The organism is Rhizobium album, from assembly GCF_003122325.1.
GTDB lineage: Bacteria > Pseudomonadota > Alphaproteobacteria > Rhizobiales > Rhizobiaceae > Metarhizobium > Metarhizobium album.
In genome coordinates this window covers 225294-282072 of the sequence record NZ_QFBC01000002.1, presented here as the reverse complement: position 1 = coordinate 282072, position 56779 = coordinate 225294, and the positions used below count along the sequence as shown (strand labels likewise).

The 56779-nt window shown below is 62.8% G+C and carries 52 protein-coding genes (2 of these 52 only partly in view); 36 read left to right on the top strand and 16 right to left on the bottom strand.

Annotated elements, in window-relative coordinates; translation table 11 throughout:
* The 3 genes from DEM27_RS05485 to DEM27_RS05475 all read left to right on the top strand — a co-directional run.
* A protein-coding gene (locus DEM27_RS05485; RefSeq protein WP_109457197.1) for a UDP-glucose dehydrogenase family protein crosses the window boundary here: on the top strand, positions 1-837 show its 3' portion. 483 nt of this gene lie to the left of the window's left edge; only the last 837 of its 1320 coding nucleotides appear in the window; its start codon lies off the left edge, out of view; its stop codon occupies positions 835-837.
* Positions 838-1857, top strand: coding sequence for an NAD-dependent epimerase/dehydratase family protein (locus DEM27_RS05480; protein ID WP_109457196.1), 1020 nt, complete (start codon positions 838-840; stop codon positions 1855-1857).
* A gap of 106 nt (positions 1858-1963) precedes the next feature.
* The gene (locus DEM27_RS05475) at positions 1964-2743 is read left to right on the top strand and encodes a metallophosphoesterase (RefSeq protein WP_245445670.1); all 780 of its coding nucleotides are present in this window, start codon (positions 1964-1966) and stop codon (positions 2741-2743) included.
* 30 nt (positions 2744-2773) lie between these two features.
* On the opposite strand, the gene DEM27_RS05470 is transcribed toward DEM27_RS05475, so the two are convergent.
* Entirely contained in the window at positions 2774-2983 is a 210-nt protein-coding gene (locus DEM27_RS05470) for a hypothetical protein (RefSeq protein ID WP_109457688.1), read from the bottom strand.
* A 204-nt stretch (positions 2984-3187) separates the two neighbouring features.
* Between DEM27_RS05470 and DEM27_RS05465 the strand changes: the two genes are divergently transcribed.
* Positions 3188-3394, top strand: a complete 207-nt coding sequence (locus DEM27_RS05465; RefSeq protein WP_109457194.1) for a CsbD family protein — start codon at positions 3188-3190, stop codon at positions 3392-3394.
* Between the two features lie 81 nt (positions 3395-3475).
* On the opposite strand, the gene DEM27_RS05460 is transcribed toward DEM27_RS05465, so the two are convergent.
* A complete protein-coding gene (locus DEM27_RS05460) occupies positions 3476-4273 on the bottom strand; it encodes a hypothetical protein (protein ID WP_474176022.1) in 798 nt (265 codons plus the stop codon).
* A gap of 794 nt (positions 4274-5067) precedes the next feature.
* On the opposite strand from DEM27_RS05460, the gene DEM27_RS05455 reads away from it, so the two are divergent.
* From DEM27_RS05455 to DEM27_RS05430, 6 genes are all read left to right on the top strand, one after another.
* On the top strand, positions 5068-6081 hold the full coding sequence (locus tag DEM27_RS05455; RefSeq protein WP_205908866.1) for a BMP family protein: 1014 nt from the start codon (positions 5068-5070) through the stop codon (positions 6079-6081).
* 72 nt (positions 6082-6153) lie between these two features.
* Positions 6154-7695 carry an ABC transporter ATP-binding protein gene (locus DEM27_RS05450; RefSeq protein ID WP_109457191.1) on the top strand — a complete coding sequence of 514 codons (1542 nt, stop codon included), beginning with the start codon at positions 6154-6156 and terminating at the stop codon, positions 7693-7695.
* Positions 7695-8771 (top strand): ABC transporter permease, encoded by a 1077-nt coding sequence (locus DEM27_RS05445; RefSeq protein WP_109457190.1) that lies wholly within the window; start codon positions 7695-7697, stop codon positions 8769-8771. The genes DEM27_RS05450 and DEM27_RS05445 overlap by 1 nt, the downstream gene beginning before the upstream one ends.
* Entirely contained in the window at positions 8771-9715 is a 945-nt protein-coding gene (locus DEM27_RS05440) for an ABC transporter permease (RefSeq protein WP_109457189.1), read from the top strand. Before DEM27_RS05445 ends, DEM27_RS05440 begins: the two co-directional genes overlap by 1 nt.
* A gap of 15 nt (positions 9716-9730) precedes the next feature.
* Entirely contained in the window at positions 9731-11026 is a 1296-nt protein-coding gene (locus tag DEM27_RS05435; protein ID WP_109457188.1) for an amidohydrolase family protein, read from the top strand.
* A 107-nt stretch (positions 11027-11133) separates the two neighbouring features.
* Entirely contained in the window at positions 11134-11844 is a 711-nt protein-coding gene (locus tag DEM27_RS05430) for a YopT-type cysteine protease domain-containing protein (RefSeq protein WP_165823351.1), read from the top strand.
* A gap of 4 nt (positions 11845-11848) precedes the next feature.
* Here the strand turns inward: DEM27_RS05430 and DEM27_RS05425 are convergent, their stop codons facing one another.
* Positions 11849-12733 (bottom strand): DMT family transporter, encoded by an 885-nt coding sequence (locus tag DEM27_RS05425; RefSeq protein ID WP_109457186.1) that lies wholly within the window; start codon positions 12731-12733, stop codon positions 11849-11851.
* Between the two features lie 216 nt (positions 12734-12949).
* Here DEM27_RS05425 and DEM27_RS05420 point away from each other — a divergent pair, with 216 nt between their 5' ends.
* Positions 12950-14245, top strand: a complete 1296-nt coding sequence (locus DEM27_RS05420; RefSeq protein WP_109457185.1) for an adenylosuccinate synthase — start codon at positions 12950-12952, stop codon at positions 14243-14245.
* Positions 14246-14308: 63 nt separating this feature from the next.
* Entirely contained in the window at positions 14309-17254 is a 2946-nt protein-coding gene (locus DEM27_RS05415; protein WP_109457184.1) for a hypothetical protein, read from the top strand.
* Positions 17255-17400: 146 nt separating this feature from the next.
* Here DEM27_RS05415 and rpoH read toward each other — a convergent pair whose 3' ends face one another.
* Both rpoH and DEM27_RS05405 read right to left on the bottom strand, forming a co-directional pair.
* Positions 17401-18309: an RNA polymerase sigma factor RpoH gene (gene rpoH / locus DEM27_RS05410; protein ID WP_109457183.1), complete on the bottom strand. Its 909-nt coding sequence runs from the start codon at positions 18307-18309 to the stop codon at positions 17401-17403.
* 150 nt (positions 18310-18459) lie between these two features.
* The gene (locus DEM27_RS05405; protein WP_109457182.1) at positions 18460-19200 is read right to left on the bottom strand and encodes a helix-turn-helix transcriptional regulator; all 741 of its coding nucleotides are present in this window, start codon (positions 19198-19200) and stop codon (positions 18460-18462) included.
* A gap of 109 nt (positions 19201-19309) precedes the next feature.
* Between DEM27_RS05405 and DEM27_RS05400 the strand changes: the two genes are divergently transcribed.
* Positions 19310-20185, top strand: coding sequence for a DMT family transporter (locus DEM27_RS05400; protein ID WP_109457181.1), 876 nt, complete (start codon positions 19310-19312; stop codon positions 20183-20185).
* 49 nt (positions 20186-20234) lie between these two features.
* On the opposite strand, the gene DEM27_RS05395 is transcribed toward DEM27_RS05400, so the two are convergent.
* Positions 20235-21257 (bottom strand): RluA family pseudouridine synthase, encoded by a 1023-nt coding sequence (locus DEM27_RS05395; RefSeq protein WP_109457180.1) that lies wholly within the window; start codon positions 21255-21257, stop codon positions 20235-20237.
* 164 nt (positions 21258-21421) lie between these two features.
* Here DEM27_RS05395 and DEM27_RS05390 point away from each other — a divergent pair, with 164 nt between their 5' ends.
* Both DEM27_RS05390 and DEM27_RS05385 read left to right on the top strand, forming a co-directional pair.
* Positions 21422-21805: a hypothetical protein gene (locus DEM27_RS05390; protein ID WP_109457179.1), complete on the top strand. Its 384-nt coding sequence runs from the start codon at positions 21422-21424 to the stop codon at positions 21803-21805.
* Positions 21806-21812: 7 nt separating this feature from the next.
* Positions 21813-22637: a TrmH family RNA methyltransferase gene (locus DEM27_RS05385; protein ID WP_109457178.1), complete on the top strand. Its 825-nt coding sequence runs from the start codon at positions 21813-21815 to the stop codon at positions 22635-22637.
* Here the strand turns inward: DEM27_RS05385 and DEM27_RS33860 are convergent.
* The 3 genes from DEM27_RS33860 to DEM27_RS05375 all read right to left on the bottom strand — a co-directional run bounded on the left by DEM27_RS33860 (position 22634) and on the right by DEM27_RS05375 (position 24937).
* Positions 22634-22903, bottom strand: a complete 270-nt coding sequence (locus DEM27_RS33860; protein ID WP_165823344.1) for a hypothetical protein — start codon at positions 22901-22903, stop codon at positions 22634-22636. The two genes, DEM27_RS05385 and DEM27_RS33860, sit on opposite strands and share 4 nt — an antisense overlap.
* A gap of 91 nt (positions 22904-22994) precedes the next feature.
* A complete protein-coding gene (locus DEM27_RS05380; protein ID WP_128755434.1) occupies positions 22995-24146 on the bottom strand; it encodes a coiled-coil domain-containing protein in 1152 nt (383 codons plus the stop codon).
* A 200-nt stretch (positions 24147-24346) separates the two neighbouring features.
* Positions 24347-24937: a DUF1134 domain-containing protein gene (locus DEM27_RS05375; RefSeq protein ID WP_109457176.1), complete on the bottom strand. Its 591-nt coding sequence runs from the start codon at positions 24935-24937 to the stop codon at positions 24347-24349.
* A gap of 292 nt (positions 24938-25229) precedes the next feature.
* Here DEM27_RS05375 and chpT point away from each other — a divergent pair, with 292 nt between their 5' ends.
* Both chpT and DEM27_RS05365 read left to right on the top strand, forming a co-directional pair.
* Positions 25230-25871 carry a histidine phosphotransferase ChpT gene (chpT, locus tag DEM27_RS05370; protein ID WP_109457175.1) on the top strand — a complete coding sequence of 214 codons (642 nt, stop codon included), beginning with the start codon at positions 25230-25232 and terminating at the stop codon, positions 25869-25871.
* 115 nt (positions 25872-25986) lie between these two features.
* Entirely contained in the window at positions 25987-26349 is a 363-nt protein-coding gene (locus DEM27_RS05365; RefSeq protein WP_109457687.1) for a response regulator, read from the top strand.
* Positions 26350-26514: 165 nt separating this feature from the next.
* On the opposite strand, the gene ctrA is transcribed toward DEM27_RS05365, so the two are convergent.
* Positions 26515-27216 carry a response regulator transcription factor CtrA gene (gene ctrA / locus DEM27_RS05360; RefSeq protein WP_109457174.1) on the bottom strand — a complete coding sequence of 234 codons (702 nt, stop codon included), beginning with the start codon at positions 27214-27216 and terminating at the stop codon, positions 26515-26517.
* Positions 27217-27657: 441 nt separating this feature from the next.
* On the opposite strand from ctrA, the gene DEM27_RS05355 reads away from it, so the two are divergent.
* Entirely contained in the window at positions 27658-28008 is a 351-nt protein-coding gene (locus DEM27_RS05355) for a flagellar export protein FliJ (protein WP_109457173.1), read from the top strand.
* A gap of 89 nt (positions 28009-28097) precedes the next feature.
* Here DEM27_RS05355 and DEM27_RS05350 read toward each other — a convergent pair whose 3' ends face one another.
* On the bottom strand, positions 28098-28379 hold the full coding sequence (locus DEM27_RS05350) for a GNAT family N-acetyltransferase (RefSeq protein ID WP_109457172.1): 282 nt from the start codon (positions 28377-28379) through the stop codon (positions 28098-28100).
* Between the two features lie 107 nt (positions 28380-28486).
* Here DEM27_RS05350 and DEM27_RS05345 point away from each other — a divergent pair, with 107 nt between their 5' ends.
* The gene (locus DEM27_RS05345; RefSeq protein ID WP_109457171.1) at positions 28487-28939 is read left to right on the top strand and encodes a paraquat-inducible protein A; all 453 of its coding nucleotides are present in this window, start codon (positions 28487-28489) and stop codon (positions 28937-28939) included.
* 58 nt (positions 28940-28997) lie between these two features.
* Here the strand turns inward: DEM27_RS05345 and sciP are convergent, their stop codons facing one another.
* Entirely contained in the window at positions 28998-29273 is a 276-nt protein-coding gene (gene sciP, locus DEM27_RS05340) for a CtrA inhibitor SciP (RefSeq protein WP_018327815.1), read from the bottom strand.
* 418 nt (positions 29274-29691) lie between these two features.
* Here sciP and DEM27_RS05335 point away from each other — a divergent pair, with 418 nt between their 5' ends.
* Positions 29692-30438 (top strand): helix-turn-helix transcriptional regulator, encoded by a 747-nt coding sequence (locus tag DEM27_RS05335; RefSeq protein WP_165823350.1) that lies wholly within the window; start codon positions 29692-29694, stop codon positions 30436-30438.
* A 20-nt stretch (positions 30439-30458) separates the two neighbouring features.
* Here the strand turns inward: DEM27_RS05335 and DEM27_RS05330 are convergent, their stop codons facing one another.
* Positions 30459-31499 carry a DUF2793 domain-containing protein gene (locus DEM27_RS05330; protein WP_109457169.1) on the bottom strand — a complete coding sequence of 347 codons (1041 nt, stop codon included), beginning with the start codon at positions 31497-31499 and terminating at the stop codon, positions 30459-30461.
* Between the two features lie 88 nt (positions 31500-31587).
* Positions 31588-32418: a 3'(2'),5'-bisphosphate nucleotidase CysQ gene (gene cysQ / locus DEM27_RS05325; protein ID WP_109457168.1), complete on the bottom strand. Its 831-nt coding sequence runs from the start codon at positions 32416-32418 to the stop codon at positions 31588-31590.
* Positions 32419-32737: 319 nt separating this feature from the next.
* Here cysQ and DEM27_RS05320 point away from each other — a divergent pair, with 319 nt between their 5' ends.
* The 11 genes from DEM27_RS05320 (at position 32738) to DEM27_RS05270 (ending at position 46457) form a co-directional block, all read left to right on the top strand.
* On the top strand, positions 32738-33988 hold the full coding sequence (locus DEM27_RS05320) for a sarcosine oxidase subunit beta family protein (protein ID WP_109457167.1): 1251 nt from the start codon (positions 32738-32740) through the stop codon (positions 33986-33988).
* Positions 33989-33997: 9 nt separating this feature from the next.
* A complete protein-coding gene (locus tag DEM27_RS05315; protein ID WP_109457166.1) occupies positions 33998-34276 on the top strand; it encodes a sarcosine oxidase subunit delta in 279 nt (92 codons plus the stop codon).
* Positions 34273-37230 (top strand): sarcosine oxidase subunit alpha family protein, encoded by a 2958-nt coding sequence (locus DEM27_RS05310; protein ID WP_109457165.1) that lies wholly within the window; start codon positions 34273-34275, stop codon positions 37228-37230. Before DEM27_RS05315 ends, DEM27_RS05310 begins: the two co-directional genes overlap by 4 nt.
* A 10-nt stretch (positions 37231-37240) precedes the next feature.
* Complete coding sequence (locus DEM27_RS05305; RefSeq protein ID WP_109457164.1) at positions 37241-37792, top strand: sarcosine oxidase subunit gamma; 552 nt, start codon at positions 37241-37243, stop codon at positions 37790-37792.
* A gap of 250 nt (positions 37793-38042) precedes the next feature.
* A complete protein-coding gene (locus DEM27_RS05300) occupies positions 38043-40469 on the top strand; it encodes a GcvT family protein (protein WP_109457163.1) in 2427 nt (808 codons plus the stop codon).
* Positions 40470-40781: 312 nt separating this feature from the next.
* Complete coding sequence (locus DEM27_RS05295) at positions 40782-41684, top strand: branched-chain amino acid ABC transporter permease (protein ID WP_109457162.1); 903 nt, start codon at positions 40782-40784, stop codon at positions 41682-41684.
* Positions 41685-41688: 4 nt separating this feature from the next.
* On the top strand, positions 41689-43245 hold the full coding sequence (gene livM, locus DEM27_RS05290; protein WP_109457161.1) for a high-affinity branched-chain amino acid ABC transporter permease LivM: 1557 nt from the start codon (positions 41689-41691) through the stop codon (positions 43243-43245).
* On the top strand, positions 43245-44117 hold the full coding sequence (locus DEM27_RS05285; RefSeq protein WP_109457160.1) for an ABC transporter ATP-binding protein: 873 nt from the start codon (positions 43245-43247) through the stop codon (positions 44115-44117). Before livM ends, DEM27_RS05285 begins: the two co-directional genes overlap by 1 nt.
* Positions 44117-44845 (top strand): ABC transporter ATP-binding protein, encoded by a 729-nt coding sequence (locus DEM27_RS05280; RefSeq protein ID WP_109457159.1) that lies wholly within the window; start codon positions 44117-44119, stop codon positions 44843-44845. The genes DEM27_RS05285 and DEM27_RS05280 overlap by 1 nt, the downstream gene beginning before the upstream one ends.
* Before the next feature lie 24 nt (positions 44846-44869).
* On the top strand, positions 44870-45214 hold the full coding sequence (locus DEM27_RS05275) for a DUF6867 family protein (protein ID WP_109457158.1): 345 nt from the start codon (positions 44870-44872) through the stop codon (positions 45212-45214).
* Between the two features lie 118 nt (positions 45215-45332).
* Positions 45333-46457: a branched-chain amino acid ABC transporter substrate-binding protein gene (locus tag DEM27_RS05270; protein ID WP_109457157.1), complete on the top strand. Its 1125-nt coding sequence runs from the start codon at positions 45333-45335 to the stop codon at positions 46455-46457.
* A 105-nt stretch (positions 46458-46562) separates the two neighbouring features.
* On the opposite strand, the gene DEM27_RS05265 is transcribed toward DEM27_RS05270, so the two are convergent.
* Together DEM27_RS05265 and DEM27_RS05260 are read right to left on the bottom strand one after the other, a co-directional pair.
* Entirely contained in the window at positions 46563-47489 is a 927-nt protein-coding gene (locus tag DEM27_RS05265) for a response regulator transcription factor (RefSeq protein ID WP_109457156.1), read from the bottom strand.
* Positions 47479-50868 carry a hybrid sensor histidine kinase/response regulator gene (locus DEM27_RS05260; RefSeq protein ID WP_109457686.1) on the bottom strand — a complete coding sequence of 1130 codons (3390 nt, stop codon included), beginning with the start codon at positions 50866-50868 and terminating at the stop codon, positions 47479-47481. The genes DEM27_RS05265 and DEM27_RS05260 overlap by 11 nt, the downstream gene beginning before the upstream one ends.
* Positions 50869-51217: 349 nt before the next feature.
* Here DEM27_RS05260 and urtA point away from each other — a divergent pair, with 349 nt between their 5' ends.
* The 5 genes from urtA to urtE all read left to right on the top strand — a co-directional run.
* Positions 51218-52507, top strand: coding sequence for an urea ABC transporter substrate-binding protein (gene urtA / locus DEM27_RS05255; RefSeq protein WP_109457155.1), 1290 nt, complete (start codon positions 51218-51220; stop codon positions 52505-52507).
* Positions 52508-52718: 211 nt separating this feature from the next.
* Positions 52719-54323, top strand: coding sequence for an urea ABC transporter permease subunit UrtB (urtB, locus tag DEM27_RS05250; RefSeq protein WP_109457154.1), 1605 nt, complete (start codon positions 52719-52721; stop codon positions 54321-54323).
* The gene (urtC, locus tag DEM27_RS05245) at positions 54320-55501 is read left to right on the top strand and encodes an urea ABC transporter permease subunit UrtC (protein WP_109457153.1); all 1182 of its coding nucleotides are present in this window, start codon (positions 54320-54322) and stop codon (positions 55499-55501) included. The genes urtB and urtC overlap by 4 nt, the downstream gene beginning before the upstream one ends.
* 5 nt (positions 55502-55506) lie before the next feature.
* Positions 55507-56259: an urea ABC transporter ATP-binding protein UrtD gene (gene urtD / locus DEM27_RS05240; RefSeq protein ID WP_109457685.1), complete on the top strand. Its 753-nt coding sequence runs from the start codon at positions 55507-55509 to the stop codon at positions 56257-56259.
* 163 nt (positions 56260-56422) lie between these two features.
* Positions 56423-56779: the 5' portion of an urea ABC transporter ATP-binding subunit UrtE gene (gene urtE, locus DEM27_RS05235; protein WP_109457152.1), read on the top strand. The gene runs 339 nt beyond the window's last position; only the first 357 of its 696 coding nucleotides appear in the window; the start codon lies at positions 56423-56425; its stop codon lies beyond the right edge, outside the window.

Here is a 56779-nt window from a genome sequence, read left to right as displayed (position 1 = left end):
TTCAAGCGGCCGGACCGCGTCGTCATCGGCACCGTCGAGCCGCGCGCCATCGAGGTGATGAAGGATGTCTATCGTCCGCTGTCGCTCAACGAAGCGCCGTTGATGTTCTGCGAACGGCGCACCTCCGAACTGATCAAATATGCCGGCAATGCCTTCCTGGCGATGAAGATCACCTTCATCAACGAGATTGCCGACCTGTGCGAGCGCGTCGGCGCCGACGTGCAGAAGGTGGCCAAGGGCATCGGCCTCGACAAGCGCATCGGCGACAAGTTCCTGCATGCCGGCCCGGGTTACGGTGGCTCGTGCTTTCCCAAGGATACGCTGGCGCTCGCCAAGACCGCCCAGGACCACGACAGCCCGATGCGGCTGGTGGAGGCGACCGTCGCCATCAACGACAACCGCAAGCGGGCCATGGCGCGCAAGGTGATCGCCGCCGGCGGCGGCGACGTGCGCGGCAAGAAGGTCGCCGTCCTCGGCCTGACCTTTAAGCCCAATACCGACGACATGCGCGAATCGCCGTCGATCGCCATCATCCAGGCCCTGCAGGACAACGGCGCCGTCATCAGCGCCTACGATCCGGAAGGCATGGAGGCGGCAAAAAGCGTCATCGACGGCGTCGTCTACGCCACCAGCCCTTATGATGCCGCAGACGGTGCCGACGTGCTGGTGCTGGTAACGGAATGGGACGCGTTCCGGGCGCTCGATTTCGCCCGGTTGAAGACGCTGATGAACGCGCCGCTGCTGGTCGATCTGCGCAATGTCTATCCGCCGCAGGAGGTGATGCGGCATGGCTTCGAGTATCACAGCGTCGGCCGCAAGTCGGGTGGTGCCGCGTAGATGCGTTACCTGATCACCGGCACCGCGGGTTTCATCGGTTTCCATCTTGCCCGCCGCCTGCTTGAAGAGGGCCATTCCGTCACCGGCTTCGACGGCATGACGGCCTATTACAATGTGCGCCTCAAGGAGGCGCGCCATGCGGCACTCGCCCAGTTCCCGGCCTTCAAGCCTTTTATCGGCATGCTGGAGGACGAAAAGGCGCTTGCCGCCGCCTACGACATCGAAAAGCCCGATGTCATCGTTCACCTTGCCGCCCAGGCAGGGGTGCGCTACAGCCTGGAAAATCCCAGAGCCTATTTCGATGCCAATCTTTCCGGCACATGGAACGTACTGGAACTGGCGCGCAGGGCGGAGATCCGTCACCTGATGCTCGCCTCGACCTCGTCGGTCTATGGCGCCAATCCCGATATCCCCTTCCGCGAAAGCGACAGGACCGACGAGCCGCTGACCTTCTATGCCGCCAGCAAGAAGGCGACGGAGGTGATGGCCCACAGCTATTCCCACCTGCACAAGATCCCGACGACGGCGTTCCGCTTCTTCACCGTCTACGGTCCCTGGGGCCGGCCGGACATGGCGCTGTTCAAGTTCGTCAAGGGCATTCTCGACGGCAGCGAGATCGAGATCTATGGCGAAGGCAGGATGAGCCGCGACTTCACCTATGTCGACGATCTCGTCGACGGCATCGTCAGGCTGTCTGCCGTCGTGCCCGCCGAAGCGAACCGGGTGCAGGTCCCCGGCGTGATCGACACGCTTTCGCATCAGGCGCCGTTCCGCGTCGTCAATATCGGCGGCGGCCAGCCGGTGGGGCTGCTCGATTTCGTCGAGACGGTGGAAGAGGTGCTCGGGCGTCCGGCGAAACGGCGGATGCTGCCGATGCAGAAGGGCGACGTGCCGCGCACTTATGCCAGCCCCGACCTGCTGGTAGCACTGACCGGCTACAAGCCGGAAACCAGCCTCAAGGATGGAGTGCGCGCTTTCGTCGAATGGTACCTGGAAGCCCGCAAGGATTTTCTCGATTGAGCGCGGCGTCTGCCCGCGTCCCGAAATAGCCTTCGGTCTCGTCTCGTAATTTCGCCGCAGCCGCTGTACACAATGGCGGCGCGGGGGCGTCTGGTTGGAAGGTGCGATGCGTTTCATTCGAAAATTGCTGGGAATGGCGGAGCAGGAGACATTCGCCGATCATCCTCGGGCGCGGCTGCGCTACGAGGCCGGCGATTTCGCGGCCATCTATGCGGTCGGCGACGTCCATGGCTGCTACAACGAGATGATCGAGGCAGAACGGCGGATTCTCGCGGACAGCGCCACCGAAAAAGGGCCGGTGCTGGTCGTCTATCTCGGAGATTACATCGATCGCGGGCCGGCTTCGAATGCGGTGGTCGAACACATCTGCAGCGTGCCGCCGGCGGGGCTGGAGCGCATCACGCTCTGCGGCAACCATGAGGATACCTTCCTGCGCTTTCTCGATGCGCCGGCCGATCATCGCGGCTGGCTCGATTGGGGCGGACACGAAATGCTGGCGTCCTACGGCGTCGACGTTACCCATATCCTGCAGACCAGCCGCAGTTTCGAGGCCGTGGCGGAAGCGGCCATGGAGGCGATCCCGGAACGGCATATCCGCCTGCTGCGGGCGTTGCCGGCGCTTCTTGAGGTCGGCAAGCTGGTCTTCGTCCATGCCGGCATCCGGCCGGGCGTCGCCATCGAGGAGCAGACGGATCGCGACCTCCTGTGGATCCGCGAACCGTTCCTGTCGGAGGGAGCGGGCCTGCCGCTGCTGGTCATTCACGGGCATACGCCGACGGACGAACCGGTTTTCGCCAAGGGCCGCATCGGCATCGATACCGCCGCCTTCGCCACCGGCACGCTGACCGTTCTCAAAGTGGCCGGAAACCATGCGCGCATCCTCTGACCCGGTAAGGTGCAGGTCCGCTGATAAATCTCAGCCCGAAATAAGGTCTCCCCGCACCCAGCTTTCTTTCCCCCAATTCCTGAAGCGCATCCGGGGAGCGATATAGGATGCGATGAGGGGCGAAACGACGAAGCTGAGGGCCACGACAGCCGGTATCGCGAATTTTGCGTTCTCGTTGAGAACGGGCACGGTCATGACCGCAATGGCGCCGAAGCCGAAAACAACGGCGTTGATCATCATGCTGCAAATGATCTTCAACCAGGTGTCTGTGCTTATCATCACTCTCTCCTCTGTTTGTTCAGGAACCGAGTGCGCGGCTTTTTGTTCCGCAGAACACACACCCAAGAGCCATTCTGACGAAATCTCAAAATAGGACCTCCGTCATCGAACCATACGGCCGCTGTCGCGTTTATCTCCCGGACAGCAACCACAAAGGAGAAAGACATGGACTGGAATCGCGTCGAAGGAAACTGGAAGCAATTCAAGGGCAATGTCAAAGAGCAGTGGGGCAAACTCACGGATGACGACCTCGATGTCATCGCCGGCAAGCGCGACCAGCTGGAAGGCAAGATTCAGGAGCGCTACGGGATTGCAAAAGACCGCGCCCGGCAGGATGTCGACGACTGGTACGGCCGTCAGAGCTGGAATTGATCTGCTCCGACAAGCTTCAAGGAACCCCGCTTGACCGCGGGGTTTTTTGTTGCCGTCATATGACCGACCCGAATGTCGTCATCAAACGATGTCGTACATCGAAAATTCCGCCTGCCCGACCAGTTTTGCCGATATGTCGGCCGCGCCGTCGCCATTGCTGTCGACGAACAGGAATTTGTCCGCTCCGACGTCGGCAAGCACATAGAGAACCTTCCCGTCGAGCGCCTCGTCTGCGGCAGCATTCGCAGCCGCCGCATCGGAAAAGGATGACGACAGCGACCGGAAATTGGCGGCGCTGCCGGCGCCTCCGGGAATTTCGAAGGTTATGCGGTCGATGCCCGATTGGAAACCCTTGATGACGTCACGATTGGCGTCGGTGAGGCCGCTGTCTCCGGGCAGGATGTGAAGCACCTCCGCCCGTGAGAGGCTCGGATTCGACGCATTCAGCTCAGGGCCGTTGCGGGTATGCACGACGGCATCGTCCCCGGCCATTTTGATCTGCAGGTCGACGATCGCATTGGTGAGCTTGTCGGGATCGGGCGGGGAGGGAGAATGCGAGTCTATCATGCGCAGATAGTCGCGACCCTGCGTCTCTCCCGCACCGCCGGTATAACTTGCCAGCGCATCGGGCGATGTTTTCAGCGCATCGGTATAGGCAGCCGCCGCCGCCAGCTTTTTATCGGCCGTCGTCCTGTCGGTTCCCGTTGCGCCATCGAGGATGTTGACGGCAATCGTTTCGATGGTTTGCCGTCCCGAGCTTAACTCATTGGCGAAGAAACTGGCTCCCGCCTGGTCGGCATTCCGGTTGAACAAGCTTCTGAATATCTCGTTGACGACGCGATCGTTTTCCATTCCGGAAAATCTGGACCTGTATTCCATGGTCGCTGCCAACGTTCCCAGTATCGGTGCAAGGTCGGCTCCCGAGGCCGTAATGTTGTTGTAATAAGTCAGCCCGCCCGGATCTGCGGGCCGCCCGAACAATGCCAGATATACTCCCTGAACCGTCGCCATTTCTCTCGTCCTCCTGGCCGAAGCCGTTGTTTCCAGGAAAGCTATGGCACGATACAGCATTAACAAGCCGAGGATAAGGAGGTTGCCGCCTCCATTGCCGCGGCCGGTCGCCTTGATGATCCTCGCCGGGCAGGATGCGTCATCCTCTGACGGGAAAAACGCCGTTCCGTAAAATTGCGCCCATTGATTTAAGGCGACTTCAAAGGCTGCCGTGTAAAGTCAAAATCACTGATCGACGAGGCGCTACGGCGTGTCGCTCGTGACGACAAGCGGTCGTGACTGCGCCACTTGCCTTAACTCCTCCGGCACGGCCGAATTCGCCTTTGTCCCTTGGCGCAATTTGGTCGTGCCGTTTTTATTTGCCTGCCGGGCATCTTTCGCTACTATGCCCTGGATTGCCACTTGCTCCAGCGGAAAAACGTGCCGGATTCGTAGCCGAAAGGTGCGCGAATATTAGGCTTCTTGCTGCAAAATTTTGCAAAAAATCTTTTCTATTCAAATGCTTCGCCGGCTTGTGGCGAAACTTTGGGCATGCTAGCAATCATATATTAGGAAACAAAAGATGCGACGGCGACGCCATCCGCGCGACCGTTGCACGATGCTCCTGTCATGGGGCGCGCCAGGTCAAAAATAAAAGTCATAGAGACAGAGGGGGCCATTGCATGAAAAGTCTGATGATCGACGGGATGATGACGCGCCGGCTGCTGCTGCAGGGGGCAGGGGCTGCCGCGCTGGTGGCGGCGCTCGGACTTCCCGCCTTCGCCAAGCCGAAGCCGATTGCCGTTGCGCTTGTCACGTCCGTGCCGATCGAACAGCAGTGGATCAGCCGCCTGCATCTGGCGCTCAAGGCGGCCGAAGCCCGCGGCGACGTCACCTATGTCTATTCCGAAAACGTCGCCAACACCGATGCCGAGCGCGTCATCCGCGAATATGCCGAAGCCAAGAAGGACCTGATCATCGCCGAAGCCTTCGGCCTGGAGCGCGCCGCCCGCAAGGTGGCGGAGGATTATCCCGATATCGCCTTCCTGATGGGCTCGTCCTTCCCGGAGCAGGCGCCGAATTTCTCCGTCTTCGACAACTACATCCAGGATGCCTCCTATCTCACCGGCATCGTCGCCGGCAAGGAAACCAAGTCGAACGTCATCGGCATGGTCGGCGGCTACGCCATTCCCGAGGTCAACCGGCTGATGCAGGCCTTCATGGCCGGCGTGCTGTCGGTCAATCCGGACGCCAAGTTCCTCGTCTCCTTCATCAACTCCTGGTACGACCCGCCGAAGGCCAAGGAAACCGCCTTCGCGATGATCGAGAAGGGCGCCGACGTGATGTATGCGGAGCGTTTCGGCGTGTCGGACGCGGCCAAGGAGAAAGGCGTCAAGGCGATCGGCAACGTCATCGATACATCGGAGCAATATCCGGGCACGGTCATCGCCAGCGCGCTGTGGCACATGGAACCGTCGATCGACAAGGCGATCAACGCCGTCGTGACCGACAGCTTCAAGGCGGAGAGTTACGGTCCGCTCAGCCACATGGCCGCCGGCGGCTGTTCGCTGGCGCCGCTCGATCCGAAGCTGGTGCCGCAGGATGTCATCGATCTGGTCAAGGCCAAGGAGGCCGAGATCAAGTCCGGCGCCTTTACCGTTGCCATCAATGACGAAGAGCCGAAATCCACCCTGTAATCGTCGCTGACGGGCCCGGTTCCGCCAATATCCTCCAGGGCGGAACCGGGATCTTTTTCCGGTGGGAAGGCCATGACGGACGAAAATCCGGTTGTTCTGGAACTGCGCGGCATCACCAAGCGCTTCGGGCCGCTCGTCGCCAACGAGGCCATCGACCTCGTCATGCGCAAGGGCGAGATCCTGGCGCTGCTCGGCGAGAACGGTGCCGGCAAGACGACGCTGATGAACATCCTCTTCGGGCATTATGTCGCCGATGAAGGGGGCGTGTTCGTCGCCGACGGGGCAGGCGCGTTGCAGCCTTTGCCGCCGGGAAGCCCGCGTGCGGCGCTGGATGCCGGCATCGGCATGGTGCACCAGCATTTTGCGCTGGCCGAAAATCTCACCGTGCTCGACAACATCACGCTCGGCACCGAGCCGTTGTTCCGCCTCAGCAGGGCAAACAGCGCGGCGCGGGCAAAACTTGCCGGCCTGATGCAGCGGTCCGGATTGAAGATCGATCTCGACGCGCAGGTGTCGCAGCTTTCGGTCGGCGAACGCCAGCGCATCGAGATCCTGAAGGCGCTCTATCGCGACGCCCGCATCCTGGTACTCGACGAGCCGACGGCGGTGCTGACACCGCAGGAAAGCGATGGCCTGTTCGAAACCTTGCGCAGCCTCGCCGCTCATGGCCTCTCCGTCGTCTTCATCTCCCACAAACTGCATGAGGTCGTTTCGGGCAGCGACCGCGTCGCGGTGCTGCGCGGCGGGCGCAAGGTGGCCGAGATCCCGACCAGGGGCAGCGACAAGGCGCAACTGGCCGAACTCATGGTCGGCCGTGCCGTCAGCCGGTCGAAGCGCGAGCCGCGGGCGCCGGGCGCGCCTGTGCTGATCCTCGCCGATGTTTCCGTTGGCGGGGCCAACATCCGCCAGCGGCTCGAAAACGTCAGCATGACGGTGCGCGAAGGCGAGATCGTCGGCATCGCGGGCGTGTCCGGCAACGGGCAGGCGGCGCTGGCCAACCTTCTGTCCGGCCTCGTGACGCCATCGGCCGGTACGCTGTCGCTGGGCGGCAAGGTGATGTCCCTCTGTGATCCGCAGGAATTCGTCGCCGCCGGCGTCGGCCGCATTCCGGAAGACCGGCATCACGAGGGCGCCGTCGGATCGATGACGATTGCCGAAAACATCGCGCTGGAGACGATCCGCAGCCGGCGCTTCCAGCGCTTCGGCTTCCTCAAATTCGGCGCCATCCGGGCACGGGCGGAAGAGGCGATCAAGGCCTACGACATCCGTTGTCCGGGTCCGGACGCGCCGATCCGCCAGCTTTCCGGCGGCAACATGCAGAAGGCGATTCTGGCGCGGGCGCTGGATGACGCGCCGCGGCTGATCCTCGCCAACCAGCCGACGCGCGGGCTGGATGTCGGCGCCGTCGCCGAGGTGCACCGCCGCCTGCTCCTGGCGCGTGAGCGTGGCGCGGCCATCGTGCTGATCACGGAAGACCTCGACGAGTTGTTCGAGCTTTCGGATCGTGTCGCGGTGATGTTCCGCTCGCGGCTGACGGACAGTTTTGCGTCCGCCGACCTGGATTTGAAGACGCTAGGCCTGATGATGGCCGGCCATGACAACGAGGCCGCCTGATGATGAGGCTCGAACCCCGAACCGCGCCCAGCCCGCTGCTGATCTACGGCGCGCCCGTGTTGGCGGCGGTGATTTCGCTGGTGCTGGCGGCAATCCCGCTGCTGGCCGCCGGCGTCAACGTTTTCCAGGCCTATGGCGTGATGATCTCGGGCGCGCTCGGCTCGCAATTTGCGCTGACGGAGGTGGTGGCGCGGGCGACGCCGCTGATCCTCACCGGGCTTGCCGCGGCGATCGCCTTCCGGGCAAAGCTGTTCAATATCGGTGCTGAAGGCCAGCTTTATATCGGCGCGCTGGCGGCGGTGGCCATCGGTTCCGGCCGGTTCGACGGCCCGGCGCCCTTGATGATCCTCGGCATCTGCATAGCCGGTGCCGTCGCCGGGGCGTTGATGATGCTCGGGCCGACCGTGCTCAAGGTCAAGCTCGGCGCCGACGAGGTGGTGACGACGCTGCTGCTCAATTTCATCGTCGCGCTGTTCGTGCAGATGATGATCGAGGGACCGATGAAGGACCCGATGAGCATGGGCTGGCCGCAATCCGAGCCGATCCTCGACAGCGCCACCCTGCCGAAGCTGATCGACAAGACCCGGGTGCATGCCGGGCTGATCATCGCCATCCTGGCGGCGATCGGCACGGAAATCCTCATGCGCCGCACCGTGCCGGGTTTTCGCATCCGCGCCGTCGGCGCCAGTCCGGCCGCCGCCCGCTTCGCCGGCATGAGCGTGACGAAGACGATGCTGCTGGTCGGCGCGCTTTCGGGCGCCTTCGCCGGCCTGGCCGGCGTCGGAGAAGTGGCGGGCCTCAAGGGATATCTCACCAACGACCTGTCGCCGGGGTATGGTTATGCCGGCATCGTCGTCGCCATGCTGGCGGGGCTGTCGCCGATCGGTGTCATCGCTGCCGCTTTCTTCGTCGCGGCGGTCTTCGTCGGCGCCGATTCCATGAGCCGGGCGATGACGGTGTCGAGCTACATCGCCAATCTCATCGTCGCGCTCGGGCTGTTGTCGGTGCTGCTGTCCGGCGTGCTGACGCGGTATCGCATCCGCTGGTCGCTGCCGGCGCGGGGGAGGGCCTCCTGATGGCGTCGGTCTTCGATATCCTGCTGACGGTGTCGTTCTGGGCGGCGGCGGTGCGGATCGCCACGCCGCTGATCTTCGGCGTGCTCGGCGCGCTGCTCTGCGAAAAATCCGGCGTGCTCAATCTCGGCATCGAAGGCATCATGACGGTCGGCGCCATGTCAGGCTGGCTGGCGGTCTATGCCGGGGCGGACCTCTGGACCGGGGTGGTGGTCGCCGCCTTCATGGGCGCGCTGTTCGGGCTGCTTCTCTCCTTTTTCACCGTCACGCTCGGCCTGTCGCAGCATGTCAGCGGTCTCGGCGTCACCATGCTGGCGACGAGTGCCGCCTATTTCACCTACCGTGTCATCCTGCCGAACGTCGATACGCCGCCGCGCATCGTCCCGTTCCAGCCGCTCGATATTCCCGTGCTCTCCTCCATTCCGTTCCTCGGGCCGGTGCTGTTCCAGCAGACGGCATTGACGCTGCTTGCCTTCGTGCTGGTCGGCGTGCTCGCCTGGTTCCTGGCGAAGACGCCGCTGGGGCTCGCCGTGCGTGCCGTCGGTGAAAACCCGTCCGCCGTCGAGGCGCAGGGCCTGAACGTGTTGTGGCTGCGCACCGGCGCCGTCGTCGCCGGTTCGGCGATCATGGCGATCGGCGGCGCCTTCCTCACCATGTCGGCCTTCGACGCCTTCTTCTTCGAGATGGTCGCTGGGCGCGGCTGGATCTGCATCGCGCTCACCGTCTTCGCCTCGTGGAAACCCGGCAAGGCGCTGTTCGCCGCCATCCTGTTCGGCGCCTTCGACGCTTTCCAGGTGCGGCTGCAACAAGTTGTGGGCGCTTTCCTGCCGAGCCAGATTTTCCTGATGATCCCCTATATCCTGTCGATTGTCGCCCTCGTCGTCTGGTCACGGCGGGCGAGCTATCCCAAGGCCCTGATGATCCCCTATGTGCGCGGCCAGCGCTGAGAACGGAATGACAAGATGAGCTTTGACCTGATCGTCCGCAACGCGACACTCCCCGATGGCCGCACCGGCCTCGACATCGGCATCAGCGACGGCAAGATCGCCGCCGTCGAGCCAAACCTCTCTGCCGAGGCGGGCCGCGCGATCGATGCTGGCGGCCATCTCGTCTCGCCGCCTTTCGTCGATTGCCACTTTCACATGGATGCGACGCTGTCGCTCGGCCTGCCGCGCATGAATGTCTCCGGCACGCTCCTGGAAGGCATCGCGCTCTGGGGCGAGTTGAAGCCGATCCTCACCTTCGATGCCGTCGTCGAGCGGGCGCTGCGCTATTGCGATCTCGCCGTGTCGCAGGGCCTGCTCGCCGTGCGCACCCATGTCGATATCTGCGACGACCGGCTCTTGGCGGTGGAGGCGCTGCTGCATGTGCAGCGCGTCGTCAAACCCTATCTCGACCTGCAGCTCGTCGCCTTCCCGCAGGACGGGTATTACCGCTCGCCGACCGCTGCCGAAAATCTCGAGAGGGCGCTGGATTTCGGCGTCGACGTCGTCGGCGGCATTCCGCATTTCGAACGGACGATGGAGGACGGCGCCATGTCGGTGACCGCACTCTGCGAGATCGCCGAACGCCGCGGCCTGCCGGTGGACATGCATTGCGACGAGAGCGACGATCCGCTGTCGCGCCACATCGAAACGCTGGCCTACGAGACCAATCGCCTCGGCCTGCAGGGCCGCGTCACCGGCTCGCACCTCACCTCCATGCATTCCATGGACAATTATTACGTCTCGAAACTGCTGCCGCTGATCGCCGAGTCGCAGGTGCATGCGGTGCCCAATCCGCTGATCAACATCATGCTGCAGGGCCGGCACGACACCTATCCGAAGCGCCGCGGCATGACGCGCGTCAAGGAGATGCGCGACTACGGCATCAACATCGCTTTCGGCCAGGATTGCACCATGGACCCCTGGTATTCGCTGGGCGGCGCCGACATGCTCGACGTCGCCCATATGGGCCTGCATGTCGGCCAGCTGTCGTCGCGGGAAGCCATGCGTTTCTGCTTTGAGGCGGTGACGACCAACCCGGCCAAGGTCATGGAACTCGACAATTACGGCCTCGATGTCGGCTGCAACGGCGACCTGGTGATCCTGCAGGCGAAGGACGCCATAGAGGCGGTCCGCATGCGGGCGACCCGGCTGTTCGTCGTCCGCCGCGGCAAGGTGATCAGCGAGACGCCGGCGAAGGTCAGCCGCCTGTCGCTCGATGGCCGGCCGGCATCGGTCGATCCGGCGGCCTATGCGCCGGTCGCGGAGGGTTGATCGTCAGCCGCGCCTGACCTTTTTTGGTCAACGTAGAGATGCGTCGAAACAGGCAAGAATTCATTTACGGGTTTGGCTTCACCGTCTGGAAAACCGGAGGTGAAGTCATGGAACTGCCAGCAGACTATATGAAGAATGGCGTTGCGTTCAAACAGCGCGATCTCGCCGTCGCCGACGAGGAAGTGTCCTACGGCATCTGCGTCGGCCTGTCGGCGGAATGGGTGGCGCGGCACAAGAAATACAAATCGGAAGGTTCGGCGAAGCGGATCGCTTTTATCAAGAGCCAGGCTCCCAGCGCCATCGCCCGCCAGAAAGCCTATCTCAGCGTGCTGACGAAAAGCCGGTCTTCCGCTTTCAGCGGACAGACGACGGAACTCGATGCGGCGCTGGCCTTCGCTGAAAGCGGCATGTCGGCAAACCTTGCCGATTCCACCCGCTTCATGCGAGCGGCGGCCGACGAATGCCTGCACCCGCTTTATACGCACACCGGCGGCCACAACAATTATTTCCTGATCCTGCTGAGCTTCGGCAAGGACAATCACTGCATTGCGGCCTATCACTCGAGCGGCAAGCTTTTCGGTTACGGCTCGCATCTTTATGTGTTCGAGCCGAACTTCGGCGAGATCAAGATCGCCGCCAGCGAAACCGCGGTGAAGGGTTTCTTCAAGGCGCTGGCGGAGGCCTATCGCACATATGCCGACAAGGACAACGTCGTCGATCCGAAGATCCTCGACCGGGTGACAGTGGTTCGGCTGTCCGAAACCTTCGCCGCGCCGACCCGAGCCCGCGCGCAAGCGATCACCGGCAAGGCGGCGTGACGGGTTACTGGCGCGGTCTCCCTCGCTCGGCAATGGCAATGCCGCCGAGGGCGAGCACGAGCGCGATGACGTGGAAAAGCTGCAGGTCTTCGCCGACCAGCAGCACCGACAGCAGCGTGCCGAACACCGGAACGAGGTTGATGAACAGGCCGGCCCGGTTCGGGCCGATGCCGTCGACGCCCATGACGTAGAGAATTTGCGCCACCAGCGAGGCGAAGATGCTGGTCCACAGTGCGATCGCCCAGCCGCTGGCATCCGGCCAGATGGCGTTGCCGGCGGCGGCCTCCCAGCCGAGCAGGGGCACGGAGGCGAGAAGGGCGCCGAGCGCCGGCAGTGCCATCAGGCTTTTCCAGTGGATCGGCGGGCGCCAGCGCAGCAGCAGCGTGTAGACGGTATAGGCGACGACGGCGAGCATCATCAGCGCATCGCCGAAATTGAGCGTCAGCTGTGCCAGGCTCATGAGATCGCCATGCGAGGCGGTCAGCGCGATGCCGAGCAGGGTGACGGCAAAACCGACGATCTGCGCCAGCGACACCCGCGTGCGGTAGAGCAGGAAGTTGGCGATGAAGATCAAGACCGGAATGCCCGCCTGCTCGATGGCGACGTTGATGGCCGTGGTATAAAGCACCGCCGTATAGAGGAAGGCATTGAAGCTGGTATAGCCGATCACGCCCAGCACCATCAGCAGCAGCCAGTTCTGCTTGAGCAGCGGCCAGTCCTTCTTCAATTGCGGCACGGAGATGGCGACGATCAGCATGAAGGCGAAGGCCCAGCGCCAGAAGGTCAGCATCATCGGGCTGATATGGCCGATTGCCAGCTTTCCGGCGACGGCGTTGCCACCCCAGCACAGCGCCGCGATCGTGAGGTAGACATAAGCTTTGATGGACAAGGCGTTTCTTCCGTTTGCCGCCCTCTGCCGGGGCGTGTCTGGTTCTGCGATTGTGATTGCCGGCACAGGTTTTGTGGGATAGCGCCGCGCCGGGACTTCCTTTTGTCACGCAAAAAGCCAATTGTGGAGTCAAACAGGGTCGCTTTCCGGAAAACAAAACAGTATAGATGCGCGGGTTTGGGTTGGCGCAAGGCGCTGAGATGACAGGAATTTGAGATGACGAATGTCGTGGTTGTCGGCTCGCAGTGGGGCGACGAAGGCAAGGGTAAGATTGTCGACTGGCTCTCCGAGCGCGCCGATGTGATCGTGCGTTACCAGGGCGGCCACAATGCCGGCCATACGCTGGTGATCGATGGGGTCAGCTACAAGCTCGCCCTTCTGCCCTCCGGCCTGGTGCGCGGCAAACTCTCGGTCATCGGCAACGGCGTCGTCGTCGATCCGCATCATTTCGTCGCCGAAGTCGAAAAACTGCGCGCCCAGGGTGTTGCCGTGACGCCGGAGGTGCTGCGCATCGCCGACAATGCGCCGCTGATCCTGTCGCTGCACCGCGATCTCGATGCGCTGCGCGAGGATGCCGCTTCCAACAGCGGCACGAAGATCGGCACGACGCGCCGCGGCATCGGCCCGGCCTATGAAGACAAGGTCGGCCGCCGCGCCATCCGCGTCATCGACCTTACCGATCCCGATACGCTGCCGGCCAAGATCGAACGCCTGCTCACCCACCACAATGCGTTGCGCCGCGGCATGGGCCTCGAAGAAATTTCCGTGCAGTCGCTGCAGGACGAGCTGACCTCGGTCGCCAAGCATATCCTGCCCTATATCGACCAGGTCTGGCGCCTGCTCGACGAGCAGCGCAAGGCCGGCGCCCGCATCCTGTTCGAAGGCGCCCAGGGGGCGCTGCTCGACAACGATCATGGCACCTATCCTTTCGTCACCTCGTCCAACACCGTCGCCGGCCAGGCGGCTGCCGGTTCCGGCCTCGGCCCGACGGCGATCGGTTACGTGCTCGGCATCACCAAGGCTTACACGACGCGCGTCGGCGAAGGCCCGTTCCCCTGCGAATTGAACGACGAGATCGGCAAGCACCTGGCGACTGTCGGTCGCGAGGTCGGCGTCAACACCGGTCGTCCGCGCCGTTGCGGCTGGTTCGATTCGGTGGTGGTGCGCCAGACGGTGAAGACCTCGGGCATCAGCGGCATCGCGCTCACCAAGCTCGACGTTCTCGACGGCCTCGATGAATTGAAGATCTGCGTCGGCTACAAGCTCGACGGCGTGGAGATCGACTATCTTCCGGCGAGCCAGAGCGCGCAGGCGCGCGTCGAGCCCGTGTACATCACGCTCGAAGGCTGGAAGGAATCGACGGTCGGCGCTCGTAAATGGGCAGACCTGCCGGCCCAGGCGATCAAGTATGTCCGTCAGGTCGAAGAACTGATCGGCGCGCCGGTCGCTCTGTTGTCGACCAGCCCGGAACGGGACGACACCATACTTGTGACCGATCCTTTTGAGGACTAATGTCGCCACAGCTTGTGGTATTAATATTATCGGTGGGATACCGGTATTCATGAGAAAGTGCTGATGGCGGATTTTGCAGCAGTCATTCGGCGGGCGGTAGACGGTCTGTCGGACAACACTCCGGAAATGCGGGTGAAAGTTTATGAGAAGGCGCGCGGAGCAGTCCAGCGCCAACTCGAAAGCATGAAGCCCCGGCCGCCGGAAGAAATGCTACGCCGTCAGCTCGACAAGCTCGAACTCGCCATCCGCGACGTCGAAAGCGAGCACGCCGAGGCATTGCCCGCCGGCGACGAGGACCAGCCGGTCGAGGCGGCCGAGGACTGGCAGCAGCCGGAGCAGCATGCCGCCGAAGACGAGCGGCAGGCTTACGATGACGCTGTGACAGCCGACGCCGAGCCGGAAGCCGAACCCACCGGGCAGGACCATGCGCTCGCGGCCGTCGCCGAGGAGGAGCAACCTGAGGAGGTTGCCGCTGCCGAGCAGGCATGGGCGCCCGCCGAGGATGAGCGCGAGCCCTGGGATCCACCTGTTGAAGTCGCGAAGACCGACAGCGAGCCGGCAACGCCGGTGCACGCCGAGCCGGAGCCCTGGGAGACGCCTGTCGAAACCCATGCGGAGCCGGAACCTGAGCCTTGGGAAACCCCTGCCGAACCGGAAGAGCGGCAAGCCCTGCCGACGGAGACGGCCGGAGAGCCGGAGCAGCCGACGTCGGGTGTCGAAGAGCTGGTTCTCGACGCTGCCGTCATTCGCCAGGCGATCGATGCGCAGCCGGTCAACTCGGCGGAGATCCGTGCGCGGATTTACGACAATGCCCGGGCTTCCGTCCGGAATTATCTCGGCAATCTCATGCCGCGTCCCTCCGACGAAAGCATCGCCCGGCAGTTCGACAAGCTCGATCAGGTGATCGAGGAGGTGGAGCAGGAGTATCTCGCTGTAGCGCAGCCCGCGGTAACGGACGTGTCCGAACCTTGGGATTCGCCGGCCGACCATTCCGACGTTCCGCCGGACGAGCGGTCGTCGCAGGGGCTGGTTCCCGACGAGCGGCATATCGGCATGTGGCAGGAGACGCCTCCGGACGAACAGCCGCAGGTTTCGACGGAAAATGCCGCCGAGGCCTGGCAGTCGCCGGAGCCCGGGCGGACGGAGGAAAGCAGCCCGTTCGCGGAGCCGTGGGAAGACGAGCCGGAACCGCTGCCGACGGTGCCGGCGACGGCTGCGCAAACCGACTGGGCAGAACCTTTGCCGTCGGCGCGCGAGCAGGACGACACCCGTCTTTCTGCCAGCCATGACGATGTCGACCCGGTCCAGCCTTTCGACGACCCTGTCGCCGTCGAGCACGAAACACCGGCACAAGTGCCGGCATCAGAGACCGCCGGAAAGGCTGATGACTGGGCGTTTCCCGAAGCGGAGACCAGCGGCCAGACGGCGGCAAAGGTTGCCGGCTCTGCTGGCGCGGCGGCCTATGCCGCCGGCACCCCGAGCGACGAGCGGCTTTCCGAGCCCAAGATGCCGCCGGCCCTCGATCTGCTTGATTGGGATGAAACCTCCTTCGGAGAAGAAGGCAGGCCGGATGCACAGGCAGGTGGAGCGCAGCGCGCCGCCGACAACAAGGCCATCGATCCTTTCGACGACGGCGATGCCTTCTCCGGCGAAGTCGGACCGCTGACGCCGGCCGTTGCGACGGCCGCAAACAAATCGCAGGACAGCTGGAACGATCTCGACGACCTGATCGGTGACAACAAGCATTCGGGCCGTGGTGGCGACCGCCAGGCTTCAGCTGCCGTTTCCAACGGCGTTGCTTCACCGCGGCCGGGCAAGTCGTTCCGCGTCGAGCCGAAACGCCGGTTCAATTTTACCGTGCTCGGCCTTGCTTTGCTGCTGGCCGTTGCCCTGGGCGGCGGCGGTTATGCCGCCTGGCTGTACCAGGATCGCCTGAAGGACATGGTGGCCAACCTCGTCGACAGCGGACCGCAGATCCCCGGCCTCGAGAAGAAGCCGGAAGAGAAGGCCTCGACCGAGACCAAGCCCGAGACGACGGCAAACACCCCGGCAACGGAACAGACGACCGGCAACGATACCAAGCCGGCCACCACGCCGACGGCAACCGATACGTCCAGGGATCTTGCAGCCCTCGACACCAGCAATGTGCCGGCAGCGAACAAATTCACGCAGCGGCTTCTCGTCAACGGTTCCGAGGTAGACGAAGGACCGGGCGGCGAAGCGATCCTGACCGAGGGCAAGTCGGTTGCCGAGCAGAACGTTGCGGCCAACGAGGCAGGCAACACGCCGACCACCGATACCAGCGGCGCCGCCACGACGGGCAACCAGACCCCGGCGGATACGCAGACGACGGTGCCGGCCGAAACCGGGCAGGTCGACGGTGCGACACAGACACCGGCGGCCGAAAATACCACCCAGGGTACGCAGCAACCCGCCGCTGTTGCCGGCGCGCAAAAAATGTTCCTTTATGAGGAGCGTATCGGCCAGTCTGTCCCGACGGCGATCCAGGGCACCGTGGTCTGGTCGCTGCAGCAGGAAGCCGGCGAAGACGGCAAGCCGGAGCCGACCGTGCAGGGGCAGATCAACGTTCCCGATCGCGGCCTTTCGGCGCTGATGACCTTCAAGCGCAACTCCGATCCATCGCTGCCCGCCAGCCATCTCGTCGAGATCGTCTTCTCGCTGCCGCAGGATTTCGAAGGCGGCGCCATCGACAGCGTACAGCGCATCGCCATGAAGCAGACGGAGCAGGATCGCGGCAACGCATTGATCGCCGTGCCGGCGAAGATCACCGACGACTTCCATATGATCGCGCTCAACGATTTTCCCGAGGCGCGGGCATCCAACCTCGAACTGCTGCGCACGCGCGGCTGGATCGACATGCCGATCACCTACCGCAACGGCCGTCGGGCGCTGTTGACCCTGGAAAAGGGAGAGCCGGGGATGGACGCCTTCAACAAGGCGGTTCAGGCCTGGCTGACCCTCGCCAACGCGCCGGCCAGCGGTCAGTAAACTCTGGGCATAAAAAAGGGCGCGGTGTGCCGCGCCCTCAGACTTCTGACAAAGGCATAAAATGCCTTTTTCGTGATCCTCGGCTCAAGGCCGAGGACGACGTCGGTAAGAGAATGGCGGTTTGCGCCGATGGGCGTATCCGCCCCTCAGTTCGCCACTTCGACAACCCGCAAAGCTTTGGCGCGGTCCAGGGCGTCCTTGCGTACGGCGTCCTGAACCTTCTCGAAGGCGCGAACCTCGATCTGGCGTACGCGCTCGCGGCTGATGTCGAATTCGGCCGAAAGCTCCTCCAGCGTCACCGGGTCTTCGGCGAGGCGGCGGGCTTCGAAGATGCGGCGTTCGCGATCGTTGAGCACGCTCATGGCCCGGGCCAGCATGCGGCGGCGGGTGTCGAGTTCGTCCTGTTCGATCAGCACCGCTTCCTGGCTGTCGTGATCGTCGACGAGCCAATCCTGCCACTGGCCGGAATCGCCTTCCGAGGCCTTGATCGGCGCGTTGAGCGACGCATCGCCGGAGAGGCGGCGGTTCATCGACACGACTTCTTCTTCCGAAACGTTCAGCTTGGTGGCGATTTCCGCCACCTGTTCCGGCTTCAGGTCGCCTTCGTCGATCGCCTGGATACGGCCCTTCAGCCGGCGCAGGTTGAAGAACAGCCGCTTCTGGTTGGCGGTCGTGCCCATCTTCACCAGCGACCAGGAGCGCAGGATGTATTCCTGGATCGACGCCTTGATCCACCACATGGCATAGGTTGCCAGGCGGAAGCCGCGTTCCGGATCGAACTTCTTGACGGCCTGCATCAGGCCGACATTGCCTTCCGAGACGACTTCGCCGATCGGCAGGCCATAACCGCGGTAACCCATGGCGATCTTCGCCACGAGGCGCAAATGGCTGGTCACCAGCTTGTGGGCGGCGGTGCGGTCGCCATGTTCCTGGTAGCGCTTGGCGAGCATATACTCTTCCTGCGGCTCCAGCATCGGGAACTTGCGGATTTCATCGAGATAACGGTTCAGACCGCCTTCACCGGCGGTAATACTGGGTAAAGAACTGCGGGCCATGGAGCGCCCCCTTTCCAAAATAGTGTGGCCCCTCTGGACGGTAAATCCGCCCTCTCCGAGCAGGCCTTGCGGTACGGATCGATCGATCCCGCACCAATCCAGGTAAGAGATAAGTGCGGCAGAACCGTGATTCAAGGGATCACGGATGCGTTATATCATTACGGATTTGTCATGTTCCGGCTTGCCGGGTGCACCTCTTTGACGTTCGTAATAGAAGATATCATGGGTTTCCCGCCATTGCTTGCGCAATCCTGCGCCGGTGTCGCCGAAGTCGATGTCCAGCACGTCGCACGCCTCGATGCGGTCCTGACGGAAGTGGCGGAAGCCGTTGCGCAACTCGCAGAAGCCGGCCAGCAGCACGCCCTCGATATAATAGACGATGGCAAGCGGGCAGACGATACGTTCCGTCAAGCTATCGGCCTGGTCGCGATAGCGCAGCTTGAGCTTGCGCTCTTCGCGGATTGCCTGGCGGATCAGCCGCATGCTGACTTTCGCAGCCGGAATGGCGTGCCAGGGGGAAACGAACAGGTGCGTCTGGGCGACCGACGGCCGGGGCGGCGGCAGGACGGCGTCGATCTTGGCGATGGCGTTGGCGCCGGCCGCTTCCAGGCTGCGGTCACCGGTGCGGGCGATCAGAGACAGGCCGACGGTGATCGCCTCGATTTCTTCGGGCGTGAACATCAGCGGCGGCAGATCGAAGCCGTTGCGCAGCACGTAACCGATGCCGGCAGCACCTTCGACCGGCACGCGTGTCGCCTGCAGCGCGGCGATGTCGCGGTAGACCGTGCGTTTGTTCACCTCCAGCCGCCGGGCGATTTCTTCGGCGGTCAGCGGCGCCTGGGCCGTCCGCAACATCTGGATAATCTCGAACATCCTTGCCGACCGTGCCATCACCCATCCTCCGAAACATCACTGGGGATTGAACAGTGTTGACAGCATGTTGTCAGCAGGGATCTGATAGGCCATCTGCCGATTGTCTCTTCGAACTGCCGGATCCATCATGAAATTCTCGCCCTATGTCATCGGACTGACGACCGTTTTGGTCTCGACCGTTCTCCTGAGCACGGCGGGGGTGATGACCCGGCTGGTGGCGATGGACAGCGCGACGATCCTGTTCTGGCGGGGTGTCTGGGGCGGGGCCGTGCTGCTGGCAGCGCTCCTGCTTCTGGCACCGCGCCAGGCACGGCGCGATTTCTTTCGCCTGGGACCGCCCGGCTGGGCCATCTGCCTGCTGACCACGGCAAGCATGATCTTTTTCATCACCGCGCTGCATCGCACCAGCGTTGCGCATGTGGCGATCATCTTTGCAACAGCTCCTTTCGTCTCGGCGGCCTTCGGTTTCTTTCTGTTGAGCGAGCGGCCGGGCCGCGGCGCCATCGTCGCCAGCCTGGCCGCATTGGCGGGTGTCGCGTTGATGGTCGGCACTGGCGGCACCGGCGGGCTGTTCGGGGATTTTCTGGCCGTGCTGATGACGATCTGCATGGCGCTGACGAACATTCTCATGCGCCGGTTTCCGGATACGCCGGTGCTGATGTCGGCGGGAATCTCGGCGGTTCTGGGATCACTGGTGACCTTGCCTTTCGCAACGCCGCTGGCGGCGGCAACCGGCGATATCGCCATCGTCGCGCTGTTCGGCATCTTCGGCTTTGCGTTTGGCCTGGGGTTGCTGCTTTACGGCGCGCGGTTGCTGCCGCCGGTGGAGACGGCACTGATCGGCGCGCTCGATGCGCCGCTGGCGCCGTTATGGGTATGGCTGCTGTTCAACGAACGCCTCGACGCCGTCACCATGATCGGCGGCGCCGTCGTCGTCGCGGCGGTCTGCCTGCATGTGCTGGCGGATATCCGCCGTCGGTCGACGGAAACGGCGGCTGCCTGATCGTGGCGACCGCCGGGGAAAGGCCGAAAAAGCCTTTTGCCTGAGTGCGTCAGTTGCGCAAGGCGTCTGCCAGTTCCTGCAGGTCGTCGGGCAAAGGGGCCTCGAAATGCATGGTCTCGCCGGTGCGCGGGTGCTCGAACTGCAGGAGGTAGGCATGCAGCGCCTGGCGGTGGAAGCGGTTCACCACCGCCTTGGCATCGTCCGGCAGCAGGTTTGCCTTGGTCTTGAAAGCGGCGCCGTAATCGGCATCGCCGATCAGCGGATGGCCGATATGGGCCATGTGCACGCGGATCTGGTGGGTGCGGCCGGTTTCCAGCCGGCACTCGACCAGCGCGGCCAGCGCGGTGGCGTCGGGGCGCTCGTGGAAGCGCTCGAGCACCGTGTAGTGGGTGATCGCCTCGCGGGCGTCGTCGCTTTCCTCGCGCTTGACGGCGCGCTTGGTGCGGTCGCCGGCGCGGCCGAGCGGCGCGTCGATCGTGCCCTGCAGGTGGCGCGGCCGGCCCCAGACGATGGCCTGGTAGGCGCGCTCCAGCGGGCCGCTGCGGCCGTGGTCGGCGAACTGGTCGGCCAGGTGGCGGTGGGCGATATCGTTCTTGGCGACCACCATCACTCCGGTTGTATCCTTGTCCAGCCGGTGGACGATGCCCGGCCGCTTGACGCCGCCGATGCCCGAAAGGCTGTCGCCGCAATGATGGATGAGGGCGTTGACCAGCGTGCCCGTCCAGTTGCCGGCGCCCGGATGGACGACGAGGCCGGCGGGCTTGACGAGCACGATCACGTCATTGTCCTCGTAGAGCACGTCGAGCGGGATATCCTCGCCCTTCGGCTCCGGGTCCTCCGGCTCGGGAAGGTCGATGACGACGGTATCGCCGGTGCGGATCTTCTTTTTCGGCTCGGTCACCACCGCGCCGTTCAGCGTCACGGCGCCTTCCTCGATCAGCGATTTGATGCGGTTGCGGGAAAATTCGCCCGAAAGTGTCGCCGTCAGCCAGGCATCGAGCCGTCCTTCGGCGGATTCATCGGCTTCAAGGACTTTTCTATTGTCGCCGGCTTGTTTAAAGGGGTCGGTCATTGCAGTCATCCCGGGTATGCCACCGGTGGCTGACTGCGAAAGGCCCGGTGGGCCGGTTGTCGCATCGTTACAGCCATGTCCCGTGGCTGGTCTTCCCTGAGCTCGGCGTCCGCATCAGGGAAGGGCACCTTTCCTTGCGGCCGTCAGTTACAGAGACACCAGTCATGTCAAATGTCGAACCAGACGAACAGGAAGAAAAGCCGCTCGATCCGGTCATGGAAAATGTCCGGCGCAAGATGGTGCGTCTGCAACTCGTCTCGGCGGGCATCATGGGTGTGATGCTTATGGCTGTCCTTGCCGCCATTGTCTACAAGGTAACGCAGCGCACGCCCGAGACGCCGGTGGCGTCCAGCGGCCTCAGCGTGCCGTCCGAGCAGCCGCTGGCGGCGACCGTCGCCTTGCCCTCAGGCTTCGTCGTCGAAAACACCAGCCTGTCCGGCAACCAGATCCTGTTCTACGGCCGCCTGGCCGACGGGCAGCGCAAGGCGCTGGTCTTCGACGCCACCGTCGGCCGCATCGTCGCCGACATCGCCATTACCGGCAACTGACGGCGCCATGGGTACGCTGATCCCGATCGACGACGCGGACGATCCGCGCATCGCGGAGTTCCGCGACATTCGCGAACGGGATCTGACCGGCCGGCAGGGGCGTTTCATCGCAGAGGGAACGGTGGTGTTGCGCATGCTCGCCGCCGCCCATGCGGCCGGGCGCGGGGTGGCGGCCGAAAAACTGCTGCTTTTGAAAAATCGCGTCGCCGGGATTTCCGATCTGCTGGAAGTTTTGCCGCCCGATGTGCCGGTCCATGTCGCCGAGCGCGATGTGCTGAACGCCATCGTCGGTTTCGATCTGCATCGCGGCGTGCTGGCGCTCGGCCGGCGGCTGGAGGTTTCGCCGGTGGATGCCTTCGTGGCGACGCTGCCGGCGGAGGCGCTGGTGGTGGTCGGCTGCAACATTTCCAACCACGACAATATCGGCGCCATCTTTCGCAACGCCGCCGCCTTCGGGGCCGATGCGGTGCTGCTCGACGAAACCTGCTGTGATCCGCTCTATCGCAAATCGCTGCGGGTCTCGGTCGGCTCCGTCCTGTCGGTGCCGTTTCGCCGGGAAGGCAGCGCCCTGCAGCTTCTGACCGCGCTCGCAGAGCGGAATTTTTCCGTCTGGGCGCTGTCGCCGAACGGGGCGACGGATATCCGCGCCGTGCAGCCTTCGGCCAGGACCGCGCTGGTGCTCGGAACGGAAGGCGAGGGGCTGCCAGCGGAGATATTGGGCCGTTTCCACAGCGCCCGTGTGCCGCAGATGGCTGGGCTGGATAGCCTGAATGTCGCAACGGCGACTGGCATCGCGCTCTATCAGATCGCCTCGGCGATGAAACGGGTCTAGAGCAATTCCAGCAAAAGTGCGTAGCGGTTTTGCGTCCGGAATTGCGGAGAAAGAAAGAGATAGAGCAATTCCAGCAAAAGTGCGCAGCGGTTTTGCGTCCGGAATTGCGGAGAAAGAAAGAGATAGAGCAATTCCAGCAAAAGTGCGTAGCGGTTTTGCGTCCGGAATTGCGGAGAAAGAAAGAGATAGAGCAATTCCAGCAAAAGTGCGTAGCGGTTTTGCGTCCGGAATTGCGGAGAAAGAAAGAGATAGAGCAATTCCAGCAAAAGTGCGCAGCGGTTTTGCGCCTGGAATTGCGGAAAAACAATGGGATAGAGCAGTTTCAGCCGACTTGGCCGCCGAGACAGGGCGCCGCCGTCACACCAGGTCGGCGGAGGCGCCTTCGCTCGTCATCGCATGCGCAATGCGTTCCGCGAGGCTATCCGGATTCCCCTTGTTCGTGCTCATGCCTGTCTTGAGGATCGCGTGGATGGGGGAAGCGGAGCCTTCCTTCATCGCGGTCAGCGCCACCATCCTGACGGCAAGCGAGGCGATTTCGACGCGCAGCGCCTCGTCCTGCTCCGGCGTGCGAGCCTGGCGCAGCCGCTCGCTGAGCGCGGCATTTTCGCCGCGCAGGTCTTCGGCCAGTTGCTCGCTGGTGTAAGCGTTTGCCTCGGCAGCGTGCATCTGGGTTTCGACGGCGATTTCCTTGGCCGCCGCCTTCCGGCTTTTGCTGATGCCGGGCATTTCGATGGCTGCGATACGCAGTGCCTTGTTGGCCTCGCGCAACTCGGAGCTGCTTTTCTTCAGCCGCTCCTTGAGGCGGGTATTGTCCTGGGTGCGCCGTTCCAGCAGGCCTTCGCGGTCGGCGTTGAGGGTCTGTTCGCGCATGAGGCGTTCCTCCAGCCGCAAGGCCCTCTGCTCTTCCTTCGACAGCCGCATCTCGGCATCCTTGGCGCGCTGCGTCATCAGCTTGAGGTCGTGGCGCAGCGAGTCGCGTTCGTCGCGCAGCGAGGCGATGCGCGACTGGGCGGTTTCGGTCATCGTGCCGGAGGCTGCAAGATCGATCTTGAGGTTGTCGATGTCGGCGATGAGCTTGTTGATCCGCCGGTTCAGCGTCTGGATTTCTTCGTTCTTCGCCGCGCCGATATCTTCGGCATCCTTCAGCTTGCCCTTCAGCTGGTCGGCATAACTGTCCTCGCGGCGCAGGCGCGAGCGCATGTCGGCGGCCTCGACGTTCATCTCGCTGATCTGCATCTGCAACTCGGCATTTTCCGATTGCAGGCGACCGGCGTCCTTCAAGAGGTTTTCGTTGCGAAGCTGGATGTTGAGCGCCTTTTCGCGCTCGCGGATGAGGTCCTGGCCGATCTTGGCGTTTTCCGCGGCATAGACCGCCCGGGCCATGTCCTTCTGGGCGCGGATTTCCTGCGGGCTGAGCGGCATGGTGGCCCTGAGCCGGCGTTCGGTGAACCAGATAACGCGGCGCAGAACGATCGGCGCCAGCAGCAGGACGACGAGGACCGCGCTCAAGAAACCAAGTCCGAACAGGATAGCGTATTGGATCACGGTGCGACCATCGGCTGGATATTTACGCCTGCTTAACAATGCCGATCATAAAACATGAGCGGCCTTCACCTGCAAGCATTCCCTCTGTTTAAGATTAATGGCAGTAACTTCGGTTACTTTTGGACAGCAGGGGTGCCGTTCTTTTGTCGAAGGCGGAAAGCGCCTCAGAACGGGTTCCAGGTCGGCGAACGGGTCACCTTGAGGTAGCCGACATTGACGCCGAGGCGGGCGCCGAGGCCGGTGCGGATCGGCACGATCACCACGTCGTTGTTGCGCAGCACCGTCATGCCGACGCCGGCGACGACGAAGGCCGAGCCGCTGACGCCGCCGAAGCGCTTGTAGAGATCCTCGATGCTGGAGAGATTGTAGACCAGCATCATCGCGCGGCTGCCCTGTCCGCCATAGTCGATGCCGAGCGAGGGGCCTTGCCAGAACACCGGGTGCTGGCCGGCATTCTTGGTGTAGAGTTCGCCTTCGCCATAGGTCAGGCCGGCGATGAAGGCGCCGGAGCCTTCCTGGCCGAGCACATAGCCGTTGGGCAGGCCGTATTGCTGGAAGGCGCGCTCCACCACCTTGGCGAGGCCGCCGGTCGCCGAGCCGAAGAAGCCGTGGCCGGCATCGACGATTTCCTGCATGGTGTATTGGCTGGAGTCGGCTGCGAGCGCCGGTCTTGCCGTCAGCGCGGCTGCCACGAGCGCAAAAGCCGTCAGGGCAAGCCGGATGCCTGCAAGGCTGCGAATGGGGTCAAAGCGCATGATTTGGTCCGTCCTCTCGCGGTGGGAAATCGAATCCCGGAATGGCGTGGGTGCATTTTGGTCGGTTCGACTTAACAATCGGTTTACCAAATATGGTGTCTTTATGGCGCTGGAAATCCCGTACCGGGCAGGAGGACGACCGACGCCACAGACGGGCAAGCCGGCGCAGCAGCAATCGCGACGGCAGGCGCAGGCTCTGCATCGTTTGGCCGCCAGCCGTCGGGGATCTATTTTCGCGCAATCTTCACATGCGAAGAACAGCACGAGCATCGAAAAGATTCAGGAGAACACCATGCCGAAGAACCCCAATCTCACGCTCAGCGGGCCTGATCTTGCCGCGCTGCTCTGCAGCCGCGTCTGCCACGACGTCATTTCGCCGGTCGGCGCCATCAACAACGGCCTGGAACTGCTCGACGAAGGCGGCGCCGATGCCGACGCGATGGACCTCATCCGCACCAGCGCGCTGAATGCGTCGGTCCGGCTGAAGTTCGCCCGCCTTGCCTTCGGTGCCTCCGGCTCGGTCGGCGCCTCCATCGATACCGGCGAGGCGGAAAAGGCGGCGAAGGATTTCGCCAGCGCCGACAAGAAGACGGAAGTGATCTGGAACGGTCCGCGCGCCATCATCGCCAAGAACCGCGTCAAGCTGCTGCTGAATCTTTTCCTGGTCGCCTATGGCGCCATTCCGCGCGGCGGCTCGCTCGATATCACGCTGGAAAACCCGGAACTCGACGCGGTCTTCACCATCGTCGCCAAGGGCCGGATGATGCGGCTGCCGCCAAAATTCGTGGAAATTTGCTCCGGCACGATCGAAGAAGCCATCGACGCTCATTCGATCCAGCCCTACTACACGGTGCTGCTGGCCGAAGAAGCCGGCATGGAACTGACCCACGAGGCCACGCCCGACCACATCGTCTTCACCGCCAAGGTCGGCTAATCAAGAGTTGTGTTTCTTCGTGGCGGCATGGTCTGCGTAACGAATTCTTAGCCTTGCGGACGTTATCCTGCGGCATGTCCAGGAGGCGTCCGCCTCCGGCATGAAGGAGTTGAGCATGCAACGTTTGATGATCGCCGATACGTCCGATGTCGTTCGCAAGGTCGGCAAGCGGATCCTGTCCGAACTCGGCTTTCTGGTTTCGGAAGCAGAGTCCAGTGCGGACGTGCTTCGCCGTTGCGGCGTGGAGATGCCGAACCTGCTGATCGTCGATGCGGGGATGGAGGGTGCCATCGAACTGATGACGACCATCCGCGCCATGCCGAACGGCAACACGGTGCGCATCTATTATTGCGTCGTCGAGGCCGACCTGAAGAAGATGATGCTCGGCAAGCGCGCCGGCGCCAACGACTTCCTGCTCAAGCCGTTCGATCGCAAGATCCTCACCGCGACCTTCGGCAGCCTCGCCGCCGCTGCCTGATTTCCATTTATCCATTGCAAATCCCGGCTGCCGTTTCTCCTGGACGGCAGCTTTTTTGTTGTCCGCCTTCAACGTCCGGACGCATGTGCAAAAACGAAAAACCCGCCCGTCTTGAAAACGGGCAGGTCGATCATGCGGCAAGCTGGGAACAGGCGGAAAAAGGTCTCAGGCGGTTTCGAGGTAATCGCTGCCGTCGGGCTCGCGCAGGACGTAGCCGCGGCCCCAGACCGTTTCGATGTAGTTTGCGCCGCCGGCGGCATTGGCCAGCTTCTTGCGCAGCTTGCAGATGAAGACGTCGATGATTTTCAGTTCGGGCTCGTCCATGCCGCCATAGAGGTGGTTCAGGAACATTTCCTTCGTCAGCGTCGTTCCCTTGCGGAGCGAAAGCAGCTCCAGCATCTGGTATTCCTTGCCGGTCAGGTGAACGCGCTGGCCGCCGACTTCGACGGTCTTGGCGTCGAGGTTCACGATCAGTTCGCCCGTGGAGATGATCGACTGGGCATGGCCCTTGGAGCGGCGGACGATGGCGTGGATGCGCGCAACCAACTCGTCCTTGTGGAACGGCTTGGTCATGTAGTCGTCGGCGCCGAAGCCGAGACCGCGAACCTTGTCTTCGATGCCGGCCATGCCGGACAGGATCAGGATCGGCGTCTTGACCTTCGAGAGGCGCAACGTTCTGAGAACTTCGTAGCCGGACATGTCCGGCAGGTTCAGGTCGAGGAGGATGATGTCGTAATCATACAGCTTGCCGAGATCGACACCTTCTTCGCCAAGATCCGTCGTGTAGACGTTGAAGCTTTCGGATTTGAGCATCAACTCGATGCTCTGCGCTGTCGCGCTATCGTCTTCGATGAGTAGAACCCGCATTTTAATCCCCTTTACCGCCGCCGAAAGGTCGTCCTAGCCTCTACGCGCCACGGATCCAGTCGTTGCCTGATTTGAAAGCTGCCACCAAATGGTTAACAAATTCTGATTCCCTCTGGCAAGGTATACGAATTCATTAAATATTTTTTGCAGTTCCCTGATTTCCAACAATGAATCGACGCGCAGCTTTCTAAAATTTCACTTTAAGAAAACGAGCTAAGCGATTCATCCGACTCCAGCATTCCGTTGCCTCGCTTTTTATGGCTCGGCATTTACTGACCCTTAAAAGATCGTCTCTATCATTAACGATGCCCGTAAACGAAAGGTTACCGACGGTAGGTTTTTATTAACACCGCGGAAATTTTTTTGATCCGATATGTGTCAGGTCGGTTAAACGGGCCAAAATGAGTGTAGCCGGGGTCTCGCATCACGGGAGTATTGCGTATGAAGTCGCGTGAGAGCCTAGTTCGCCTGAAAGAGTTTCAGGTGAACGAAAAACGCCGTCAGTTGCAGCAATTGCAGCTGATGATGTCCGAATTCGAACGGATGTCCAAGGAACTCGAGAACCAGATCGTTCTCGAGGAGAAGAAATCGGGCATTTCCGATCCGAATCACTTCGCCTATCCCACCTTCGCCAAAGCTGCACGGCAAAGAGCCGACAATCTTCAGGTCTCGATCCGGGAATTGAAGACCCAGCAGGAGGCGGCGGAGACGGTGCTCGAAGAGGTTCAGGCGGAATATTCCCGGGCAGCCGCGCTGGAAGAGCGCGATACGTCCGCACGTATCCGCGCCTGACCGGCCACGAGCCTGACCCGAAACCCGGTTTCCGACCGCCTATGATGAATGGCATACATTCGTCATAGGCGGGTTTCGGCGTTGCGGGCTCAGCCGCTCAACACGTCCTTCCATTCCGGATGCCGGGCTGCCTGCGCCTTGAAAAACGGGCAGAGCGGGAAAATCTTCCAGCCGCCGGCGCGGGCATCGTCGACGGCATGTTGCGCCAGGGCCTGTCCGACGCCCTTGCCGCGCAGCGCATCCGGCACGCCGGTGTGATCGACGATGACCAGATGCGGCGATGAGCGGGAGAACGTCATTTCACCTTCGTGACCTTCGAGGCTGGCGACGTAGCGTCCGCCCGACGGCCGGTCTTCTTTGCGGATATCCATTTCATCTCCCGTATCATTGCCTATATGCACAGAGGCGTGGCAAGCCTAACGCAGATGGGGCAGGGGGAACAAGCGATGGATGAAACCGGGACAGGGGTGGCGGACGCATGCTGAAGGCCTGGGCCAAGCCGTTCCTGCTGGCCGCCGCGCCTTTTTGCCTGGCGCTCGGGCTGGTCCTGCCGCTGGTGACGTTCGAAAAGCTTTATTTTTTCTCCGACAGCCCGTCGCTGGTCACCATCATCGCCGCGCTCTGGACGTCGGACGACCGGATCCTGGCGGCACTGGTCTTCCTGCTGTCCGTCGCCTGCCCGGTGGTGAAGATGATCGGCCTTGCGGCAGAGGCGATGAATGCCGGTCGCACCGACGGCAAGGGGATAGTGCACAGGCTGCTGCCCCTGCTGTCGCGCTGGTCGATGATGGACGTCATGCTGGTGGCGGTCGTCATCGTGGCGGCAAAAACAAGCGGCCTGGCAAGCGCTTTCACGCAGCCAGGCCTATGGTTCTACGCCGCGTCTGCAATCGCAGCCGGGCTTCTGCAAGGGCTGATCGCCAAATCCTAGGACAATCGGGCAAAATTTGCAGCGGTTTTGCCTCCGGAATCGAATGGAAACAAAGGCCTCAGTGTCTGTACTGCTGGATCCGTGTGGTTCTCAGCCCGGCAAGGCCGTGATCGTTGATCGAGGATTGCCAGGAAAGAAACTCTTCCACCGTCAGCGTATAGCGTTCGCAGGCTTCCTCGAGACTCAACAAGCCACCGCGCACTGCCGCGACAACTTCCGCTTTCCGGCGGATGACCCAGCGGCGCGTATTGGCCGGCGGGAGATCCGCGATCGTCAGCGGGCTGCCATCGGGACCGATGACATATTTCACTCGGGGTCGTATCATTTCGGTCATTGGGACTCTCTACACAAACTCAAGACCACATGTGGGGCACTCTATCGTGCCACATTTAAAAATTGCCTAAGCCGCGTGTAACTATTTTACAACAATTTGAAACGCTTGCGGCCTGGCCTCAAAAGAGGCTCGATACAAGCAAAGACAAGCCTTCCGTTGCGTAAATTTGATGCAGATGCATAGCTCCCATGCACAATCGGCATTTTATTAAAATTCAGACTTAAAGTATGTGCTGCGCCAACGGAACTGGACTGGCCTTTATTGAGCCGGCGTTCCTGAATTATTCCGCATAGCATTCATGCTGCTTCCGCCATTTCCATGGCGCGAGGCTTTTCTTCGTTTCCGGTGCGACCTCGTGCCGGTGCTATAGTTGCTTTCTAATCATTCGTTTATGGATCTCGCGCAAGGAGCAGTGGGCATGGCCGGTTACATCTTTTCGGCTCGTGGTGAGGGTGACGGGGGCTCTTCGCCACTCCGGAAACCACGCGAGGCGGCGCCGGACGTGGCCGGACAGTCCAGGGCATTCGAAAAGCTTGCGGCCGACTACGGTTTTTCCTTTTATCTGGTCGCCCGCTTTCCGCACGGCGACAAATCGGATTTCCTGAGCAACCACGTTCTCAGCAACTGGCCGGAGGACCTGCGCCGGCGTTATGCCGCCGCGGACGTCTTCCGCTGCAGCTCTCTTGTCGCTCGCCTGAAAGAAACCATCCTTCCGGTCTTTTCCAATTGCTGCGTCTTCAGCAAAGGCGAAGCGAACCAGAACGCCAATGGCCTGACGGCGGTGTTTTCCCAGGCGGGCCTGCGCGATACGCTGAGTTTTTCGGCGCACGACATGCGCCTTCGCCACCACATCATCGCGTTTTCCGGCGTCAAGCCGACGATCACCGAGCAGGAAAAGATGGAACTCTTTTTCAGGGCACTTACCCTGCTCGAAAACCATGTGCGCCAGGAAACGGTGCTGGACGGGCCGCGCGAACGGCTGACTGGCCGCGAGATCGAATGTCTTCGCTGGTCAGCCGCCGGCAAGAGCAGCGAAGAAATCGCCATCATTCTCGAAATCTCGTCGCATACGGTTGCCAGCTACCTGAAGGCGGCGATGCGCAAGCTCGATTCCGTCAACCGCATGCAGGCGATCGCGCGCGCCTGCCGCTATCGCCTGCTCTGACTGCGGATACGACGTTTTGCTTACAACATGATCGCCGTCACGGCGGTCTTGCCCGGGCCAAACGTCACGTCCGCGCTGCCGGAATGTTCGCAGGAGAGCCAGTCGCCGGCGGAGAGCGCGGCGATGGTTGTCGCGGATTTGCTGGCCAGGGTGCCGCCGCTGCCGGTGTTGCGGATCGACGCGACGACTGTCGCGCCGTTGACCAGGAGGTCGATGCCGTGGGCGCCGGTCGACGATGCCTGCAGGCTCAGGCTGACGAGATAAAGGCCATCCTCCGGCACCACCAGGCGGGAACCGCTGCCGCCTGAAATCGCTGCGCCCAGTGCAAAGCCACCCTGATTGGCCGCCAGGCTCTGGAAGCCGGTCTTGCTGCCGGCGGCCTGTGTCGTCGTGGCGCTGTTCATCGATGCCGCGACGAGCGGCCGTTGCGGCAGGTGTACCCGCCCCCCGGTGGTCACCGTCAGGGCGGCAAGCCAGCTGCTGCCGTCGGGGCTGACCTTGATCGAGAAGCCGTTGTCGCCGGCCAGTCCCATTTCCGCGTGACCCGTCCAGCCGGTCTGGAACAGCAGCGATGCGGTATCCGACGATGCGGCCTTGTTGATCTTCAGCTGGTGCCCCGCGCCTTCATTGGTCAGCAGTGTCGCCGGGGCGGATACGGAAAGCCGGTTGGTCGTGTCCGGTGTGGCGTTGATGCCGAGCATCTGCATCGCGCCGCCTTCGGGCAGCGGCAGCGGGTTCCATTCCCCGTCCTCGTGGACCAGAAGGGTGCCGCTTGCGGCAAACCAGCCGCGCCAGCCGTCGCGCGGGACGAAAAACGTCCAGGCGCCGTCCTGGCGAACGGCGATCTGTCCGTCCTTGCCGCTCCAGAGGCCGCCGGCACCGGCATCGACGAGAAAGCAGGCGCCATCCTCCGGCGTTCCGGGCGGTGTCGCCAGCGTGGCGCGGATCGTCAGCTGGACGAGGGCGTCAAGCCGCTGCAGGGCTTCGTTGTGGGTGACATGTTTTTGCGCTTGCGAGGGCAGGATGTAGGGAAGTGTCAGGTTCGGCGTCGTCTCGGACATGGTCGGGGCTCTCCGTGTTTGGATCGCTCCCAGAATAGGCCGGCGCAAGGCGACGGGGATCAGGTCCCGCCGGCCACGTTGAATTTGCTCAGTTTCCCTGCTTTCGCGTACCCGTCCCCATACCCGTGCCCGGAACCGGCGTCAGCCGCCGGCCGAAGGCGATGAAATGCGGATTGGCGAAGCTGTGTTCGGCATCGTCGGCGACCTTGCCGTAAAGCAGCGGCACGCCTTCGGCGCCCAGCGTCACGCCGCCTGCCGCGCGCAAAACGGCGTCGCCGGCGGCCGTGTCCCATTCCATGGTGCGGGTGAAGCGTGGATAGATGTCGGCATCGCCTTCCGCCAGCAGGCAGAATTTCAAGGACGAGCCGCTGTAACGACAGCCGGTGATGCCCTGTTGGTCGAGATAGGTCTCGATCTCGGCGCTGTGGTGCGAGCGGCTGGCGACGGCGACGACCGGGGTCGCCGGCAGTCGGGCGAAAATGCGCCTGCGGCCGGTTATCGTGCCGTCGGGCCCGATCTCCAGCCTTTCCGCCCGTCCGTCGATGCCGGTATAGGCGACGTCCTTGGCCGGCGCATAGACGATGCCGGCGACCGGCACGCCCTGGCGGATCAAGGCGATGTTGACGGTAAAGTCGCCGTTCTGCTGGATGAATTCCTTGGTGCCGTCGAGCGGATCGACGAGGAAAAACACCTCGCCGCCGATATCGGGCACGATGCCCGCCGCCACGCATTCCTCGGCGACGACCGGGATCTCCGGAAAGGCGGCGCCGAGATGCCGAAGAATGATGTCTTCGGCGCGCTGGTCCGCTTCCGTCACCGGCGAATTATCGGCCTTCACCGTGATTTCGGGCGCGGTGGCGTAAATCGCCAGGATGGCGCGGCCTGCTTCCAGCGCGGCTTTCTCCAGGATATCGAGCATCACGGGCCGGGCTCCGGTTTCGGGGCGGGGGGAATGAACGGCATTGGCATCCTGTTTCGAAGAGAAGCACGATGGATGTAGTTAGTGTCTTGTTCTGCTGTCAGCAAGAATATCGTCGCCAGAGAGTTAAGGGTATTGTTACCGTTTCCGCCGGGTGTCTCGTCTTGGCAACGGTTCTCCGCTGGCGCTGTGGAATTTTCGCAACGCCGCAAGACTCTCTTGCCGATGTCCCGTTCAGATCGGCCCATGTCCATTGCGGGCTTGTCGTTTCGAGTGCATATGCGAATGTCTCCGGCGAATTGACCAATGGAAATGCCCGATGCGCTACTCCGCCCTATCGATCCTGAAACAAGCTTTTTCCGGCAATCGCGGCTGGAAGCCGGCCTGGCGCGAGCCGGAACCCAAGCCGCATTACGACGTCGTCATCGTCGGCGGCGGCGGGCATGGCCTGTCGACGGCCTATTACCTCGCCAAGGAGCATGGCATCACCAATGTCGCGGTGATCGAGAAGGGCTATATCGGCGCCGGCAATGTCGGGCGCAACACGACGATCATCCGCTCCAACTACCTGCTGGAAGGCAACGAGCCGTTCTACGAGCTGTCGATGAAGCTCTGGGAAGGGCTGGAGCAGGATTTCAACTACAATGCCATGGTCTCGCAGCGCGGCATCGTCAACCTGTTCCATTCCGACGGCCAGCGTGACGCCTATGCCCGGCGCGGCAATGCGATGATGATCCACGGCGTCGATGCCCAGCTGCTCGACCGCGAGCAGGTTCGCCGCATGATGCCGTATCTCAATTTCGACCATGCGCGCTTCCCGATCCTCGGCGGCCTCTACCAGGCGCGCGCCGGCACGGCCCGCCACGATGCGGTGGCCTGGGGATATGCCCGCGGCGCCGACAGCCGCGGCGTCGACATCATCCAGCATTGCGAGGTGACCGGCATCCGCCGCGAAAACGGCCGGGTGGTCGGCGTCGAGACCACGAAAGGTTTCATCGGCTGCAACAAGCTGGCGTTGGCCGCCGCCGGCAACACCACCACCGTCGGTCGCATGGCCGATCTCGAGCTGCCGATCGAGACGCATGTGCTGCAGGCTTTCGTTTCGGAAGGGCTGAAGCCGATGATCGACAACGTCATCACCTACGGCGCCGGCCATTTCTACATCTCGCAGTCCGACAAGGGCGGCTTGGTGTTCGGCGCCGACATCGATTATTACTCCTCCTACGCCCAGCGCGGCAACCTGGCGACGGTGGAGCACACGATCGAGGAAGGCGTGTCGCTGATCCCCGGCCTGTCGCGCACCCGCGTGCTGCGCTCCTGGGGCGGCGTCATGGACATGAGCATGGACGGCTCGCCGATCATCGACCGCACGCCGATCGACAATCTCTACCTGAATTGCGGCTGGTGCTACGGCGGCTTCAAGGCGACGCCCGCATCCGGTTTCTGTTTCGCCCATCTGATCGCCCGCAACGAGAGCCACAACGTCGCCCGTTTCCTGCGGCTCGACCGGTTCGAACGCGGTTTCCCCATCGACGAAGGCGGCAAGGGTCCGCAGCCGAACCTCCATTGAGACACGACCATGGCAAGCCTCATCCATTGCCCGCATTGCGGGAGCCGACCGAAAGAAGAATTCTCCATCCGCGGCGATGCCTCGCTGGTGCGCCCGTCGCCATCCGCCTCCGACGAGGAGTGGCACCGCTACGTGCATATCCGTGACAATCCCAAGGGGCGCTACAAGGAACATTGGCACCACGCCTTCGGCTGTCGCCGCTGGCTGGTCGTCGAGCGTGACAACTTCACCCACGAGGTGTTTTCCGTCACCGATGCCGCCGAGGCGGCAAAGGCGGTGCAGGCATGAGCGCCCATCGTCTTTCCTCCGGCGGTCTCGTCGACCGCAGCCGCTCCCTCGGCTTCTCCTTCGATGGCCTCGATCTCAAGGGTTATGAAGGCGATACGCTGGCGTCGGCGCTGCTTGCCAACGACCAGCTGCTCGTCGGCCGCTCCTTCAAGTACCACCGCCCGCGCGGCATCGTCACCGCCGGCTCGGCCGAGCCGAACGCGCTGGTCATGATCGGCAAGGGCGCGCGCACCGAGCCCAACACCCGCGCCACCGTCGCCGAACTCTACAACGGCCTCGTTGCCACCAGCCAGAACCGCTGGCCGTCGCTGAAATACGACATCGGTTCGCTGAACAGCCTGTTGTCGCCCTTCCTCGGCGCCGGCTTCTACTACAAGACCTTCATGTGGCCGGCTGCCTTCTGGGAAAAGGTCTACGAGCCTTTCATCCGCCGCGCCGCCGGTCTCGGCAAGGCGGTGATGGAAGCCGATCCGGATCGTTACGAAAAGGCCTGGGCGCATTGCGACCTGCTGGTCGTCGGTGCCGGTCCGGCCGGCCTGATGGCGGCGCTGACGGCGGCGCGCGCCGGCCTGCGCGTCATCCTCGCCGACGAGGGTTTCCGGCTCGGCGGTTCGCTGCTGTCGGAGCGGGTTTCGATCGGCGGTACGGCACCCTCCACGTTCGTCGAGACGATCCTCTCCGAACTCGCCGGTTTCCCCTGGGTCACCCTGATGCCGCGCACCACCGTCTTCGGCTGGTACGACGACAATGTCTTCGGTGCCGTGGAAAAGGTTCAGAAACATATCGCCCTGCCGTCGCTGGACCTGCCGGTGGAGCGCCTGTGGCGCATCGTCGCCCGCCGCGCCATCATGGCGACGGGGGCGGAAGAACGGCCGCTGGTCTTCGGCGGCAACGACCGCCCGGGCGTCATGACCGCCGGTGCCGGCCGTACCTATCTCAACCGTTACGGCGTTGCCGTCGGCCGCAAGGTGGCCGTGTTCACCAATGGCGGCTCCGGTTATCAGGCGGCGCGTGACCTTGCGGCACAGGGCATCGACGTCGCCGCCGTCATCGACGGCCGGCCGGCCGCCGGTGACAACCTGCCGAACGGCATCCGGCTCATCCAGGGCGGCGGTGTCGTCAAGGTCAAGGGCAGGCACCGCGTCGGCGGTCTCCTCGTCGAGCGCTCCGGTTTCGAAGAGAGTATCGATTGCGACGCACTGTTGATGTCCGGTGGCTGGTCGCCGATCATCCATCTCGCCTGCCAGCGTGGCGCCAAGCCCTACTGGTCGGATGAGAAACAGGCGTTTCTGGCGCCCGATGTCGGGCGGCAATTGCTGCCCGCCGGCTCGGCCTCGGGCCTTTCCGGCATCGGCGCCTGCCTGCGCGACGGTGTCGCCAAGGCGTTGTCGGCACTGGCGAGCCTCGATCTCACCGCCACATCGCCTGACGTGCCTGACGTCGAGGGCGAATATGACGCAAGTTTTGCGCCGCTCTGGTACGTGCCGGGTGCCAGGGACAAGGCCTTCGTCGATTTCCAGAACGACGTGCATGTCAAGGATCTCGGCCTCGCCCAGCGCGAGGGGTTCGGCCATATCGAGCACACCAAGCGCTACACCACCAGCGGCATGGCGACCGACCAGGGCAAGCTCGGCAATGTCAACGCCACCGGCATCATCGCCGGCATGAAGGGTGTCAGCCCGGCGGAAATCGGCGTCACCACCTTCCGCCCTTTCTATACGCCGGTGTCGTTCGGCGCGATGGCGGGCACCTCGCGCGGCGAACATTCGCGGCCGGTGCGCCGCTCGCCGCTGCATGGCTGGGCGAAGAAGAACGGCGCCGTCTTCGTCGAAGCCGGCCTGTGGCATCGCTCGTCCTGGTTCCCGCGCGACGGCGAAAAGGGCTGGCGGCAGAGCGTCGACCGCGAAGTCATGAACGCGCGCACCAATGTCGGCCTTTGCGACGTCTCGACCCTCGGCAAGATCGAGGTGTTCGGCAACGATGCGGCGGAGTTCCTGAACCGCATCTATTCCAACGCCTTCCTGAAACTGCCGGTCGGCCGGGCGCGCTACGGCCTGATGCTGCGCGAGGACGGTATCGTCTATGACGACGGGACCACCAGCCGGCTGGCTGAAAACCATTTCTTCGTCACCACCACCACGGCCTATGCCGCCGAGGTGATGACGCATATGGAATATTGCGCGCAGGTGCTCTGGCCCGATCTCGACGTGCGTTTCGTTTCCTCGTCGGACCAGTGGGCGCAGATGTCGCTGGTCGGCCCGAAGGCGCGGCTCGTCCTGCAGCAGGTCGTCGAGGACGATGTGTCCAACGAGGCATTCCCCTTCCTCGCCGTGCGCGAAGTGACGTTGAAGGGCGGCCTGCGCGCGCGCCTGTTCCGCATCTCCTTCTCGGGCGAGCTGGCCTATGAGCTGGCCGTGCCGGCCGGTTACGGCGAAGCCGTCGCCGATGCGCTGATGGAGGCCGGCAGGCCGCACGACATCTGCGCCTACGGCGTCGAGGCGCTCAACGTGCTGCGTATCGAGAAGGGCCATGTGACCCACAACGAACTCAACGGCACCACGACACCCGACGATGTCGGCCTCGGCAAGATGTTCTCCGTCAACAAGCCGGATTTCATCGGCAAGCGCCTGTCGAGCCGGTTCGGCCTGACGGCGGCCGATCGCCTGCAGCTGGTCGGTTTGAAGCCGGTTGACAAGGCCAAGGAGATCAAGGCCGGCGCCCATCTGCTGAAGGAGGGGGCCGCGCCGTCGATGACCAACGACCAGGGGCATGTCACCTCGGCCTGCTTCTCGCCGGCACTTGGCCATCCGATCGCGCTGGCGCTGTTGAAATCCGGCCGCGAACGCTTCGGCGAGAAGATCGTCGTCTGGGACAAGCTGCGCGGCGAAGAATTCGTCGCCGAGGTCTGCAGCCCGGTCTTCATCGATCCCGACAGCCAGAAACTGCATCAGTAAGGGTGCGACCATGAATTATGTCCATCGCCATGTGCTGGAAGATCTGATCACCGGTTTCGAAGGCAGCTCCAACCCGCATCACCTTGCCGTCCTCAAGCGCCCGACGGTGTTCTCCGTTCTCGCCCGGCCGGGCCGGGAGGCGGATGCGCGCAACGTGCTTGCCAATCTGCAGGGTGTCTCGGTGCGCATTTCCGGCCCGGGCGAATGGCTCGTGGTGTCGGAGGACGTTGCCATCGACAGCCTCGCCCGCACGCTACAGGACAGTGGCACCGGCCTGTTCGATGCTGTCGACCAGAGCGACGGGCGTGTCGTGCTGCGGCTTTCGGGTCCGCAGGTGCGAAAAATCCTCGCCAAATGCCTGGCGGTGGACCTGCATGCCGACGCGTTTCCCGTCGGGGCATCGGCGGCGACGCAATGCTGCCACGCGGCCGCCAACCTGGCCCGCACGGATCAGGATACGTTCGAACTCGTCGTGTCGCGATCCTTTGCGGGTTTCGTCTTCGAGGAAATCCTCGAAATGGGCCGCGAATTCGCTATGACCGCGGGTTTTTCAGCCGGCTGATCGCGGGCAGGGGCTGGTTCCCGGCCGCAATGACCGAACGTTGGCCGCAGGGTTACGCCCTGCGGCCTTTCGCATTCATGGGTGCATATCGTGCGTGCCGCCCGCGGGACAACAATTTTGTCCGAAGCGACATTTCGCTTCGCAGAACGGGCTATGGCTTCGGGCGATTCCGACATAGGCTCCGGCAGTTTTTCTACAATCCGAGGCATGCCGCTCAAGGCGGGCGCCCTCAAACGCCGGAGAATTTTTCATGAAGAGCCATGCGCGTGTCGTCGTCATCGGTGGAGGTGTCGTCGGCTGCTCGGTGCTTTACCACCTCACCAAGTTCGGCTGGACCGACGTGGTGCTTCTGGAGCGGTCCGAGCTGACCTCGGGGTCCACCTGGCATGCCGCCGGCGGTATGCACACCATCAACGGCGATCCGAACGTCGCCAAGCTGCAGAAATATACCGTCGAGCTCTACAAGGAGATCGAGGAATATTCCGGCCAGGACATCGGCCTGCACATGACCTCCGGCCTGATGCTGGCCGCCACCCACGAGCGTTTCGACTGGATGAAGTCGCTGCTGGCCAAGGGCAAGTATGCCGGCGGCGAGGCGACGCTGATTTCCGCCCGCGAGGCGCACGAGATGATGCCGCTGCTCGACCCTGGCCAGTTCGTCGGCGCCGTGTTCGATCCGCATGAAGGCCATCTCGACCCCTACGGCACGACGCACGCCTACGCCAAGTCGGCCAAGAAGAACGGCGCCGAGATCTATCTGCACACCAAGGTCGAGGATCTCGTCCAGCTGGAGGACGGCACCTGGCGCGTCATCACCGACAAGGGCGAGATCCGCGCCGAGCATGTGGTGAACGCGGCCGGCCTCTGGGCCCGCGAAGTGGGCCGCATGGTCGGCCTGGAGCTGCCGGTGCTCGCCATGGAGCATATGTACCTGATCACCGAGGACATGCCGGAGGTCATCGACTTCAACACGACCACCGGCAAGGAATTGATGCACTGCGTCGATTTCGACGGCGAGATCTATATCCGCCAGGAGCGCAACGGCATGCTGATGGGCACCTATGAAAAGGATTGCCGCCCGTGGTCGCCGATCACCACGCCCTGGAATTTCGGCCACGAACTGCTGGCGGAGGACCTGGAACGCATCACCAGCGAGCTGGAAGTCGGTTTCCGCCACTTCCCCGCCTTCAACAAGGCCGGCATCCGCAAGATCATCAACGGCCCCTTCACCTTCTCGCCGGACGGCAATCCGCTGGTCGGCCCGGTGCGCGGCATGACGAATTTCTGGTCGGCCTGCGCCGTCATGGCCGGCTTCAGCCAGGGTGGCGGCGTCGGCCTGGCGCTCGCCCAGTGGATCATCGAGGGCGATCCGGGTTTCGACGTCTTCGCCATGGATGTCTGCCGCTACGGCGATTACGCCACGCTCGCTTATACCAATGCCAAGGTGCGCGAAAACTATTCGCGCCGCTTCTCGATCCGTTATCCGAACGAGGAGCTGCCGGGCGCCCGGCCGCTGCTGACCACGCCGATCTACGACCGGCTGAAGGAGGCCGGCGCGATCTTCGGCGCTTCCTACGGTCTCGAAAGCCCGCTATGGTTTGCGCCGAAGGGCGAGGTCGATGCCTTCTCCTGGCGCCGTTCCAACGATTTCGACGTCGTCGGCGCCGAAGCGAAGGCGGTGCGCGACAGCGTCGGCCTGATGGAGACATCGGGTTTCGCAAAATACAAGGTCAGCGGCAAGGGCGCAGAGGCGTGGCTCGACAGGATCCTGGCCGCCCGCATTCCCGCCATCGGCCGCATGGTGCTGGCGCCGATGCTCAACGAGGCCGGCAAGCTGATCGGCGATTTCACCCTCGCCAAGCTCGGCGAGGAGGACTTCCTGGTCATCGGCTCGGGTATTGCCGAGGACTACCATATGCGCTGGTTCGAGCAGCACCTGCCGGCGGATGGCTCCGTCTCGCTGGAAGCGGTCAACCTCGGCCTCGTCGGCCTTTCGGTCGCCGGCCCGAATGCCCGCGCCGTGCTGCAGAAGCTGACGCATCTCGATCTCTCCGATGCCGCCTTCAAGTTCATGGACATTCGCCGCATGGACCTCGGCATGGCCAAGGCGATCGTCGGCCGCGTGTCCTATACCGGCGATCTCGGTTTCGAAATCTGGATGAAGCCGGAGTACCAGCGCTATCTCTTCGATGCGATCATGGAAGCCGGCGCCGAATTCGGCATCCGCCTGTTCGGCCTGCGGGCGCTGAACGCCTTGCGCCTGGAAAAATCCTTCGGCAGCTGGTCGCGCGAATTCCGCCCGCTCTACGGCCCGCTGGAAGCCGGCCTCGGCCGCTTCGTCGCGCTGTCGAAGGACGCGGATTTCATCGGCAAGCAGCCGGCCGTCGCCGAGAAGGCCGAAGGCGGGGCGCTGCGCCTGCGCACCTTCGTCGTCGAGGCCAGGGATGCCGACGTCATCGGCGACGAGCCGATCTTCCTGAACGGCGAGGTCAAGGGCTGGGTGACGTCGGGCGGGTATGCCCACGCCTCCGGCCTGTCCGTCGCCATCGGCTACGTGCCGAAGGAGATCGCCGACGAGGCCGACGGCTGGACGATCGAATTGCTCGGGGAGATGCTGCCGGCGCGTCTGCAGCCGCAGGCGCTCTTCGACGCCAACGGCTCGCGCATGCGCTCCTGAGCCGCCGTCTCGAAAGTTGCACGGTTCGGTTGCCGCGACCGGGCCGTGCTACGCTATTCTATTTAAAGCGCTTTCAGTGATGCAAAGCCTGACTGACTGAAATCGCGTCAAGGCATGCTACTTAAGTAGTGTTTTTGCTCCTGATCGTGTCTGCTTGTGAAGAATGGGCCGATTTCTGCCGCAGTTTCACCTTTTTGGCTTCACATTTTCTTCGAAAGCGGTATGGAATCCCCTAATAAGATAATTCCCACTAGGGAAACGCAATACAAGAGGCATGGGTCATCGTAATCCATGCCCTGGGGAAAAGGACTAATGGAGTATTTTATCCAGCAGCTCGTCAACGGGCTGACGCTTGGCTCGATCTATGGAATGATCGCCATCGGTTACACGATGGTTTATGGTATCATCGGCATGATCAATTTCGCCCATGGCGATATCTTCATGCTTGGCGGTTTTGCCGCCCTGATCGTCTTTCTCATCCTGACAGGTCTGTTCGCCGGAATTCCCGTCGTCGTGGCGCTTCTGATCATGCTGATCGTCGCCATGCTGATGGCCGGATTGTGGAACTGGACGATCGAAAAGGTGGCCTACCGGCCGCTGCGCGGCTCGTTCCGCCTGGCGCCGCTGATCACCGCCATCGGCATGTCGATCGCGCTTTCCAACTTCATCCAAGTGACGCAGGGTCCGCGTAACAAGCCGATCCCGCCGCTGGTGTCGTCGGTCTACAATGTCTTCGGCATCTCGATTTCGCTGAAGCAGATCATCATCATCCTGATCACCGTCGTGCTTCTGTCCGTCTTCTGGTACATCGTGCATCGCACGCCGCTCGGCCGGGCCCAGCGCGCCACGGAGCAGGACCGCAAGATGGCGGCGCTGCTCGGGGTCGACGTCGATCGGACGATCTCGGTCACCTTCGTGATGGGAGCGGCGCTCGCCGCGGTCGCCGGCACCATGTACCTGATGTATTATGGCGTCGTGGTCTTCACCGATGGCTTCATCCCGGGCGTCAAGGCCTTCACGGCAGCCGTTCTGGGCGGCATCGGCTCCCTGCCGGGCGCCGTACTCGGCGGGTTGCTGATCGGCCTGATCGAATCGCTTTGGTCGGCCTATTTCACCATCGCCTACAAGGATGTCGCGACCTTCTCCATCCTTGCGATCGTGCTGATCTTCAAGCCGTCGGGTATTCTCGGACGTCCCGAAGTCGAGAAAGTTTAACGCAATGACAAACATAACCTCTAGACATGAAGGCGCCGCCGGGGATCTGACGGCGCGGGCTTTGCGCGAGGCGCTGTATGCCGGCTTGATCTCGCTCGGCCTGTTCGTTCTCTTCGTCGGCCTCAAGTCCGACCAGAACATCCGCAACGAGCTTATCCTGGTGCCGCGCTGGGGCCTGCTGGCGATTTTCGTTGTCATCGCCATGGTCGGCCGCTTCCTGATGATCGCCTATCTGCAGCCGTTCCTGGCGTCGCAGAAGGTCGTCAATGCGGCCACCGGCATGTTGCCGGACAGTATGGCCTCGCGGTTCTTCCGCCTGCCGTTCTTCATCGCCGCCGTGGTGGTGTCTGCGGTTATGATCGCGGCGGCGCGTGGGTTGCCGGATAATATCGCTGCCTATGCGACCATCATTCGCGGACTTGCGATCATCTATTCGCTTGCCTGCCTGTTCTATATGTTCCGCATTTTCATCACCACGCACTTCACGGTGCTGGCGGTTGCCGCTCTGGTTCTCTACCCGATCGTCATCGTGGCGATCTTCGGTGCCCAGGGATCGTTGAAGTGGGTCGATAACTTCGGCATCCAGATCCTCATCTACGTGATGCTCGCCTGGGGCCTGAACATCGTCGTCGGCCTCGCCGGGCTGCTCGATCTCGGTTACGTCGCCTTCTACGCGGTAGGCGCCTATTCCTACGCGCTTCTGTCCAGCACCTTCGGGCTGTCCTTCTGGGTGCTTCTGCCGATGGCCGGCATCCTCGCCGCCTTCTGGGGCATGATTCTCGGCTTCCCGGTCCTGCGCCTGCGCGGCGACTATCTGGCGATCGTGACATTGGCCTTCGGTGAAATCATCCGCCTGGTGCTGCTCAACTGGGCCGAGGTCACCAATGGCGCGGCCGGCATCTCCGGCGTCGCCAAGGCTTCGGTCTTCGGCATCTGGTCGTTCGACGTCAGTGCGCCGAACAACTTCGCCAAGGCTTTCGGCCTGCCGATGTCGTCGGCCTACTACAAGATCTTCCTGTTCTATCTCATCCTGGCACTGGCGCTGCTGACGGCCTTCGTCACCGTCCGCCTGCGCCGCATGCCGATCGGTCGCGCCTGGGAAGCCTTGCGCGAGGACGAGATCGCTTGCCGTTCGCTGGGGATCAACACCGTCACCACCAAGCTGACCGCCTTTGCGATCGGTGCCATGTTCGGCGGTTTCGCCGGCTCCTTCTTCGCTGCCCGCCAGGGCTTCGTTTCGCCGGAAAGCTTCGTCTTCCTGGAATCGGCCGTCATTCTCGCCATCGTCGTCCTTGGCGGCATGGGATCGCTGGTCGGCATCGCGGTGGCTGCCGCGGTGATGGTCGGCGGTACGGAAATCCTGCGCGAACTGGAATTCCTCAAGCATATCTTCGGCCCCGACTTCACGCCGGAACTCTACCGCATGCTGCTCTTCGGCATTGCCATGGTCGTCGTGATGGTCTGGAAGCCGCGTGGCTTCGTCGGTAGCCGCGAGCCCACCGCCTTCCTGCACGAGCGTAAGGCGGTCTCCGGCAGCTTCACCAAGGAAGGGCACGGCTGATGTCCCTCGAGACGACTATGAACAGCGATACCATTCTCAAGGTCGAACACCTGTCGATGAAGTTCGGCGGCCTGATGGCCATCAACGACTTCTCCTTCGAAGCCAAGCGCGGCGAGATCACCGCGCTGATCGGTCCGAACGGCGCAGGCAAGACCACCGTGTTCAACTGCATCACCGGCTTCTACAAGCCGACGATGGGCATGATCGTGCTCAACCAGAAAGCCGGCAAGCAGTACCTGCTGGAGCGCCTGCCGGACTTCGAAATCACCAAGCACGCGAAAGTGGCGCGCACCTTCCAGAACATCCGCCTGTTTTCGGGCCTCACTGTTCTGGAAAACCTGCTCGTCGCCCAGCATAACAAGCTGATGGTGGCATCCGGCTTCACCGTTCTCGGCCTGCTCGGCTTCCCCACGTACCGCAAGGCGGCCAAGGAGGCGATCGAACTTGCCAAGCACTGGCTGGAAAAGGCCGATCTGATCGACCGTGCCGACGATCCGGCCGGCGACCTCTCCTACGGCGCACAGCGCCGCCTGGAAATCGCCCGCGCCATGTGCACCGGCCCGGAACTGCTGTGCCTCGACGAGCCGGCCGCCGGCCTGAACCCGCGTGAGTCCGCCGCCCTCAACACGCTGCTGCGCAGCATTCGCGCCGATACCGGCACGTCGCTGCTCTTGATCGAGCACGACATGTCGGTGGTCATGGAAATTTCCGACCATGTGGTGGTGCTCGAATACGGCCAGAAGATTTCCGATGGGACGCCGGATCATGTGAAGAACGATCCCAAGGTTATTGCTGCGTACCTCGGTGTCGAGGACGATGAGGTGGAAGACGTGATTTCGGAAGTCGAGTCCCTCGAAGGAGGCGTGAACTGATGTCAGGTCAACCGCTTCTGAAAGTTCAGGCCGTCGAAACCTTCTACGGCAACATCCGGGCGCTCGGCGGCGTCGATGTCGAGGTCAACAAGGGCGAGATCGTCAGCCTGATCGGTGCCAACGGCGCCGGCAAGTCGACGCTGATGATGACCATCTGCGGCAGCCCGCATGCACGCCACGGCTCGGTGATCTTCGAGGGCCGCGACATCACCCAGATGCCGACCCACGAGATCGCCCGGCTGCGCATCGCGCAATCGCCGGAAGGCCGCCGCATCTTTCCGCGCATGACCGTCTACGAAAACCTGCAGATGGGGGCCGGCCTCGACAACCTGAAATATTTCAGCGAGGACGTCGAAAAGATCTTCAAGCTGTTCCCGCGGCTCAAGGAGCGTCAGGCGCAACGCGGCGGCACGCTGTCGGGCGGCGAGCAGCAGATGCTCTCGATCGGCCGTGCGCTGATGGCGCGTCCGAAGCTCCTGCTCCTCGACGAGCCGTCGCTGGGTCTTGCGCCGCTGATCGTCAAGGGCATCTTCGAGGCGATCAAGAAACTGAACAAGGAGGAGGGCCTGACCGTGTTCCTTGTCGAGCAGAACGCCTTTGCCGCGCTCAAGCTGTCCGACCGCGCCTATGTGATGGTCAACGGCAAGGTGACGATGAGCGGCAGCGGCAAGGACCTGCTCGCCAATCCCGAAGTTCGCGCAGCCTATCTGGAAGGCGGCCGCCATTGACGGCGCCGACCTGGAGTATCTGACATGCAGGGAATTATTTACGAAGAGCCGTCCGTTCTGCAGTTCCTGTTCATCACCTGCATCATCGGGGGATGGACAGCCTGGAGAACGGGAAAGAGCGTTGCCGAGAACTGGCAGAGCTATAAGACCGTCATCGTCTACACGCTGCTCCTCGGCGTCGGCATCCGTTTCGTGCACCATGCGCTGTTTGCCGGAACGATGTTTTCGCCGCAATACTATGTCGTAGACACGATCGTGCTTTTGTTGTTTTCTACCGCAGGCTTCCGCTACTACCGGACGCGGCAGATGGCGACCAGCTACTACTGGCTCTATGAAAAGGCTTCGCCCTTTTCCTGGAAACAGAAATAATAACGGAGCCCGTCTCAAAATCGGGCCCAGCAGCTTCGCAGCGACACCGGCGCAATGAAAGTGGGTATTGTGCCCGGTTTTCCAAACCCAACCCGCTTTAAAAATTGGGAGTAACAAAATGAAAAAGTCTCTTCTGTCGGCTGTGGCGCTGACGGCTATGGTTGCCTTTGGCGGCAATGCCTATGCCGATATCATTGTCGGCGTTGCGGGCCCGCTGACCGGCCCGAACGCTGCGTTCGGCGCACAGCTTCAGAAAGGTGCGGAACAGGCTGCAGCGGACATCAACGCCGCTGGCGGTATCAACGGGGAACAGATCAAAGTTGTGCTCGGCGACGACGTGTCGGACCCGAAGCAGGGCGTTTCGGTCGCCAACAAATTCGTTGCCGACGGCGTAAAGTTCGTCATCGGCCACTTCAACTCCGGCGTGTCCATCCCGGCATCGGAAGTCTACGCTGAAAACGGCGTCCTGCAGGTTTCGCCGGCTTCGACGAACCCGACCTACACCGAGCGCGGTTTGTGGAACACGTTCCGCACCTGCGGTCGTGACGACCAGCAGGGCGGCGTTGCCGGCGCTTACATCGCTGCGAATTTCAAGGATGCCAAGATTGCCGTCCTGCACGACAAGACCCCCTATGGTCAGGGTCTTGCTGACGAGACCAAGAAGGCGATGAACGCAGCCGGCGTCACCGAAGCCCTTTATGAAGGCGTCACCGCTGGCGACAAGGACTTCTCGGCCCTGATCGCCAAGATGAAGGAAGCCGGCGTATCGCTCGTCTACTGGGGCGGCCTGCACACGGAATTCGGCCTGATCGAACGCCAGGCGGCCGACCAGGGTCTGAAGGCGACGTTCATGTCTGGTGACGGTATCGTATCGAACGAACTGGCTTCGATCGCTGGCGATGCGGTCGCCGGTACGCTGATGACCTTCGCTCCGGATCCGCGCAAGAACCCGGCTGCCGCCGAACTGGTTGAGAAGTTCCGCGCTTCCGGCTTCGAGCCTGAAGCCTATACGCTGTACGCCTATGCTGGCGTTCAGGTGATCGCCGATGCCGCCAAGGCAGCCGGCTCGACCGATACGACGGCCGTTGCCGAAGCCCTGAAGTCGAAGGGTCCGTTCAAGACGGCCATCGGCGAACTCGGCTTCGACGAAAAGGGTGACATCACCCGTCCCGACTACGTCATGTACAAGTGGGGCAAGGACGCCGACGGCAAGTACACCTACACGGAACTCGAAGCGAAGTAATTCGCCTGTCATGCCGGCCCTGTCGGCATGATGGTTCCTTCTGCCCGGTTGCGTTATGCGCAGCCGGGCTTTTTATTGCCTTCGCCCGGAGAAAGGGCGCAGGCCTTATTCGCCATGCAGCACATGCGCTGCCTTGACGGCGGCCGAGGCGCGGTTCTCGACGCCGAGCTTCACATAGATCTGTTCCAGGTGCTTGTTCACCGTCCGGGCGGAAAGGCCGAGGATGTCGCCGATGTCGCGGTTCGACTTGCCCTTGGCGATCCACAGGAGCACTTCGGATTCGCGCACCGTCAGCGGAAAATTCTGGCGCAGGATCTCGTCGTCGCTGCGGCGGTTGTCGGCGGTCAGGCGGAAGAGATATTCGTCGCTGCCGATGGCGCCCAGATAGGCGAGATGCAGCGCCGTCTGCCCGTCCGGATCGACGGAAAAGCCGGTTTCGCGCGCCGTGCCCGGTTTCGCCTGCGCCGCGAGCCAGGCGGCGATATGGCCGGCGACCAGGTCCAGCCCGTCGTCGCGGCCGGTGGCGGCATTCACCAGCCGGGTCGCCTGCGGCGTCGACCAGTGGATGCGGCCATTGCCGTGCACCGCGAGCAGGTGCCGGCCGGCGACATCGAGCGCCACGCGGGCGCTCTGCGCCGAGCGGGCGTTGGAGAGGTGCACGCGGATACGGGCGCGCAACTCGTCGATGTTGATCGGCTTGGTGAGGTAGTCGACGCCGCCGGATTCCAGCGCATGCACCACATGTTCGGTCTCGGTGAGCCCGGTCATGAAGATGACGGGCACCTGCGCCACCGCCGCATTGCCCTTGATCCGCCGGCAGGTCTCGAACCCGTCCATGCCGGGCATGACGGCGTCGAGCAGGATAAGGTCGGGGGTGATGCGTTCGGCGATGTTGAGGGCGGCGCTGCCGGAGGTGGCGATCAGCACGGAAAAGCCCGATTGCTCCAGCGCTTCCGTCAGGAAGCCCAGCGCGTCCGGACTGTCGTCGACCAGAAGCACGATATCGCGCGGCAGAGCCGTCTCAGATGCCATCGCTCATCTCGCTTTCGAATGTGCGCAGGGTGTCCATGTAGCCGTCGAGATCGAAGGCCTTGACGTAGGCGAGCAGCGCGTCGGTGAACGGGCGGTTCTCCTCCGCCGTCGCGAGTTCGGCCAGCTTCGCCTCGATGCCGCGCACATAGCCGATTTCGCCGAGGCTGATCAACTCCTGCAGATGGCTTTGCCCGGGACTGCGCAAAGGGCGCTGTTGCGGCGAGGCCACGGGAAAAGGAAGGCCCGTCTCGTAAATCCATTCGAGGCCGAGATGGACGGCCAGCTTGTCGCCCAGCCGGCGGATGTCGACCGGCTTGGCGATGGTGTCGTTGTGGCTGTCGTCGCCGCTGCTGGCGATCGATCCGTCGCCGATATTGGCCGACAGCATCAGGATCGGCGCCGTCTGGCCGCTTTCGCGCAGTTTCGTGGCGAGCTGCCAGCCGGTCATGCCCGGCATGGAAATGTCGATGAGGAAGAGGTCCGGCTTGATGCCGGCGATCAACGCCAGGCAGTCGGCGCCGCCCGCCGCCGTCAGCACAACGAAATCGAGCGGCACGAGCACCTCGCGCATCAGGTCGCGATGATCCTCGTTGTCGTCGACGACGACGATGGTGCGGCGCGGCCCGGTGTAGGAGACGATCTTCTTTTCCGCCGCCGGCGTGGTGTTCGGCCGGTTGACGGCCGACAGCATCAGCCGCACCCGGAATGTCGATCCCCTGTCGCGCTCGCTTTCGGCGGCGATCTCGCCGCCCAGCGTGTTGGTCAGCAGCCGGGTGATGGTGAGGCCGAGGCCGAGGCCCGGCATCGGCCGCACATGCTCCGCCTCGCCGCGCTGGAACGGCTCGTAGATGCGGGCAAGGTCGCTTTCCGCAATACCGCGGCCGGTATCGGTGACGGTGAAGGTGGCGACCTGGCTGCGATAGCCGACCTCGAAGCGGACAGAACCCTCGTCGGTAAACTTGATGGCGTTGGAGAGCAGATTGACGAGGATCTGGCGCAGCCGCTTTTCATCGGTGCGGACATAATGCGGCAGGTAGGGCGAGCGCAGATGCTCGAATGCCAGGCCTTTCGCTTGGGCCACCGGCCGGAACATGTCGATGATCTGGTCGAGGAAATCCCTGAGGTTGATCTCGTTGGAATAGACCTGCAGCCGCCCGGCCTCGATCTTGGAAATATCGAGCAGCCCGTCGATCAGGCCGGACAGATGGTCGGCGGAGCGCTTGATCACCTTGATCGCCGATTGCCGCGGCGCCGGGATCGTCTCGTCGCGTTCGAGGATCTGGGCGTAACCGAGCACGGCGTTGAGCGGCGTGCGCAATTCGTGGCTCAGGCCGACGACGTAGCGGCTCTTGGCGGCATTGGCGGTCTCTGCGGTTTCCTTGGCGTTCTGCAGGGCGGCGTCGGTTTTCTTGTGGGCGGCGATTTCTTTCAGCAACAGGGTGTTCTGCCGCGAGGATTCTTCTTCTGCGACGAGGCGGCTGTCATGCGCCAGCACATAAAACCAGCAGGCGACGCCGGTGACGACGGCGAAGACGAAGAACACGATCAGCACCGTGCGGTTGACGACCTCGGCGGTTTCCGGCGAGGCGGTGCCGACCTGGTGGGCGATCATCGCCAGGATGACGCCGATGGCCGAAACCGCCAGCACGACCGCAATCCCATAGCGGCCGAGCCGGGTCTTCAACCGCTCGACGATGCTTTCCGGCAGCACGATGCGGGCGACGGCGGCGGCCTGGTAGTTCAGCCGCGCCTTGGGTTTGCACATGTCTTGGCAGCGGCTGTCGAGCGAGCAGCACAAGGAGCAGATCGGCGCGGCATAGGCCGGGCACCAGGCCATGTCCTCCGGCTCGAAAGGATGTTCGCAGATCGAACAGGTGATGGTGGTGCTCGTTCGCCAGTTCTGCCGTGGCTTCCGGGCAAGGTAAAGTTTGCCGCTGGTCGCCCAGGCGATCGCCGGAGACGCAATGAAGGCGACGATGACGGTGATGTAGGTGGCAAGCGAGGCGGCGACACCCCCGAAGAGGCCGAAATGGGCGGCAAGCGCGATCGCCGCCGACAGCGTCATGGCGCCGACGCCGACCGGGTTGATGTCGTAGAGATGGGCGCGCTTGAACTCGATGCCGGGCGGCGCCAGCCCCAGCGGCTTGTTGACGAAGAGGTCCGCCGAAATGGTGCAGAGCCAGGCCATGGCGATGATCGAAAAGATGCCGAGCGTCTCTTCCAGCAGCCGGTAGATGCCGAGCTCCATCAAAAGAAGCGCGATCGCCACGTTGAAGATCAGCCAGATGACGCGGCCGGGATGGCTGTGGGTCAGGCGCGAGAAGAAATTCGACCAGGCAAGCGAGCCCGCATAGGCATTCATGACGTTGATCTTCAGTTGCGACACCACCACGAAGGCGGCCATCAGCAGCAGCGCCGCCATCTCGTTCGGCAGCATGTAGCCGAAGGCGACCAGATACATATGCGCCGGGTCGGCCGCCTGATCCGCGGGCACGCCGGCATTCATGGCGAGCACGACGAGGAAGGAGCCGGCCAGCAGCTTTGGCGCTCCGACCACCACCCAGCCGGGGCCGGCGAGGAAGACGGCGAGGCGATGGCGCCATTTCCTCTGGCCATCCGGCGGCAGGAAGCGCAGGAAGTCCACCTGCTCGCCGATCTGCGACATCAGCGCCAGGATGACGGCGGAGGCGGCGCCGAACTCCATGAGGTCGAAATGCGCCGATGTGCCGGGAGGGCCGGACGCATGGCGCAGGCCGGAGAAGGCGCGCCACACATCGAATTTTTCCCAGTCCATGAAGGCGATGAAGACGAAGGGCAGGATGTTGAGCACGATCCAGAACGGCTGGGTGACGAGCTGGAACTTGCTGATCAGCCGGACGCCGTGGGTGACGAGCGGGATGACCATCACGGCGCTGATGATGTAGCCGATCCACAGCGGGATGCCGAGCGTCAGTTCCAGCGCCCCCGACATGATCGAGGCTTCGATGGCAAACAGCATGAAGGTGAAGGCAGCGTAGATCAGCGAGGTGATGGTGGAGCCGATGTAGCCGAAGGAGGCGCCGCGTGTCAGGAGATCGATATCGACACCATGACGGATGGCATAGCGGCTGATCGGCAGGCCGATGGCCAGCATGGCGATCGAGGCGACGACGATGGCGAAGAAGGCATTGGTGGTGCCGTAGGACAGCGTGATCGTGCCGCCGATGGCTTCCAGCGCCAGGAAGGAGATCGCACCGATCGCCGTCTGAGATATGCGCTGGGAGGAGAACTGTCGGGCGCTCTTGGCGGTAAAACGCAGCGCATAATCCTCCAGCGTCTGGTTCGCCACCCAGCGATTATATTCGCGCCGAACCGGAATGATGCGTTGGCGGGCTGCCATGCCGATGAACGATGTCCCCGAAACGTGAGATTTTCCGGCAATATTCGAGGTTTGCCGGCCATTTGCAATGCTCGTCATGCCGGATTGCCGCGCGATCTCGTTTTGCAGGCGTGAAAGGCGGATTTTCGCTGAATCTTTGATCAACATGCCTTTTTATTGTGCTGCCTATGCGTAGATGAGTGGCAGTGTCCGCTGCTCCTTTGTTCCCTGCCGTTCATGGGGGTAAAACTTCCCCTTTCTCCCCTCCGTCTACGTCATATTACGTATGCCGTTTTGCGGTGCAGCATCCGATACTCCCTTAAGCAACGGTTAATCCTCCGGTTGCGGATGAGAGAGGGGTTCACAAAAGATGAAACTGAAGGCACACGTCACCGGCGCCCTGCTTGGCGCCATCCTGTCGACGACGGCGTTCCACGGCGCCTTTGCGGCTGACGACACGATCAAGGTCGGCATTCTCCACTCCCTTTCGGGAACCATGGCCATCTCCGAGACGACGCTCAAGGACGCCATGCTGATGCTCATCGAAGAGCAGAACAAGAAGGGCGGCATCCTCGGCAAGAAGCTCGAGCCCGTCGTCGTCGACCCGGCTTCCGACTGGCCGCTGTTTGCCGAAAAGGCCCGCGAACTGATCGAGAAGGACAAGGTCGCCGCCGTCTTCGGTTGCTGGACCTCGTCGTCGCGCAAGTCCGTCCTGCCGGTCTTCGAAGAGTTGAATTCGATCCTCTTCTACCCCGTGCAGTACGAGGGTGAAGAATCCTCGCGCAACATCTTCTACACCGGCGCCGCCCCGAACCAGCAGGCAATCCCGGCCGTCGATTACCTGATGAACACCGAAGGCGTCGAGCGCTGGGTGCTCGCCGGCACCGACTACGTCTATCCGCAGACGACCAACAAGATCCTCCAGGCCTACCTGGAATCGAAGGGTGTCGCCAAAGAAGACATCATGATCAACTACACGCCGTTCGGTCATTCCGACTGGCAGACGATCGTCTCCGACATCAAAAAGTTCGGCTCGGCCGGTAAGAAGACCGCCGTCGTCTCGACCATCAACGGCGACGCCAACGTGCCGTTCTACAAGGAACTGGGCAACCAGGGCATCAAGGCCGAAGACATCCCGGTCGTCGCCTTCTCGGTCGGCGAAGAAGAGCTTGCCGGTCTCGACACGGCGCCGCTCGTCGGCCACCTGGCTGCGTGGAACTACTTCCAGTCCGTCGATGCGCCGGTCAATGCCGAGTTCATCAAGACCTGGCATGCGTTCACCAAGAACGACAAGCGCGTCACCAACGACCCGATGGAAGCCGCCTATATCGGCTTCAGCGCCTGGGTAAAGGCTGTCGAAGCCGCCGGCACCACCGATACGGACGCCGTTCTCGACACCATCATCGGCGTTTCTGTCCCGAACCTGTCGGGCGGCACCTCCACCGTCATGCCGAACCACCACATCACCAAGCCGGTGCTGATCGGTGAAATCCAGGCTGACGGCCAGTTCGAAATCGTCCAGCAGACGCCTGCCGTCGTCGGCGACGAATGGTCGGACTTCCTGCCGGACTCCAAGGACCTGATCTCCGATTGGCGCAAGCCGATGTCGTGCGGCAACTTCAACGTCGCCAACGGCAAGTGCGGCGGCAAGGGTTCCTGATCGCCCGAGCTTTGACGAAAAGACCCTCACCCTAACCCTCTCCCCGCTTGCGGGGAGAGGGGACGTGCCATGCGAAGCGTTGGCCGTATTTGGTGAGCGAGCGGCAATCGTCCTTCTCCCCGCCAGCGGGGAGAAGGGTCCGAAGGACGCAGGCGGATGAGGGGCAAACCATGCGCCTTTCGTTGCTGCGCCATCCCCGGGGGACAAAAGAATGCTTATCCGTTTCATTAGCCTGTTTTTCCTGATCATTTTTGCCGTCGCGCCAAGCATGGCGCAAGAAGATGCGCGTGCACTCTTCGATGCCCTTGGCAAGGCGAACTTCAAGCAGGCCGAGGAACTGGTGGGCAAGATTGCCTCGACCGGCGACCCGAAGGTCGTTCCGGCGCTTGAAGCCTTCGCAGACGGCAATCTTTATGCCCGCAAATCCGATGGTGCCGTGTTTATCGGCACGGCCGCCGGTGCGAACCTGGCGTTGACCGATCCCATGAGCGGCGAAAAGGCCGGCGAGGAAGCCAAGGGGGCGCTGACCAAGGTGAAGGTCAACAACGGCCTGCGCCGCGCCATCCGTTCGGCGCTGGGCGGGCTGACGTTGCTCAGCCCCGACAAGGCGATCCGCATGGAAGCGGCGCAATCGATCCTCAAATCTCCCTCTGCCGACTCCCTCGAACTGGTCGAGACGGCGCTTTCCAACGAAACCGACATGGCGGTGAAAGCTGCGCTGGAAGAAGCGCGCGCCGCCTCGCTGCTGATCTCCGACCGTCCGATCGAAGAGAAGAAAGCGGCCGTCGCAACCATCAAGGCGATCGGCGGTCAGGCCTCGCTGTCGCTGCTGTCGACTGCCCTGAACTCGGCGGATGAAATGCTGAAGCCGGATATCGAGGCGGCGATCAAAAGCATTCAGGATACGCAGTCGCTGTGGGCGATGGCCCAAAACATCTGGTACGGCCTGTCGCTCGGCTCGGTGCTGCTTTTGGCGGCCATCGGCCTTGCCATCACCTTCGGCGTCATGGGCATCATCAACATGGCGCATGGCGAGATGGTGATGCTCGGCGCCTATACCACCTTCGTGGTGCAGGAAATCATCCGTAATTCGGCGCCCGGCCTGTTCGACTGGTCGCTGGCGATCGCGCTACCGGTCGCTTTCCTGGTCACCGGTGCCGTCGGCCTGGTCATCGAGCGTGGCGTCATCCGTTTCCTTTACGGCCGGCCGCTGGAGACGCTGCTCGCCACCTGGGGCATCTCGCTGATCCTGCAGCAGGCTGTGCGCTCGATCTTCGGCGCCAACAACCGCGAGGTTGGCAATCCCTCCTGGATGTCCGGTGCCTTTGAACTGGGCGGCCTGACGATTACCTGGAACCGCCTATGGATCGTGCTGTTTGCCATGGTCGTCTTCGCTTTCCTGCTGTTCCTGCTGAAGAAAACGCCGATGGGCCTGCGCATGCGCGCCGTCACCCAGAACCGCCGCATGGCGTCGTCGATGGGCATCCGCACACCCTGGGTCGATGCGATGACCTTCGCGCTCGGCTCGGGTATCGCCGGCATCGCCGGCGTGGCGCTCAGCCAGATCGACAACGTCTCGCCCAACCTCGGCCAGGGCTACATCATCGACAGCTTCATGGTGGTGGTCTTCGGCGGCGTCGGCAATCTCTGGGGTACGCTGGTGGGCGCCTTGTCGCTCGGCATCCTCAACAAGTTCCTCGAACCCTCGGTGGGAGCGGTGCTCGGCAAGATCCTCGTGCTCGTCCTCATCATCCTTTTCATCCAGAAGCGGCCGCGCGGTCTCTTCGCACTCAAGGGAAGGGCGGTGGAAGCATGATCACGGGCTTTCTGATCCGGGCGCTCGATCGCAACATCACGGTCGCCATCGCCGTCATCCTCGCCATCGCCGTGCTGGTGCCGGCCTCCAACCTGCTCTTGTCGGCCGACAATCCGCTGCATATCCCGACCTACATCATGGCGCTGTTCGGCAAGTACCTGTGCTACGCGCTGCTGGCGCTGGCGCTGGATCTGGTCTGGGGCTATTGCGGCATCCTTTCGCTCGGCCACGCCGCATTCTTCGCGCTCGGCGGTTATGCCATGGGCATGTACCTGATGCGCCAGATCGGCTCGCGCGGCGTCTATGGCGACCCTGTTCTCCCCGACTTCATGGTGTTCCTGAACTGGAAGGAACTGCCGTGGTTCTGGCATGGCTTCGACATGTTCTGGTTTGCGATGATCATGGTGCTGGTCGTTCCCGGCCTGCTCGCCTTCATCTTCGGCTGGTTCGCTTTCCGCTCCAGAGTGAACGGCGTTTATCTCTCGATCATCACCCAGGCGATGACCTACGCCTTGTTGCTCGCCTTCTTCCGCAACGACATGGGGTTTGGCGGCAACAACGGCCTGACCGATTTCAAGGATATTCTGGGCTTTTCGGTGCAGGCGAACGGCACCCGCGCCGTGCTCTTCGCGCTCAGCGCCATCATGCTGGCGCTTTGCCTGCTGATCGCCTCCGGCATCGTGCATTCGAAATTCGGCAAGGTGCTGGTCGGCGTGCGTGATGCCGAAAGCCGGGTGCGCTTCCTCGGTTTCCGGGTGGAGAACATCAAGCTGTTCACCTTCGTCGTCTCGGCGATGATGGCGGGTATTTCCGGTGCCTTGTTCGTGCCGCAGGTCGGCATCATCAACCCCGGCGAATTCGCGCCGGCCAACTCCATCGAAGTCGTCATCTGGACGGCGGTTGGCGGCCGCGGCACGCTGATCGGGCCGATCATCGGCGCCGTGCTGGTCAATGCCGGCAAGAGTTTCTTCACCGGCGCCTTCCCCGATTTCTGGCTGTTTGCGCTGGGTGCCCTGTTCATCGCGGTCACGCTGTTCCTGCCGAAGGGCATCGTCGGCACCGTGGCGCAATATGCCGCCAGCCGGAAGGCTTACCGCAGGGCACAAGCGACGGAAGCCGCCCGTGAAGCGGCCAACCAGGCGGAAGCCGGCCCCACCAGCACCCAGGCAGCGGAGTGATGCCGATGAGCGAAACCAAACCCAGAAGCCTGCTTTATCTAGACGGCGTTTCCGTTTCTTTCGACGGGTTCAAGGCGTTGAATTCGCTGTCTTTCGTCGTCGAGCCGGGTGAACTGCGCGCCATCATCGGCCCGAACGGCGCCGGCAAGACGACGATGATGGACATCATCACCGGCAAGACGCGTCCGGACAGCGGCGAGGTGTTCTTCAACGGCGAGATCGACCTGACCAAGAAGGACGAGGCCGATATTGCCCAGCTCGGCATCGGCCGGAAATTCCAGAAGCCGACCGTGTTCGAAAGCCACACCGTCTGGGACAATCTCGAACTGGCGCTCAACCGCAAGCGCGGCGTGTTCTCCACCCTGTTCTACCGGCTGACGGCGGAGGACAAGGCCCGCATCGAGGAGATCCTCGAAACCATCCGTCTCACCCACCGCAAGAACGACCTCGGCGCCAACCTCTCCCACGGCCAGAAACAATGGTTGGAGATCGGCATGCTTCTGGCGCAGGAACCGAAGCTGCTCCTGGTCGATGAGCCGGTCGCAGGCATGACGGATGCGGAAACGGCGGAAACGGCGGTGCTCTTGAAGGAGATCGCCAAGAGCCGCTCGGTGGTGGTGGTCGAGCACGACATGGGTTTCATCCGCGACCTCGGCGTCAAGGTGACCTGCCTGGCGGAAGGCTCGGTGCTGGCCGAAGGCTCCATCGACTTCGTCAGCAACGATCCGAAGGTGATCGAGAATTATCTGGGGCGGTGAGGATGGGGCATCGCTTTAATAACGACATGCCGGACTATTCGCTTGGAGCATCCCACTCTCCGCCATCATCCTCGGGCTTGACCCGAGGATCCACCAACGCGTTGTCACATGAAATGCCGAGCGAGCAAAAATTAAACCCACCGCATGATGGAAGAGGCCTGCCATGCTGACAGTCGAAAACGTCAACCTCCACTACGGCGCCGCCCAGGCGCTGCGCGGCATTTCGCTGACGGCGGAGATGGGCAGGATCACCTGCGTGCTCGGCCGCAACGGGGTCGGCAAAAGTTCGCTGTTGCGGGCCGTCACCGGCCAGCACGGCATCAGCGGCGGCTCGATCAGCTTCGACGGCAAGATGCTGAACGGTCTGCCGCCGTTTGCCCGGGCGAAGCAGGGCATCGGCTACGTGCCGCAGGGGCGTGAAATCTTTCCGCTGCTGACGGTCAGGGAAAACCTCGAAACCGGCTACGCGCCGGTGTCGCGCAAGGAACGCTTCATTCCCGACGATATCTTCAGCCTGTTC

Bases quoted from the DNA above. Each gene is read 5' to 3' on its own strand.
- DEM27_RS05440 (WP_109457189.1), top strand. From the start codon at position 8,771: ATGGCGTCGGTCTTCGATATCCTGCTGACGGTGTCGTTCTGGGCGGCG.
- DEM27_RS05400 (WP_109457181.1), top strand. From the start codon at position 19,310: ATGAAATTCTCGCCCTATGTCATCGGACTGACGACCGTTTTGGTCTCG.
- DEM27_RS05350 (WP_109457172.1), bottom strand. From the start codon at position 28,379: ATGGATATCCGCAAAGAAGACCGGCCGTCGGGCGGACGCTACGTCGCC.
- DEM27_RS05295 (WP_109457162.1), top strand. From the start codon at position 40,782: ATGGAGTATTTTATCCAGCAGCTCGTCAACGGGCTGACGCTTGGCTCG.
- DEM27_RS05315 (WP_109457166.1), top strand. From the start codon at position 33,998: ATGGCAAGCCTCATCCATTGCCCGCATTGCGGGAGCCGACCGAAAGAA.
- urtC (WP_109457153.1), top strand. From the start codon at position 54,320: ATGATCACGGGCTTTCTGATCCGGGCGCTCGATCGCAACATCACGGTC.
- DEM27_RS05285 (WP_109457160.1), top strand. From the start codon at position 43,245: ATGTCCCTCGAGACGACTATGAACAGCGATACCATTCTCAAGGTCGAA.
- rpoH (WP_109457183.1), bottom strand. From the start codon at position 18,309: ATGGCCCGCAGTTCTTTACCCAGTATTACCGCCGGTGAAGGCGGTCTG.
- DEM27_RS05430 (WP_165823351.1), top strand. From the start codon at position 11,134: ATGGAACTGCCAGCAGACTATATGAAGAATGGCGTTGCGTTCAAACAG.
- livM (WP_109457161.1), top strand. From the start codon at position 41,689: ATGACAAACATAACCTCTAGACATGAAGGCGCCGCCGGGGATCTGACG.
- DEM27_RS05305 (WP_109457164.1), top strand. From the start codon at position 37,241: ATGAATTATGTCCATCGCCATGTGCTGGAAGATCTGATCACCGGTTTC.
- DEM27_RS05310 (WP_109457165.1), top strand. From the start codon at position 34,273: ATGAGCGCCCATCGTCTTTCCTCCGGCGGTCTCGTCGACCGCAGCCGC.
- urtB (WP_109457154.1), top strand. From the start codon at position 52,719: ATGCTTATCCGTTTCATTAGCCTGTTTTTCCTGATCATTTTTGCCGTC.
- DEM27_RS05470 (WP_109457688.1), bottom strand. From the start codon at position 2,983: ATGATGATCAACGCCGTTGTTTTCGGCTTCGGCGCCATTGCGGTCATG.
- DEM27_RS05300 (WP_109457163.1), top strand. From the start codon at position 38,043: ATGAAGAGCCATGCGCGTGTCGTCGTCATCGGTGGAGGTGTCGTCGGC.
- cysQ (WP_109457168.1), bottom strand. From the start codon at position 32,418: ATGCTCGATATCCTGGAGAAAGCCGCGCTGGAAGCAGGCCGCGCCATC.
- DEM27_RS05475 (WP_245445670.1), top strand. From the start codon at position 1,964: ATGCGTTTCATTCGAAAATTGCTGGGAATGGCGGAGCAGGAGACATTC.
- sciP (WP_018327815.1), bottom strand. From the start codon at position 29,273: ATGACCGAAATGATACGACCCCGAGTGAAATATGTCATCGGTCCCGAT.
- DEM27_RS05320 (WP_109457167.1), top strand. From the start codon at position 32,738: ATGCGCTACTCCGCCCTATCGATCCTGAAACAAGCTTTTTCCGGCAAT.
- DEM27_RS05445 (WP_109457190.1), top strand. From the start codon at position 7,695: ATGATGAGGCTCGAACCCCGAACCGCGCCCAGCCCGCTGCTGATCTAC.
- urtD (WP_109457685.1), top strand. From the start codon at position 55,507: ATGAGCGAAACCAAACCCAGAAGCCTGCTTTATCTAGACGGCGTTTCC.
- DEM27_RS05385 (WP_109457178.1), top strand. From the start codon at position 21,813: ATGGGTACGCTGATCCCGATCGACGACGCGGACGATCCGCGCATCGCG.
- DEM27_RS05420 (WP_109457185.1), top strand. From the start codon at position 12,950: ATGACGAATGTCGTGGTTGTCGGCTCGCAGTGGGGCGACGAAGGCAAG.
- DEM27_RS05435 (WP_109457188.1), top strand. From the start codon at position 9,731: ATGAGCTTTGACCTGATCGTCCGCAACGCGACACTCCCCGATGGCCGC.
- DEM27_RS05265 (WP_109457156.1), bottom strand. From the start codon at position 47,489: ATGGCATCTGAGACGGCTCTGCCGCGCGATATCGTGCTTCTGGTCGAC.
- DEM27_RS05450 (WP_109457191.1), top strand. From the start codon at position 6,154: ATGACGGACGAAAATCCGGTTGTTCTGGAACTGCGCGGCATCACCAAG.
- DEM27_RS05460 (WP_474176022.1), bottom strand. From the start codon at position 4,273: ATGGAATACAGGTCCAGATTTTCCGGAATGGAAAACGATCGCGTCGTC.
- urtA (WP_109457155.1), top strand. From the start codon at position 51,218: ATGAAACTGAAGGCACACGTCACCGGCGCCCTGCTTGGCGCCATCCTG.
- chpT (WP_109457175.1), top strand. From the start codon at position 25,230: ATGCCGAAGAACCCCAATCTCACGCTCAGCGGGCCTGATCTTGCCGCG.
- DEM27_RS05335 (WP_165823350.1), top strand. From the start codon at position 29,692: ATGGCCGGTTACATCTTTTCGGCTCGTGGTGAGGGTGACGGGGGCTCT.
- DEM27_RS05355 (WP_109457173.1), top strand. From the start codon at position 27,658: ATGAAGTCGCGTGAGAGCCTAGTTCGCCTGAAAGAGTTTCAGGTGAAC.
- DEM27_RS05480 (WP_109457196.1), top strand. From the start codon at position 838: ATGCGTTACCTGATCACCGGCACCGCGGGTTTCATCGGTTTCCATCTT.
- DEM27_RS05415 (WP_109457184.1), top strand. From the start codon at position 14,309: ATGGCGGATTTTGCAGCAGTCATTCGGCGGGCGGTAGACGGTCTGTCG.
- DEM27_RS05275 (WP_109457158.1), top strand. From the start codon at position 44,870: ATGCAGGGAATTATTTACGAAGAGCCGTCCGTTCTGCAGTTCCTGTTC.
- DEM27_RS05455 (WP_205908866.1), top strand. From the start codon at position 5,068: ATGAAAAGTCTGATGATCGACGGGATGATGACGCGCCGGCTGCTGCTG.
- ctrA (WP_109457174.1), bottom strand. From the start codon at position 27,216: ATGCGGGTTCTACTCATCGAAGACGATAGCGCGACAGCGCAGAGCATC.
- DEM27_RS05405 (WP_109457182.1), bottom strand. From the start codon at position 19,200: ATGGCACGGTCGGCAAGGATGTTCGAGATTATCCAGATGTTGCGGACG.
- DEM27_RS05270 (WP_109457157.1), top strand. From the start codon at position 45,333: ATGAAAAAGTCTCTTCTGTCGGCTGTGGCGCTGACGGCTATGGTTGCC.
- DEM27_RS05390 (WP_109457179.1), top strand. From the start codon at position 21,422: ATGTCAAATGTCGAACCAGACGAACAGGAAGAAAAGCCGCTCGATCCG.
- DEM27_RS05365 (WP_109457687.1), top strand. From the start codon at position 25,987: ATGCAACGTTTGATGATCGCCGATACGTCCGATGTCGTTCGCAAGGTC.
- DEM27_RS05330 (WP_109457169.1), bottom strand. From the start codon at position 31,499: ATGTCCGAGACGACGCCGAACCTGACACTTCCCTACATCCTGCCCTCG.
- DEM27_RS05465 (WP_109457194.1), top strand. From the start codon at position 3,188: ATGGACTGGAATCGCGTCGAAGGAAACTGGAAGCAATTCAAGGGCAAT.
- DEM27_RS05280 (WP_109457159.1), top strand. From the start codon at position 44,117: ATGTCAGGTCAACCGCTTCTGAAAGTTCAGGCCGTCGAAACCTTCTAC.
- DEM27_RS05260 (WP_109457686.1), bottom strand. From the start codon at position 50,868: ATGGCAGCCCGCCAACGCATCATTCCGGTTCGGCGCGAATATAATCGC.
- DEM27_RS05395 (WP_109457180.1), bottom strand. From the start codon at position 21,257: ATGACCGACCCCTTTAAACAAGCCGGCGACAATAGAAAAGTCCTTGAA.
- DEM27_RS05345 (WP_109457171.1), top strand. From the start codon at position 28,487: ATGCTGAAGGCCTGGGCCAAGCCGTTCCTGCTGGCCGCCGCGCCTTTT.
- DEM27_RS05375 (WP_109457176.1), bottom strand. From the start codon at position 24,937: ATGCGCTTTGACCCCATTCGCAGCCTTGCAGGCATCCGGCTTGCCCTG.